Below are 56,560 nucleotides of genomic sequence, written 5' to 3' on the forward strand. Positions count from 1 at the left end.
AAGATTCGCTGTTGTTCAATGTCCAACCTTCCACGACCGGGGGGTACATGAAAGGCCGGAACCAATAATAATTATTGGCACTGACATTCATCGACACACTATTGAGTTCTCAAAGAACACACGCACAAACGGAATAACCGGTCCTGCCGGATCTTCCGAAGGGCAACTGTTCCAGCCTAACCTCACGTCCAGACGATGTCAATCGTAAGCCTGGTCACAAGATCTTCAGCTATGTCAGGCGCTTCCCCGTACTACCGCGTTTTCCCTTGGCCCGCCAGCCTCGCGGGCTAGCGTCTCGGCTCCGGGTTGGTGTCCGTGTCGCTCTGACTTCCAATAAGTTACGCGCCGGATAACGCCGCGTCAAATCGCCTGAACAACACCGGATCTCCGCAGGTCAGGGCAATGCGCTCAGCCGCTGCGCCGGCCTGAATCACACGGATGTGACTCAGGCCTCCGCAACGAGCTCAGGCTATCCGATGCACGCCCGCCATGTTCTTCTTTCCGCGCCGCAGCACCAGCCACTCGCCGTGCAAGTAGTCGCCGTCAGACGGGGTCCAGTCGATGTCGCTGACCCGCTGGTTGTTCACCGACGCGCCGCCCTCGTTGACCGCGCGACGGGCGGCGCCCTTGCTTTCGCACAGACCCGACGCGACGAGCAGGTCGACGATCGTGTTCGGCTCACCCGGCACCACCTCGGCGACCTTGCCGTCGACCGCGGTTTCGCGCAGCGCGGCACCGAGCGTGGACAGCGGGAGTTCGCCGAGCTCACCGCGTCCGAACAGCGCCTGGCTCGCCAGTTCCACCGCGCGGGTCTCGGCCTCGCCGTGCACCAGCGTGGTCATCTCCGCGGCCAGGCGCTTCTGCGCCGCACGTGCGAACGGACGTTCCGCCGTCTCCTGCTCGAGCTCGTCGAGTTCTTCGCGGCTCAGGAAAGTGAACCAGCGCAGGTAGCGCACGACATCAGCGTCGGCGGTGTTCACGAAGTACTGGTACCAGGCGTAGGGGCTGGTCAGCTCGGGATCGAGCCACAGGCTGCCACCGCCGGTGGACTTGCCGAACTTCTTGCCATCGGCCGAGGTCACCAGCGGCACGGTGAGCGCGTGCACGTGCGCGCCGTCCACGCGTCGGTTCAGTTCGACGCCGGCGATGATGTTGCCCCACTGATCGGAGCCGCCGACCTGCAGCGTGCAGCCGTGCTCGCGCCGCAACTGCACGTAGTCGTTGGCCTGCAGCAGCATGTAGCTGAACTCGGTGTAGGAGATGCCATCGCCTTCGAGCCGCCGCTTGACGGTGTCGCGGGCGAGCATGACGTTCACCGAGAAGTGTTTGCCGACGTCGCGCAAGAAGTCGACGGTCGACAGCGGCCCGGTCCAGTCCATGTTGTTGACGATCAGCGCACCGGTAGGCGAATCGTCGAGGTCGACGAACCGCTCGAGCTGGCCCCGGATGCGCTGTGCCCACTCGGCGACGGTGTCGGTCGAGTTCATGGTGCGTTCGCCCACGTCACGGGGGTCGCCGATCATGCCGGTCGCGCCACCGGCGAGCACGATCGGCCGATGCCCCGCCAGCTGGAAGCGCTTGAGCGCGAGCAGCGGAACGAGGTGGCCCGCGTGCAGGCTGGCGGCGGTCGGGTCGAAGCCGGCATAGAGCGTCAGGGGCGCGGCGGCCGCGGCAGCGCGCAGCTCGTCCAGGTCGGTGGACTGCGCGATCAGGCCGCGCCAGGTCAGTTCGTCGAAGATGTCGCCGGTCACGCTGACCCATCTTTCCGCATGCGGTCGGTCAGTCGCGTGCGCGGGTGAGCCAGGCGAGCAGATCCGCTTCGACCTCATCGCGGTTAATTTCGTTCAGGACTTCGTGGCGGGCGTCCGCGTAGACCTGGTAGGTGAGGTCGGCCAGGCCCGCGTCGCGATAGCGCCCGACGAGCAGGTCGGACAGGCGGAGCTTGTCGTTGAGCGGGTCTCTGTCGCCGACCATCACGTAGATCGGCAGGTCGGGGCGCACGGCGCGCGGATCGGACAGACGAGTTCGGGCGTTGGCCGCGAGCAGACCCATATTGACGTCGTCGATGGCGAAACCGCACCAGGGGTCGGCGTTGTAGGCGTCGACCTGGGCTTCGTCGCGGCTGATCCAGTCGGCGTCGGTGCGGGTGGGCTGGAATTCGGCGTTGAAGTAGCCGATCAGATCGCCACCGGCGGCCGCTATCTCGCCGAACAGGCCGTCGACCGCGGTCGTGCCGCTCAGGACGACCTCGTCGACGAGGTCGGAGTGGTCGAGCAGGTACTGCTGCACGGCGAACGAGCCCAGACTGTGGCCGATCAACGTGACGGGCAGGCCAGGATGACGTCCGCGCAGGATCTCGGTCAGCGCGACCTCGTCGGCGACGAGCAGGTTCCAGCCGTCGGAGCCCAGGTCACCCGGCACGGGGCCCATGCTGAGGCCGTGACCGCGGTGATCGTCGGCATAGACCGCGAACCCGAGTCCCGCGAGCCGTTCGGCGAGGTGGCCGTAACGGGCGGAATGTTCGCCCATGCCGTGCGCGATCTGCACGAGGCCGCGCGGCTCGGTCTCGGTGGGGAGCCAGCTCCGCACATGGATCGTGGTGCCGTCGGTGCTGGGGAAAGTGAACACGGGCGCTCCTGCTCGTACGGTATCGACGTGGTCCTCGATCGTCGCATCCCGGCGGAAATCGCCCTATTGGCTTCGCAGACGAGATCGGTGCGGTGATCTCGGCTCCGCGGCCGAACCCCTTCGCGATCGAACCCCTCGGCACGCCGATGATCGCCGGAACCCTCGGGCTCCGGCGATCGTCAGCGTGTCGAGTCGCGATTCATCGCACCAGCGCGGCGATGGTGGCGCGGCGTTCGTAGGCGATCCAGGCGAAGATCGCGGCCAGCACCAGGGGGAAGATCGCCATCTCGGGCTTGTCGGCGATGAAGGCCTGCGTCGCGGCGGCGAGCACGGTGACCACGGACAGGCCCGCGGCGGCCAGGCCGCACAGGCGCGGCACCATCAGGCCGATACCGCCCGCCACTTCGACGACGCCGATGAAGATGAGCAGCGCGAAGGGGATGGTCAGGTTCTCGGGGGCGTTGTCCATCAAGGTGTTCGGGATGACGAGTTTGGGTCCGCCCGAGGCGATGATGAAGAACAGGCCGAGCACGATCTGCAGGGTCCACAGGACGCGGTTGCGAATCTTGCCGGGGCGGTAGGTGTCGGAGAAGTGAGCGGAGGGGGTCGCGGTGGTCATGGTCTCGTCCTTCGGTCGGTCGCACTGGGTCGGTAGCGCGTTCAACAGATAGGACGGGCCGTCACCGGCGAATTCATCGCTGTCGGCGAGGTCATTTCGCCGAGCGGTGCTACGTCGTCGGCTCCGCTGCGCGCGGGCTGCGCCGGTAGACCGACACGGCGGGCGATGCCGGTAACCAGAAACGCCAGGCGGTCTCGGCGGCAAGGCTGACGCCGACGCGCGGGCCTGCGGCGATCTCGGACTGCGGAACGGGTGGATTCAGTTCCAGGCGCAGTGCGGAGAAGGGGTCGAAAAGCTCGGTTCCGTAGTCGGACATAGTGATGCCGAGTGCGCTGCCGACATTGCCCGGGCCTCGCGCCAGGTCGGTGTCCTTGCGGGCGGCGGGCCTGCGTTCGCGCGCCATCTCGATGCCGTCGACCACTTCTGCCGCGCGCACGAGGACCGCACCGGCCTCACCGTCATAGCCACCGGTCACGTTGACACACAAGTGAATTCCGTACGAGCGATAGACGTAGAGCCGACCGGCCGGGCCGAACATCACCGCGTTGCGGGCCGTCGGCCCCGGCCAGGAATGCGCGGCCGGATCGGGCCACGGACCGTCGGGGTCGCTGCCGTAGGCCTCGACTTCCACGATGCGCAAAGCCACCGGACCCGACCACAGGATCGCGCCGAGCAGCCTGCGCGCGGCGGTGGGCGGATCGACGGCCAGTTCCTGGGCGGACACGTTCGCCATTGTCTCCTACTCGCGATTGAGCGTGTGGGATCAGCCTCTGTACGTCAACGCTCAGCCGAGCAGGTCGGTGCCCTGGTAGAGCCCTGCCAGTTTGCCGGGATTGACCTGGAACCGCAGGTTCTGGATGTGGCCGTCGACGAGGTCGAACGTGAAGGCGGCGCCGGGGTTTCCGGCGAAGGAGGCCAGTGCGCCGAGCTCACCGTTGATGTCGGCCGCGCTGAGTTCGAAGCCCGCGGACGACGGTTTGGCGAGGACGCCGAGGATCCAGCGAGCCACGTGGTCGGGGCCGTGCAGGGGGCGGAGCGCGGCAGTGACCACCCCGCCACCGTCGGACCAGCAGGTGACGTCGGGGGCGAGCAGTTCCATCAGGGCGTTGAGGTCTCCGCCCGCGCACGCGGCCATGAACTGTGCGGTGACCTGGGCTCGGGCGGCCTTGTCGGTATCGAATCGGGGGCGACGCGCGTGGACGTGATTCTTCGCGCGGTGCGCGATCTGGCGCACGCCCGCCTCCGGACGATCGAGGGCTTCGGCGATTTCGGCGTGCGAGTAGCCGAACACTTCGCGCAGCAGAAACACCGCACGTTCGACCGGGGTGAGGGTTTCCAGCACGACGAGCATGGCGGTGGAGACGGTATCGGCCAATTCGGTGTCCTCGGCTATATCGGGCGAGGTCAGCACCGGCTCGGGAAGCCAAGGGCCGATATAACTTTCGCGGGTCGCACGAGCGGAGGTGAGTCGGTTGAGCGAGAGATTGGTGACCGTGCGGACCAGGTAGGCCTTGGGGTGGGCGACCGTGGCGTGGTCGGTGTCGTTCCACTTCAGCCAGGTGTCCTGCAGGATGTCCTCGGCGTCGGTGACCGTACCGAGCATGCGGTAGGCGGTCGCGAACAGCAGGCGGCGATGTTCGAGGAACGGATCCTGATCTGACACAGGACCTACCATGTCGCACGCTCCATCACTGTGGCGAATCGGGTGCGTTCGCGAAGTGGGACGGCACCCGATCGACGGCCACGTCGCTCACGCGGCGGCGCGAGTTGCCTTGCCGCCCTTGGACAACTGCACGCTCATGGTCATCTTCTTGCTGGCCTTGAACGTCGGAACGGGGCTGCTGCTGACCATCTCCTTGTAGACCCGCGCGGCCCAGCCTGCGAGGTGGACGCGGCGCGGAGTGTCGTCGGCTCTGGTGAACTGGATGACCGCGTCGCGGCGGCCGAGGCTGACGGGCTGGTGGAAGTAGCCGAAGCGGAACGGCCGCACCTTCTTGCCGCGCAGTTCGGCGGCGATCACGTCGGCGGTGTAGGCGGCGGTGGGCAGGCCGCTCTGGCAGGTACCGTGCACCTGACCCCAGGGCTGGCGGACGGCGGCCGCGTCGCCGATGGCATGAATCATGGGGTGTGACACCGACTTCAGTGTCGGGTCGACGACGATGAGACCACGTGCGTCGGTCTCGATGCCCGCCGCGTGAGCCAGCGGCGAGACCCGCACACCGGTGGTCCACAGGGTGAGATCGGCGCCGATCACCGTGCCGTCCGCGAGCTCGACCGAGTCCGGCAGCACCTTGGCGACGCGCACGCCGATCTCGCGGACGATGCCGAGCCGGTCCAGCGCCTTGTTCAGGTGCGCGCGGGCCCTGTCCCCCATCATCGCGCCCGGCTCGCCCGAGCTGATCAGGGTGACGCGCAGGCCGGGGTGGCTTTCCGCGATCTCGGTGGCGGCTTCGATGCCGGTGAGGCCACCACCGCAGACGGCAACGCAACCACCTTCGGCCGCGAGAGTGGCTGTCTTGCCTGCGAATTCATGGGCGAGGCGCGGGTCGTCGAGAGTGCAGGCGTGATCGGCGACGCCGGGCACCAGGGTGGTCTCGGCGGTGCTGCCGAGGGCATAGATCAGTTCGTCGTAGTCGAGTTCGCGGGTGCCGTCGACATGGACGCGCTGGGCGGTGGGGTCGATCGCGGTGACCCGGCCCAAGACGAATTCGATGCCGGTGCCGTCGAGGATTTCCGGGATGTCGTGATGTGCGAGTTCCTGACCGGCGGCGATCTGGTGCATCCGCAGCCGCTCGGTGAAGCGCGCCGACGGGTTGACCAGGGTGATCGCCACATCCAGTTTTTTGGTGCGCCGGGCAAGGCGGATCGCGGCCAGCATGCCGGTGTAGCCGGCGCCGAGGACGACGATGCGGTGCGTGGTGGTGGTCATTGCGGTGCTCCTTGTCGGCGGGATGTCCATGGGACAAAGCAGCCCGCCGCAACGTGACAACCGAGCACAGTGACTCACGTCACAGATCACCGGCGAGCGTGCTGACACGCCCACCGACCTTGCGGCGAAGTCGCCATCGCGCTAAATTCATCACGTAGTGAATTCAACACTCGATGAATTGAGGCGACCATGTCGCACACCGCCCCCCCGCCGATCGCCGTTCAGGTCGCGGATCTGACCGTCAAGCGCGGAAAGCGCACCGTCCTGCACGGCCTGAGCCTGGACATCCCGCGCGGCTCGATCACCGGCCTGCTCGGCCCGTCGGGTTGCGGGAAGACCACCCTGCTGCGCAGCATCGTGGGCACGCAACTGGTGGAGTCGGGCACCGTGACCGTGCTCGGGGAGCCGGCGGGTAGCGCCGGATTGCGCCGCCGGGTCGGCTACGTCACCCAGGCGCCGAGCATCTACGCCGACATCAGCGTCCGCGACAATGTGGCCTACTACGCCGCGCTCTACGGGCGCGAGCGCGCCGACACCGAATCCGCGCTCACCGCGGTCGGCTTGGCCGATCACGCGGATCAGCTCGGTGATCAGCTCTCGGGTGGGCAGAAGACCAGGGCATCGCTGGCATGTGCGCTCGTCGGCAAGCCCGAACTGCTCGTCCTCGACGAACCGACCGTCGGCCTCGATCCGGTGCTGCGGGTGGAGCTGTGGAAACAGTTCCGCGCATTGGCCGCGGCGGGAACGACGTTGCTGGTGTCGAGTCACGTGATGGACGAAGCCGAACACTGCGACAAGCTGCTGCTGATGCGCGAGGGCGACCTGCTCGCCCAGCTCAGTCCCGACGAACTGCGCGAGCGCACCGATGAACAGAACCTCGAGGCCGCTTTCCTGACCTTGATCACGATGGGAGAGCACGCATGACCACCCTGCGCCCCTACACCGCCACCACGGGCCGAATCCTGCGTCAGCTACGCAACGATCACCGCACCGTGGCGATGATCCTGGTGGTTCCGGCCTTGCTGATGACCCTGCTGTACTTCATCTACCAGGACGCACCGCGCGCCCCGCACTCCCCACTCACCATGTTCGACCGCGTCGGCATCACGATGCTCGGCATCCTGCCGTTCATCGTGATGTTCCTGATCACCGCGATCGCGATGCAGCGCGAACGGACGTCGGGAACCCTCGAAAGACTGCTCACCACTCCCTTGCGCAAGCTCGACCTGCTCGCCGGGTACGGCACCGCGTTCTCCCTCGCCGCCGCCGCGCAGGCCGCCGTCGCGAGTGTGGTCGCGTTCTGGCTGCTCGGGTTGACCGCCGCGGGCAGTCCCGGGTGGGTGCTGCTGATCGCGATGGTCGACGCGGTGTGCGGAGTCGGGCTCGGTCTGCTGGCGAGCGCCTTCGCGCGCACCGAGTTCCAGGCGGTGCAGTTCATGCCGGTGATCGTCGCCCCGCAGATATTCCTGTGCGGGTTGCTGGTCCCGCGCGACCGACTCCCCGACTGGCTGGAGGCGATCAGCAATGTGATGCCGTTGAGCTATGCGGTGGACGCGCTGCAGCAGGTATCGGTGCACGCCGAGCCGACGGGCGCCATGTGGCGCGATATCGCTGTCGTCGCCGGGTTCGCCGTGGTGGCGCTCGGCCTCGCCGCGGCTACCCTGCGTCGACGGACACCGTAGCGAGCAGACCTGGCCACGACGAGAGGATCAGCATGAGTGAGGGCGAATCCGGTTCCGGCACAGCGAAATCCGGTCGCACCGGGCGCAGGCCGGGCAATACCGACACCAGGACGGCGATTCTCGACGCCGCCCGGACGCGGTTTGCCGACACCGGGTTCGACAAGACCTCGATCAGGGCGATCGCCGGTGACGCCGATGTGGACCCCGCCCTCGTGCACCACTACTTCGGGACCAAGCAGCAACTCTTCGCGGCGGCGGTGGATTTTCCGGCTGACCCCGAGGTGACCTTGAGCGTCGTGGATCGGGCGCCGCTCGACGAACTGGGCGTGACCGCGGTGCGGGCGGTGCTCACCGTGTGGGACTCCCCCGCGGGACCTGGCATCGTCGCGATGGTGCGCAGCATGTTCGGCGGTGGCGAACCGAACCTCGCGCGCTCGTTCCTGCTCCAGGTGGTGCTCGAGCGGGTGCGGGTGCGCATCGCGACACCCGATGACGACGGTCGCGCGCGGATATCGCTGGCCGCCGCACAGATGATCGGCCTGCTGACTGCTCGCAAGATCATCGGCATCGAGCCACTGGCCTCGATGCCGATCGACGCCGTCGTCGACGCCGTCGGCCCCTCGATCCAGCGCTACCTCACCGGCGATATCGACACCGGCAGTTGGTGATTCAGGATGCGGCGACGAACAATTCGTGTTCGGCGTCGGTGACGTCGCGAGCCTCGTCGATCAGCAGCACCGGAATGCCGTTGTCGATCGGGTACGCGCGGCGCAGCCGGGGGTTGTAGAGCACGCTCACATCAGCTTCGGTACGCACCAGCTGCAACGGGCCCTTGTCCTGGGGGCAGGCCAGCAGGCTGAGCAGAGTTGCGTCGATGGTGGATTCGTGCGCCATGACCGACAACCTACCCCGCCGTCGCCGACGTCGGAGAATCCGAGGCACGGCGGAAAGAGATATGCCGGTGGCCGAAGTAGCTGCCGACCGCGACGAGGCCGAGTACGACGACCGCCGACGGCATCCGCGGCAGCCCGAACACCGACACCGCGAGTGAGAGCAGCGCCATATTCAGCACCAGTCCGCCCGAGTTCACGACAACGAACCCGAAGAAGTCGCGCAGCACATGGCCACGCACCCGGAACACCAGGGTTCGGTGCAGCACGAACGCGCTGACCACGCCGATGCTGTAGGCCAGCGCAACCGCGACCGCGGGCGGCACGGAATCACCGAGAATCGCCATCCAGGCCACGGTGAGCACGATGCCGAGAACGGTGTTGAAGCCGCCGATCAGCGCGAACGCGAGTTCCTGGCGACGCACGACGCGCAGCAGCAGGCCGGTCGGTGCGTCGGCGACGTGTGATGAGTCGGCTGTCACGACGGCACGTCCGCCATCTCACGCTCGGCGGTATCGTCAGTCGGTTCGGTGGTATCGATCTCGGGCTCCGTCTCGCGGCGACGTCCACGCAGGTAGAACCACTGTGCCACACCGAGTCCGGCCAGCCCGGCGAGCGCGGCCGCGATGCCGATCTTCCAGCCCGGCGGACGCCAGGTGACGTCGAGTTCGGCCTTGTCGGTGCCTGCAGGGATGTCCACCGCGACGATCGACTTGGCGATCTGGGTCACCGGGATCGGGTTGCCGTTCAGCGACGCCCGGTAGCCGGGCCACGCCAGCCGCGAGAGGACGATCCGGCCGCCGCCGGGCGAGGTGACCTGCATCCGGCTGGTCGAATAGCTCTCCGACAGTGACGTCGCGGTGACGCCTGCGGCATCGGTGATCCGACCGTTCTTGCTCGAGATCGACCCGTCGACCCGCTCCAGCACGCCGATGTAGTCCTCATGGCCCGGGTAGTCGACCCACTTCCACCCGGCGGGCGGTTCCTGGTTGACCACGTCGGGGAACATCGCCTTCTGCACGACGACCCGGTCCAGGTTCATCAGGTCGGCCAACGGCCGCCCGGTGGTGGCCTCCGGCGCGAACATCCGCCGGTAGGCGTCGGGGCAGACGCTGCTGTCCCAGCGCATGCAGAGCAGTTCGCCGAAGTAGAAGTGCCCGGTCGGGGTGTAGCCGTTCACGTAGTTCAGGCCAAGCCCCTTGGCCGAGTTGCCGAAGACGAGCGACCCGTACGCTCCATCGACACTCTTGTCTTTCGGCTGGAGCAGCCCGCGGTCACCGAGCTGGATGGTGTTGCCGGTGAAATCGGGGAACTTCGCGGCGGCCTCGGACCGCGAGGCAGGCAGGTTCCACGACATCGGCGTCGGCTGCGCGTCGCGCACCTGCAGATAGACGATCGGGAACATCGCGGTGATGGCGAGCAGGCACGCGGCGGCGGCGCCACGAGTCTTGTCCAGCCAGATCAACCCGGCGCCGAGCGCACCGATCGCGACCGCCGACAGCAGGTGCCAGTACCAGTCGTCGGGCGCTGCCGAGAACGACCGAACCCACAGCAGCAGGATCAGCACACCGGCGGCGATACCGCGATTCTTCATGTCCTTGGTGGTGCCGTAGCGACCGAGCAACACACAGACCAGCACGAGCAGACCGATCGCGAGCATCGGCAGCACCCGCACCGGCCAACGCAGCGGCCCGATTGTGCCGGGCCCGGCCGTCCACATCAGCATCATGATCGCGAAGATCCCGACCGCGCTCAGTTCACGCCAGCAGTCCTTGGCCCTTCGCCAGTCGATGAAGGCGAGGGCGGGCACCAGGAACCAGGCGATATAGGTGACCGGCATCGGCTGGATGTAGCCCCACCAGGAGGTGAACGCGGGCAACGTGCTCGGCAGGCTCGCGTTCAACGACTCCGACCACGGCACGGTCAGGAACTGATCGTTGATGATCTGCGCGGTCCCCCGCCAGGTCACCTTCGCCGAGAGCATGCTCGGCAGATAGGTCAGCAGACCGACGAGTCCGGCACACAGCGAGACCAGCGCCAACCTCAGCACGGGCCGCCACGCACGCTGGTAGATGATCTCGCCGGCGGCGACAGCGAACAGCATCAACGCCGCTTCGACGGCCGGGAAGATGTATTGCACCGAGATCGTCAGATACAGGAAGACGAAGACCGGGATCGGACCGCCGGTCCCCCGCGCGTAGCGCACCGACGACGCCCACGCGTGCACCATCCACGCGGTGCCGGTGAGCGCGGTCATCCAGCTCGCTGTGTCGAAGAACAGGAAGAAGCCGGAGAGCGGGAACGCGACGCCCGCGACCGCCGACCATGCCGGTCGACCGCCATAGGCCAGGCAGATCCGGTACACGCCGAGGGCCGCGATGATCGAGAAGATCAGCTTCACCACGGTCGCGTAGAGCGCGATGTTGTCCACCGACGGCGCGATCAGATCGATCAGCAGCTGCGGCGGGTTGAACAACCCGGCGTCGTCCATCGTGTTGTTGCCCGACATCCACTGCTCGGGCACCATCGTCGGGAACCTGCCTGCCCGCAGCTCGCGACCCAGCGTCACCCACAGCGAGGTGTACTGCGACTCGGTGTCATCGGTGAAGAAATGGCGCGCGTTGGCCAACAGCACGGCGAGGTACCCGAAGATCACCCCGATGGTGGTGACGAGCCCCCATCGCACGACATCGCGTCGCGAATCGGGGTCTCTACGCGCATCGAGTACAACACTGTCGGTCACGAGTCCCAGACCCTACATCGACCGGCCGTTCACGGTGCAGTGGGTCAGGCACGATCCCTCCGCGCAGCATTCGAGAAGGCCAAGCTGTACCGTGTTAGAGTTCACCGGCTCGGACTCTGCTGTCACGCAGGGAGTACCGGCACGCACCGTCTTCGAAAGTCGATCCAGCTGATGCCGATTCCCACCTCGCCGACGTACCGCTCCGCTCCTACGACGCCGAACGGTCATGCCGACGCGTCCGGCGGCCCACGCCCGCATCGGATTTCGGTCGTCGTGCCGATCTACCGCGGCGAGGACACCATCAGCGGCCTGGTCGGCGAACTGCACAAGCTGAGCCGACCGACCGAAACACCGGGTGGCGTCACGTTCGTCGTCGACGAGATCGTCCTGGTCCACGACCACGGCCCCGACCACTCCGATGTGGTGCTCCAGGAACTGGAACACATCTTCGACGAGGTGCGCACCGTCTGGTTGAGCCGCAACTTCGGCCAGGACGCGGCGACCATCGCGGGCATGTCGGCCGCGAGCGGTGACTGGATCATCACCATGGACGAAGACGGTCAGCACGATCCGGCGTTCATCGGCCAATTCCTCGACGCGGCGCTGACCGAGCGCGCCGACCTCGTGTACTCGAAGCCGATCAACACCCGCCCGCACGGTTTCCTGCGCAACATCACCTCGCGCGGGGCGAAGATCGTGTTGGCGACACTGTTCTCCTTCCCCGACTCCAGCCGCTTCGAGAGCTACCGACTCATCCGCGGCGATATCGGTCGCCAGCTCGCCGGTGTCGCCTCCAACGGCGTGTACCTCGACGTCGCGCTCACCTGGGTGGTCGGCACGGTGGCGCAGGTGCCGGTCGAGCTGCGGGCCGAGGGTCGCGACGAGTCCGGGTACAACTACCGTCGCCTGTTCTCGCTGTTCTGGAAGATGGTGTTGTGCAGCGGCACCCGCGGCTTGCGGCTGGTCAGCATGCTCGGCGTCACCCTCGCGCTCGGCGGGCTGGTGTTCGCCGCGGTGATCATCGCCCAACATCTCAGCGGGGACGGGGCGCCCGAAGGCTGGGCGTCGATCATCGTCGTGCTGCTGCTGTGCTCGGGTGCGACGCTGTTCTCGCTCGGGCTGATCGCCGAATATCTCGGCGTTGCCTTGCACGTCCTGGTGGGAAAGCCGTTGTACCTCACCGTCGATTCACCGACTCCGCGTCCCGGCCATCGGGAAGCGATCACCGCCGAGAGAGAGACCGACCGGGTTGAGCAGTGACCGCATCATCTTCAGCCGACCGTTTCGGGCGAGTCAGGAACTGGCCAACCTCGAGGCGGTACTGAACTCTGATCACAGTCACGGCGACGGCGCGTTCACCGCGTCGGCCACTGCGAAGATCAAGGCCATCACCGACGCTCCACACGCACTGCTGACCACCTCGTGCACCTCCGCGCTCGAAATGGCGGGCCTACTGCTCGAATTGGGCCCGGATGACGAAGTGATCGTGCCGAGCTTCGCTTTCACCTCGACCGCTACGTCGATGGCATTGCGTGGCGTGACCTGCGTTTTCGCCGATATCGATCTCTCGACCGGCAACCTCGATCCGGCCTCGGTCGCCGCCGCGCTCACCCCGCGCACCAAAGCCGTTGTCGTGATCCACTACGGCGGTGTCGCCGCGGACATGGCCGAACTGCTCGCGCTCGCCGATATGCACGGCTTCGCGATCATCGAGGACAACGCGCACGGCCTCGGCGGTCGTTGGCGTGGTCAATCCCTCGGCACCATCGGCACGCTCGGCACGCTGAGCTTCCACGACACCAAGAACGTGCATTGCGGTGAGGGTGGCGCGCTGCTGCTCACCGACGAGATCTTGATGGCACGCGCCGAGATCATTCGAGAGAAGGGCACCGATCGGGCTCGGTTCCTGCGCGGCGCGGTCGACAAGTACTCCTGGCAGGACATCGGTTCCAGCTACCTGCCGAGTGAACTCAACGCGGCCGTGCTCGACGCGCAGCTCGCGGAGTTCGACGTCATCCAGGCCGGTCGCCATCGGGTGTGGGACAGCTACGCGAGTGCGCTGCCGGACTGGGCCGCGCGCAACGATGTACGCCTGATGACGGTCCCGGACGACCGCGAGCACACCGCGCACCTGTACTATCTGCGCACCCCGACCGAGGCCCGACGCGACGACCTGATCAGCCACCTCCGCTCGCTCGGGATCTCGGCGCCGTTCCACTATGTACCGCTCGATTCGAGCCCGGCCGGCTTCAAGCTCGGCCGGACTCCGAACCCGTGCGTGCGCAGTGCCGAGTTCTCCAGCACGGTCGTGCGGCTCCCGCTGTGGCCCGATCTGAGCGACACGCAGGTCGCTCGGGTGGTCGATGCGGTCACCGCCTTCACCGTCTGACTCAGACGTCGAGGACGTAGAGCTTCTCCCGTCCGCCCGCGATCAACGCGCGGTAGGACACGCGTGACCCGTACCGGCGGAACAGGGCGTCCAGGCTCGGCTCGGTGAACCGGGCTTCCTGAGCGCCGTCGCCCGCGTTGGTGAACCGGCGACCGATGGTGGCGAGCACCCGATTGTCGCTGGTCGCGAGGTTGCGGACAGGCTCGGCGATGATCACCTTGGTGCGGGCCGCCGCGAGCATGCGATCGATGACGGGTTCCGGATCGGGCAGGAAGTGATAGAGGCTGGCCTGCATGATCAGATAATCGGCGGGCGGCAGCGGATCGTCGGCGTGCACGTTCCAGACCTCGCCGTGGCCGCCTGCTCTGGTCAGCTCGGCGATGAATCCCTCGTTGAGATCGAGTCCGTGATAGTCGACGGACTTTTCCTGCAAATGTTTGGTGAACAGGGTGGCTGGGCCGCAACAGACGTCGACGACGCTGGCCCCCACCGGTATCAGGGCGGAAATCGGCTGAAACCGCCCGTCGTAGTGACGTCCGTACAACCCCCGCATCAGGACTTCGTAGACGGTGCCGCTGCGATAGATCAGGCTGGTGCTCACAAAAAGATCCTCTGGAACATCGGTGAAACGACTAGCCCACGCGATGTTACGGAGAATTCGGCGTCCCCGCCGACCGAGTCATGGTCGGCGGGGATTGTCTCAGCTCAGCAACCGCTCCGCGTCCGCGGCGGTGAGTACCTCGTAGGCGTCGGTTTCCCGGTTGTAGAACCAGGTGTTCGGTCCCGGCTCCGGTACGCCGGCGGCCACGACCGCCGAGGCAGAGGGGCGGAAGCTGGAACTGCGCGGGATCTCGTCGACGACGTAGACCAGGTCGGGGCGCTGGCTGGGCTCCAGCCCGTGCATCGCCTCGGTCACATCGCCCGGTTCGATGCGCAAACCGTGGCGCACGCTCAGCGCGGCCGCGGCGATCGTGCCCGCCGCGGTCTTCAGACCGAACGCGACCTCCATGTCGACCGGGGTGATGTCGTTGAGCACGTCCACGATCGGCTGGGTGAACACCGGCCCGCGGGCCGTCCGGATCACCGTGTCGCGGCGATCGACCAACCAGTAGTCACCGTCGCTGTCACGCCGGAACAGGTTCTCCGTCGGCCACCAGGCGTCACCGGCCCGGAACACACCGCGCAGTCCACCGTCGGAGATGTCGCCACCGTCGACGGCCTTGCCGAGCAGTAGTCCGGGTTCGTTGTCGACGCAGCGACGGGCGAACCCGTCGTCGCCGACGAGGATCTGCTCGCTGATCGGGTCGTAGGCGACCAGTTCGACTCGCGCGGTGCCGGGAACCGGCCTGCCCTTGGACCCGATCTTGGCGCCGGTGACATTCGCCAGCACCACGTCACCGTCGATCGAGGCGTAGAACTCGAGCACCCTGGCCGGGGCGAACTGTTCGACGGTGCGCCGCCACAGACCCGCGGGCATACCGGATCCGATGAACAGCCGGATCGGATGGTTGTGGCCGGCGGGGAAGACCCTGGCGTCGAGCAGGTCGCGCAGCATGGTCCAGGTGTAGGTGACGACGGTGACGCCGTAACGATGCACTTCTTCGGCGAAGCGGTTGGGATCCAAGTCCTTCGGCCTGGCCAGCGCGATCCGGCTGCCACCGGCGATCGCCCCACCGAGGCTCACCAGCAGCCCGGACGAATGGTGCAGCGGCGCAAGGCAGTACACGGTGTCGCGACGGTCCAGATCGGCAGCGCTCGCGGTGCCGAACGCCGACAGCGCCCAGCGATGGTTGGTGATGTACTTCGCCTCCAGGCGGTCACCGGAGCCGAGGACGAGCACGAACGCGAGTTCGCGGGCCAGACCCGGGTTCGGCCGATACCAGGCAGGCACCCTGACCTGTGCCGGGTCGATCTGTTCGAGGTCGATCACCCGGTCGCTGGTCGGCACCGCGAGCCGGCGCACGCCGCCGCCGCCGAGCACGAGCACCCTGGCGGCGGTCGCGGCGGCGGTGCGCAGGTTCTCCGGGTCGGTGATCAGCGTCTGCACCCCGGTCAACTCGATGGCCCGGTCGAGCTCGGCGCCCGGTGCGAGCAGCACCGCAACCGCACCGATGCGCGAGATCGCGGCGACCGAGGCCAAGGCGCTCGGCCGCGTCTCCATCATGATGCCGACCCGCATGGCGGGCCGGACACCGACGGAGATCAGGCCACGCACCACATTGTCGACGCGCTCCTCGACCGCGGCATTGGTGTGCACCCGGTCGTCGAACAGGACCAGGTCCTTCTGCGGCGCACGGCTCGCGTGCTCGCTGAGTAGTTTGCCGAGGGAGATCCGGGTGTGTGGCTGGATCATCCCGAGCCTGGTCAGCCGAGGCAGTGCCCGCGCGGCCTCGCCCACCATTTCGAACGAACCGCGAATCGTGTTGCCCGCGATACCTTCCAGTGCCCTGCCGACGCCCGCCCCCGCCTCGGCCAGACCGGCTGCGGTGTGCACCATCCGGGTGGCGGCGGTGCGTGGCGCGTTGCTCGCGACGTGTTCCTGCATGGGCACGATCTGCTCGGACAGGGGGGCGCTGCCGTCCATCCAGGCGATCCAGTCGCGGACCATCGGCCAGGTGTGGTTGGTGGCCGTCGAACCGGCGACGAGCCCGAAATGGCCTGCCACCAGACTGGCTTCGTACACCTCGGCATGGGGCGCTGCCCGCACGATGCCGCGCACCGCGGCGGGCTGACCGATGTCGTCGACCTCGCCGACGAACGCCAGGATCGGGCACTTCAACTCGGCCAGCGACACCGGGTGATCACGAATAACGAAACCGCCGAGCATCATCCGGTTGTGAGCGACGAACTGCTTGAGCAGATCGGCCACTGCCGGACCCGAATACCCCACCCAGCCTTCGCTGTTGAGGAAGCGACGCTGACGCTCCTTGGGCAGCAACGCTTCCCGGTCGTGCAATTGCAGCAGGAAGTCGATGCGCGACTTGGCGGTCTTCACCGGGTCGAGCATCTGGAAGCCCAAGCGCACCATCGACTCGGTGATCGGCAGCCGGTGCATCACGTGGTCGGCCAGGAAGTCGGCGACTTCGGAGACCAATCCGTAGGGCAACCCGAACGGCATACCGTTGACGATGTCGACGGGACTGCCGAAGGTGACGATGGAGGCCACGCCTTTGCCGTAGCGGTAGGCGGTGGTCTGGTAGGCGAACATGCCGCCCTGGGAGTAGCCCATCAGGTGCAACTGCGCGCCGGTGGACTCACAGACGGTGTCGATGGCGGAGTTCACCGCGAGCACGTGGTCGGCCAGGTCGCGTTCCCAGCCGCCTTCTTCCGTGGCGGGTGAGCCGAAATCGATGACCCAGCAGTCGATTCCGCTGGCATGCAGGATGCCGACCGCACCGCCTGCCGCGTTCACGTCCCAGATGTCGGCGTTCACCATCAACGGCGGCACCAGCAGCGCCACCGGACGCCCTGGCGTCGTGTCGTCGGGGAAGTAGTGCCGTAGCCGATACATGCGCCGGCGCTCGACGACCTCGAAGGGCGAGGACTCGACATCGTGTGACAACCCGCCGAAGCGGATCACCTCCAGCCCGTTCTGCGCGGTAGCCAGCAACCGCTGCACCGAACCGACCACACCTTTTGGACTGATATCCACCGTTCCCACCTGGCCCTACCTACTCAAAGTGACACACCTCACACACCCCGATGTGCTCATATGAGCTTGCCACATCGGACCTCCATTATGTGTCGGCTGTGACAGGCCGCATGTTCCAGCGATTCACCTCACACCCACCCCGCTCCGCCAGAGGTGTTTTCCCGAATAGGTGGCGCGCGGCCACCGCGACCCCCTACCATCGTTCGAGTCCGGAACGTACTGACACACATCAAGTTTCGTGTAACACCGTTTCACACGCCCGAATATCGGTGCAGGACCATTCGCTCAGCACTGTTACCCACCCCCAGCCTGTCGCGCACAGTCGCGCCGCACAGGTCGATCGGTTGTGCCGATTTCCGCCCCGAGGTGAGGACATATGCCATGACCATCGAAACGCCATTGCCCACGGCCGCGCCGTCATTTTCCCTGATCGTCGCCGATAGGGTGGTCGGGTGACCGAGAAGCTCGCCGACCCGTCGACCGACCGCGAAACCCTGCTCGTCGAGTTGGTCGACGACGCAGGTACCGCGATCGGCGCGTGCTCGGTGGCCGATGCCCATCGGCCACCGGGCACCCTCCACCGCGCCTTCTCCGTGCTGCTGTTCGACCAGCGCGGACACGTCCTGCTCCAACAGCGCGCCGCGGTCAAGACCCGGTTCCCGCTGCAGTGGGCCAACACCTGCTGCGGTCATCCAGCGCCCGGTCAGGCGCTCATCGAGGCCGCCTCGATCCGGTTGCGCGAGGAGTTCGGGATGGCGGCCGAGCTCACCGAGGTGGACGCGTTCACCTACCTCGCGGGCGACGAGGCGACGGGCCGTGTCGAGCACGAATACGACCACGTGTTGATCGGTCAGGTGGGCGACCTGCCGCCGCGGCCGGACCCGGACGAGATCGCCCGCTGGGCGTGGATCTCCCCGCAGTCGCTGCGCACCGACCTGACGGACAACCCCGGCAAGTACACCCCCTGGCTGGCCGAGGTCCTCGCGATAGCCACCCGCGCCCACCGACCCTGACCTCCCCCGTCCTTGCAGTCCCTTCTCGGTTCGGTCCCCACCGAACGCAACACTGAATAGATGCGCATATCTATATTTGTCGATGTATTCAAGTTCCTTGGGGAACTCACAGGCTCACCACAGTCCGCGAACAGGCCGCCGGACGAAGCTGGACCTCGAACGGTTCACACGACGGTGAGTGAGGGTGATAGCGATGGTCGAGGTCGAGATCAACGACGACACGGTGACGGTCAATGTGCTCGGTGGGCATCGCCTGCTCGCCCTACGCCAACAGGTCGTGATCGACCGCGCCGCGATCACCGAGATCGCTACCGCCGAGGTGGACCTGCGGCCGCCGTGGGTCCGCGCCCCCGGTACCTTCATCCCCGGGGTGATCGCCGCCGGTGTCTACCGCGGCAAGGGCCGGAAAGAATTCTGGGACACCACTTTCGGTGGCAGCGCCGTCCGGATCGATCTGGACGGGCCCGATTTCACCCGCCTGGTCATCGACGTCGACGATCTCGACGCGGTACTGAACGCGTTGAGCGCCGAAAACGCCGGCGTCTGAACCACCTTCACGAACCGAACGATTCCAGCAGTCCCGTATAGGTCTTCGGCGGCGGTGTCGCGAACTCTCCCCTACCCGACTTGCGCAGCCCCATCGTCACCAGCGACTGCACGGTCAACGTCGCCGCCGCGACACCGTCGATCACCGGCACCCCGATCTCGTCACGTATGTGCGCGCACAGATCGGCCATGCCCGCACAACCGAGCACCACAGCGTCGGACCCGTCCCGCAGGACAGCCGCCCGGCACGACTCGGTGACGATCTTGCGCGCATCCAGATCGGTATCGAGGGCGAGCACCGGTATCTCACACGCGTGAATCCCCCGGCAGAACCGTTGCATCCCATAGTGTTCCGCCAGATCCGCGGCCCGCCCGACGGTACGTCCGAGCGTCGTCACGACACTGAATCCGCGACCGAGATGACTCGCGGTGTGCATCGCCGCCTCGGCGATCCCGATCACCGGCCCCACGGCGAGTTCGCGTGCCGCGTCCAATCCGGGATCACCGAAGCAGGCGATGACGTACCCGTCCACACCGTCGGCCTCGCCCCGCCGGATCGCGGCGAGCAACCCCGGCACACTCATCGCCTCGTCGTAGTGACTTTCGATCGAGGCGGGCCCGATTTCGGAGGTGACCGCGTCGAGCAGTGTGCCCCGGCCCGCGACGGCCAGCGCACACTGCTCGATCGTGTCGGTCATCGCCCGCGTGGTGTTCGGGTTGACGACCCTGATACGCATCAGACACCGACCTCCTCGGCAGCGGCCGCGCGCCTGGCGCCGGTCAGCAGGTAGTAGACGACGAAACCGACACCACAGCCGATGAACCAGCTGTACTGGGCGGCGGTGTGCATGCCGGGCAGACTGTTGGCCAGCACCGGGAACACCGCGACCGCGGCGGCGACGGCGGTCGCGATGACCGCGGCCGGGTGATAGCCCTTCGTGTAGTAGTAGGCCCCCCGCTCCGACATCGTGAACAGATCGTCGACGATCACCTTCTGCTTGCGCACCAGGTAGTAATCGCAGATCAGCACCCCGAACAGCGGTCCGATGAACGCGCCGAGCACCTCGAGGGTGTAGTGGATGACGTCGGGGTTGTTGTACAGATTCCACGGCGTGATCAGCACCGAACCGATCGCCGCGATCATGCCGCCCGCTCGCCAGCTGATCCGCTGCGGACTCACGTTCGAGAAATCGAAGGCAGGCGAGATGAAGTTGGCGACGATATTGATGCCGATAGTGGCAATGGTGAAGGTGAGCGCGCCGAGCACGATGGCGAAGGTGGAGTCGATCTTGGCGACGGTGGCGACCGGATCGGTGATGAGCTCGCCGTACACCGGCAATGTCAGCGAGGCGGTGACCACCACCAGCACCGAGAAGACCAGGAAATTCACCGGCAGTCCGAGAAAGTTCCCGCGTTTCACCGCGTCGAAACTCTTGCCGTAGCGGGAGAAGTCACCGAAATTGAGCATCGGTCCCGAGAAATACGACACGACGAGCGCGATCGCGCCGAGCATGACCGGCACCGAGGCCCAGCCGGTGTATTTCACATCGCCCAGTTTCAGGTCGATGGCGCCCCAGCCTGCCTTCGCGATGAGATAGCCGCAGAGCAGGAACATGACGACATACACAGCGGGACCGCAGAAGTCGATGAACTTGCGGATCGATTCCATACCGCGCCAGAACACACACGCCTGCACGACCCACAGCAGCAGAAAACTGCCCCAGCCCAGCGCCGACAGTCCGAGGAACCCGTAGTCGGCGGTGACGGCATACGGCGCCAACCCCGGAAAGAGTTTCACCAGAACGACATCCAAGGCCGCCGAGGCGAGGAAGGTTTGAATCCCGTACCACGCCACCGCGATCAATCCGCGAATGATCGCCGGAATGTTCGCCCCGAGCACACCGAACGCACTGCGGCACATGACCGGATACGGCACGCCGGTCACCTGACTCGGCTTGGCCACCAGATTGCAGAAGAAATACACGATGCTGATGCCGATGAGCAACGCGGCGAGTACCTGCCAACTCGCCAGTCCGAGCGCGAAAAGGCTTCCCGCCGTGACATATCCGCCGACGCTGTGCACGTCCGACATCCAGAACGCGAAAATATTGTAAGTGCCCCAACTCTGCTTGCGCAGCGGTGCCAGGTCCTCGTTGGTCAGCCGCGGGTCATAGGTGGGTGGTTCACCGGCGGGCACCGCCGAGGACGTAATGGTGTCGGTCATGATCGTTCCCGTCCGAAGGGGTACATCTGCTGAACTGACGGTAAGTATCAGCGGTTGCCCGACGGTTTCCCGGGAATTTCCCCCCTATTGCACCGAAGATATATCTTCCGGCGCAAGCAGTCCGGTATCGGTCGGCAGGGTCGCGACCACCGTTTCCAGCCTGCGATGGTGCTCCTCGGCGGCGGCGAGCAGCCGGTCGACATCGCGGGCGAGAAACGCGTCGAGCATGGCGATGTGGTCGACGTGCAGGCGCTCGCGGTCGAGCCGGTCGATGTGGACCATCGACTGCACCGGCTCGGTGACATTCCACGCGGATTCGAGCATGTGCAGCAGTCGGAACATCCGCGACGGCCTGGTCAGCGCCACATGGAAGCTGCGCGACTGTCGTTGATAGGCCGCGGGGTCGTCGTCGAGGATGGCGCGCTCGAGTAGGTCGTTCACCGCGAGCAGGTGCGCGCGTTCGGTCTCGTCGGCGTGCGTCGCGGCCGCGGCGAGCGACGCCGTCTCCAAAGTGTCACGCACGATGTACATTTCGCGCAGTTCTCGGGCGGTGAGCTGAGCCACCTGGTAGCCGCGTTGCTGGCGGTGGGTGACCAGACCCTCCCCGATCAGTGTTTTGAGCGCCTCTCGAACGGGGATGTGGCTGACGCCGAACAGCTCGGCGACTTCCCGCAGCGGGATCACGGTGCACGGCGGTACGGCGCCGTCGAGGATTACGCGGCGCAGTTCGCCGAGAATCACCTGCGGTCGGCCTGGCTCATCGACCACAAGCCTTGCGAGCAGCGCCGATCGTCGTCTCGAGGGCATACGAACATGCTATGGACGGCGTATTGCGCGCGGACTGTTCGATGTGACAGTTAGGAAACGATCACCGTACCGACCGGTCTCTGATGCGTAATGGCATGCTCGAACCATGGGAGTTTCGACAGCGCAAACGGTGGATCGCCGTTTCGTCCGCCTGGTCACCGTGTTCGATCACCTGTTCCGCAAACCGTCACACGGCGGTGGCGCGCTGTGTGTGTATCTGCACGGCGAGCCGGTGGTCGATGTGTGGGCCGGTTACGCGAGCCCGGGTGTGCCGTGGACCGCGGAGTCGGTGGCCTTGGGTTTCTCCACCGGAAAAGGCGTGGCCTCCACGGTGATCCACCAGTTGGCCGATCGCGGGCAGCTCGAATACGACAGCCCGGTCGCCGAGTACTGGCCGGAATTCGCGGCGGCGGGCAAGGCCGACATCACCGTGCGCGATGTGCTCACCCACCGGGCCGGCCTGCATCGTCTCCGTGGTCTACTACCCGGACCGATCGAGAGTTTCCTCGACGACAAAGCCGTCACCGCCGCCTTGGCCGCGGCCACGCCCGATCCGCGGCACAAGATCACCAGCGGCTATCACGGAATAAGCTACGGGCACTTGGCCGCCGAGATCGTGCAGCGGGTCACGGGCCGGGAGTTCGTCGATGTCGTGCGCACCGAACTCGCCGAACCTCTCGGCGCCGAAGAACTCTGGTTCCGGGTGCCGAACGAGCAGCGCCACCGCATCGCCGCCACCTTCCCGCGCCTACGGGCCGCGGGCATGGACTGGGACACCGGCTCCGACCTGCTGTCCCGCACCCGCTTCGCCGCTGCCGCCGAGACCACGCCGCGCGGTTTCGCCGACCTGATCGTCGATGAGCGCGTGCACGATTCGGTGATGCCCGGCGTGAACGGCGTCTTCTCCGCCCGCGCTCTCGCCCGCCTCTATGCCGCGCTGGCCAACGGCGGCGAACTCCACGGCACCCGCATCCTCTCCCCCGACTCGATCCCCCGCTTCGCCACCCGCCAGGTTTTCACCCCCGACTATGTCCTGGCATTTCGCATCCCCTGGGCCATGGGCTTCCACGGCGTCCCGATGAAACCCTCCAAGGCCGACCCGATCTCCGCCTTCGGCCACTTCGGCCTCGGCGGCTCCGGCGCCTTCGCCGACCCCGAAACGGGCCTGTCGCTCGCCTTCGTCACCAACCGTCTCGGCGGCAGACTCACTCCGCTCGGCGACGCTCGCCTCAGCCGCCTCGGCACCATCGCCCACAACATCGCGAAGTCGTAGCATCGGGCTCGATCACTGCACAATACGGACGCAACACCTGGACGCCCGACTGGTGAGGTCGAACCTGGCACTATGTGGCCGATGGAGACCGTGGGACTGGAGCGGATCGAGGCGGCGGCGCGGCTGTTGGCGCCGGTGATTCGGCGGACGCCGATCGAGGGGTCGCGGGTGTTGTCGGAGCGGGCGGGGACGCGGGTCCTGCTCAAGTGCGAGAACTTGCAACGGACCGGGTCGTTCAAGCCGCGTGGGGCGTATACCCGGATCGCGAATCTGCCTGTCACGGATCGAGCGCGGGGTGTGGTGACGGCCAGTGCCGGTAATCACGCGCAAGGGGTGGCCTGGGCGGCGAGCGAGCTCGGGATCGCCTCGACGGTGTTCATGCCGGTCGGGGCCTCGCTGCCGAAACTGGTCGCCACGCGTGCCTATGGTGCAGAGGTGCATCTGGTGGGCGACACGATCGACGAATCCTTGCTCGCCGCACAGGAATTTGCCGAGCACACCGGCGCGACGCTGATCCATCCGTTCGACCACCCCGACATCGTCGCCGGTCAGGCAACGGTCGCGCTGGAAATCCTCGAACAGGTTCCCGAGGTGGGCACGGTCGTCGTACCGACCGGTGGTGGTGGGTTGCTCGCGGGTGTAGCGGTGGCGATGCACGCGTTGGCGCCACGGGTGCGGGTGATCGGCGTGCAGGCGGCCGAGGCGGCGGCGTGGCCGGATTCGCTGGCGGCGGGTAGACCCGTTCGGGTACCGCGGATGTCGACGATGGCCGATGGCATCGCGGTCGGATTGCCGGGCGCGGTGCCGTTCGCCCATGTCGCCGAGTTGGTGTCCGAGATCGTCACCGTCGACGAGGACGCCCTGTCGAGAGCCCTGCTGCTGTGCCTCGAACGGGCCAAACTCATTGTCGAACCCGCGGGCGCGGCGGGCGTCGCAGCACTGCTCACCGCCGCGATACCTGATCTTCCCGGTCCGGTGGTCACCATCCTGTCCGGCGGCAATATCGACCCGCTGCTGCTCACCCGCGTGATCGGCCACGGTCTCAGTGCCGCGGGCCGCTACCTGGCCATGCACGTCACGATCGATGACCGTCCGGGTGCCCTGTCGGCGTTGCTCGCCGTGGTCGGGCGCGCGGGCGCGAGCGTGGTCGACGTCGTGCACTCGCGCACGGGTCCGTGGCTGGCTGTCGATGAGGTCGAGGTGTCACTCACCGTGGAAACCCGCGGCACCGCGCACCGCGACGACGTCCTGGACGCGCTGCGTGATGCGAGTTTCCGCGTCCATGCGGAGCTTTAGCAACTCGGCGCCCGGCAACCGCGAGCTCACGCTAGTTGCGGCTCTCGGGCGCCCGGTCCGGCGGCCAGCGTTCGGTGATCAGTTCGGTCATCTGGTCCACCCAGGTGTCGTCGAGGGCGGCGTCGTGGCGGATCAGGATGCGGAAGATCGCGGTGCCCGCTACGACTTCGGCGAGCATGGGAAGTTGATCATCGGCGCGGCGTTCGTGGCCGAAGCGGGATTCGAAGGCGGCGAGGTCGCCGGCCAGTCGGTCGATCATCATTTTGTGCACTTCGGGGGCGGCGACGGTGTCCGCGATCAGTCCCGGTAGCGCCGAGCGCACCTCGGGGCTGTCGAACATCGTGCGGACCGTCTCGACCAATGCCCGGATGTCGGAGCGGATATCGCCGCCCGAAACATCCGGTGGCGCAATGACTTCGGCGGACAGCACGGCCTCGTGGACGAGCTGCGCCTTGTTCGACCATCGCCGGTAGATGGCGGCCGTGGTCGTCCCGGCGCGCGCGGCGATCGCCGACAACGACAGCGCGGGGTAACCCGTTTCGAGAATCAGCTCTCTGGTGGCCGCGATGATCGCGGCATCGATCCGGCCGTCGCGCGGGCGCCCTGGAGTGGATGGCGCAGACCTCTTGCCTTCGCTGTCGCCTTCTGTTGTCATGATCACACCCTAATTCCAATACGGCATGCATCATATTTGAGGGAGAGCTGTGAATCTGAGCCCGCTCGACGAGTACCCGCTGCATCAGGTGCCGGCGCCCCTCACCTGGCCCGCCGCCTCCGATCGGAACTTCTACGATCGGTCCTACTTCAACGTACTCGACCGGGACGGGCGCTTCATGGCGCTCACCGGGATCGGCTATTACCCGCGCCTCGGGGTCAAGGACGCTTACTTCGTCGTCCGCCGGGGTGACACCCAGACCGCGGTGCGGCTGAGCGACGCCATCGACGACGACCGCCTGCACCAGCACGTCAACGGCTACCGGATCGATGTCGTCGAACCCTTGCAGGAGCTACGCCTGACCTTGGCCGAGACCGAGGGCGTCGCCGCGGATCTGACCTGGCGCGGGCTGTTCCCCGCCGCGCTGGAGCGGCCGCACGAGATGCTGACCGAGCGGCGGGTGACGTTGCAGGCGTGCCGCTTCGCCCAGGTCGGTACGTGGGCGGGCTGGATCGAGGTCGACGGCGAACGGTTGACGGTCGAGCACGACACCAGCGTGGCGAGCCGTGATCGCTCGTGGGGCATCCGTCCGATCGGCGCGCCCGAACCCGCCGGTCGCCCGGATGCCGCGTTCCGCGGCATGTGGTGGCTCTATCTGCCGCTCGCGTTCGACGACTACCAGCTGTTCCTGATCCTGCAGGAGGATCCCGATGGTCACCGCAGCCTCTACGACTGCACCCGCCGCTGGCGCGACGGTCGCGTCGAGCAGCTCGACGGTGTGCGCGCGACCATCCACTACCAGCCCGGAACGCGGATCCCGACGGGCGCGCACGTCGAGTTCATGAACCGGGCGGGTGATCGGATCGAACTCGACGTCGAATCGAAGTTGTTCGCGCCCATCGCGTTCGGCTCGGGATACGGCGGCGACTCCTCGTGGGCACACGGCACCTGGAAGGACGGACCGTTCGCCGAACGCGTCAGCTACGACATGACGGATCCTGAGGTGATGGCCAGAGCACCGTTCAGTCTCATCGACCACGTGGGCCGGGCGGTGTGCACGGAAGCCGACGGGCAGACGCGCGAGGGCGCGGGTCTGTTCGAGCACGGCGTGATCGGACCGCACCATCCGTCGGGTTTCTCCGACTGGACCGACGTGGCGAAGTAGGTAGGGCGCCATGAAGATCATGACAGCGCTCTACGGACCCACCGATGCGGTCGAACGCGCGACCGTGCTCCGGGAGGCAGGCGCATCCGGGGTATTCACCTTCGAAGGACCGTTCGACGTGTTCACGCCGCTGGTGCTCGCATCGGCGGTCAAGGGGCTCGACGTGATGTCCAATGTCGCGATCGCACTGCCCCGCAATCCGATTCAGCTGGCACACCAGGCCAACGATCTGCAACTGCTCGCCGAGGGTCGGTTCATCCTGGGTCTTGGCACGCAGGTACGCGCGCAGATCGAGAAGCGCTACGGGGCCGAGTTCGACCGCCCTGTCGCGCGAATGAAGGAGATGGTGGGGGCGTTGCGCGCGATCTTCGCCACCTGGAACGACGGCACGCGACTGGACTTTCGCGGTGAGTACTACCGACACACCCTGATGACGCCGACCTTCGTCCCAGGGCCGAACCCATACGGTCCGCCACCGATCTATCTCGGTGCGCTCGGGCCGCGGTTGACCGCAGCCACCGCGGAGGTGGCCGACGGTCTGCTGGTGATGCCGTTCGGGACGAAACGGTTCCTGCACGAGACGACGTTGCCTGCCGTGCGGGCCGGTCTGTCGGCCGCCGGACGCTCCGAGGACGACTTCGAGGTCGTGCCGGAGATCATCGTCTCGGTCGGTGACGACCACGCCTCGACCCGGATGCTGTTGGCGTTCTACGGTTCCACCCCGGCCTACCGACCGGTGCTCGACGCCCATGGCTGGGGTGATCTGCAGCCCGAACTCAACGCGATGTCCAAGCAGGGGCGGTGGCGGGAGATGGCCGCCCTGATCGACGACGACATCCTGCACACCATCGCCGCCTGCGGCACTCCGGCCGAGGTGGCCGCGCATATTCGCGATCGGGTCGACGGTGTGTCGGACCGGCTCTGCCTCTATCAGCCGGGGCCCATCGCTGTCGACGCGCTCGCCGAGATCGTGGACGCGCTGAAAGGATCTACATGTCACTGACAACGATCGAATTCGACCAGGTCGTCGACGACAGCTACGGCGGCAAGGCGGCCGGGCTGGCCGAGCTGCGCCGTCTCGGACTCGCTGTGCCGGTCGGATTCGTCATCGCCGACGCTTCCGCACAGGGCGGCATCGATGCTGTGACGGAACGCTTCTCGGAACTGGCCGCCGCCGGCGCGACTTCCGTGGCGGTCCGTTCCTCCGCGATCGGAGAGGACGGGGACGACCAGTCCTTCGCCGGCCAGTACGACACTGTGCTCAATGTCGACTCCGTCGATGGCTTCGCCGCGGCCGTGCGCGAGTGCGCCGCGTCCGTACACTCCCGGCGAGTCGCGTCCTACAGCGAAACAGCTTCCGCCACCATGCATCTGGTGGTGCAGCAGATGGTCGACGCGCGTGCCGCCGGCGTGGTGTTCACCGCGGATCCGACAACCGGGCGGCGCGACCTCATGGTGATCGACGCCATCGCGGGGCTCGGCGAAGCGCTCGTCGACGGTACGGCTTCGCCCGACCACATCGTCCTCGATGCCCACGGTGACACCGCCGTGCACGAAGTCGGCGCGACGCCTGTTTTGTCGCCGGAAGAGATCGCGGAGATTCGGTCCGATGCGCTGCGCGCCGCGCGGCACTGGGGCAGGCCGATGGACCTCGAGTGGGCGATCGACCGTTCCGGCACACTGTGGTGGTTGCAGGCCCGACCGATCACCACCCTGCCCGGTGACCTCAACGAGATGGATTCGCCGCTCGCGGGCGCTGACCACGTGTACACGCGCTGCAACATCGGCGAGATGATGCCGGGGGCGTTCTGCCCGTTGACAGCCGCGGTGTCCGGCTATGCCATCGACTACGCGATGCAGATGACGCAGGTGGTGGCGCGGGCACAGCCGAGTTACGACCGGCCGTGGTTGCAGGTCGGCTATTTCTACGGGCACATGTTCCTCAACCTGACCGAGGGCACGGCGCTGAGCTCGGGCCTGCTCGGCAACTCGCTGGAGCAGTTCTCCACGTCGATCTGCGGCCGGGTGGTCGAGGAGCTGAAGGCCGAACCGCCGAAACCGTTCGCCCGCAGACTCGTCAACACGATCCGGCTGAGCACGTACGCGTTGTCAGCCGGGCCTGCGATCCGCCGCCTGGACGGAAAGATCGCCGGATTCCAGATTCCGACCGGTGACGATCCGCGAGAGATACTGCGCCAGTTGGAGTTCGGTGTCGAAGAGTATTGCGACATCACGCTGACTCATGTGCGGTCCTCGTCGCGCGCGGCGGTCGCGGCCAACATCCTCGAGAGCGTGCTGACCAGGCAGGCGGTCGAGAACGGACTCGACGCGGACGAGGGTCGTGCCGAGGCGACCCGGCTGATGGCAGGCGCGTCCGATGTCGAGAGCGCGCTCATGGTGGAGGAGCTCGACGCGGTGGTGCGAACCATCGCCGCCGATCATGCGGCCGCCGAGCGGTTCCTGGCGGCGGACCCGGCCGACGCGGTGACCGAGCTGCGGACAGCGAGCAACCCCGGCGGCGAAGCGTTGCGACAGTTCTCAGCTCGGCACGGTCACCGCGGGTACCGTGAGCTGTGCATGCGCGATCCGTCCTGGGCCGAGGACCCCGGCGGGCTGGGAGCGATGATGCAGGTCATGCTGCGCTCCGCACTGGATCCGGCCCACCGCGCACCGCTGCCCACGCCCGAGAAAACCCCCGGATCGGCGACCATCAGGTTCCTCGCCCGGCTGGCGCAGGGCGGCGCCCGTGGGCGCGAGAAGACGAAATCGAAGATGGCGCTGATGGCGCACGCGCTGAAGCTGGGCTACCGCCACCTGGGTGCGGTGCTGGCCGAGTCGGGGCGAGTGCCCGACGCCGACCTGGTGTTCTTCTTCGACCGTGCCGAGTTGGCTCGCGTCGTCGGCGCGGACGACATCGCCGACCTCGTGCGGTGCGCGCTGCGGCGCCGAGAAGCACTGGCGTACCAGAACTCCCTCGAGTTCGACGATGTGTCGGTGGGCAGGCCGGCCCCGCTGCTCGCACCGCCGCCGCACGCGATCACCGACGATCAGATCGTGGGCAGGCCCGCAAGCCGGGGCAGCGTCGAAGGCGTTGTGCGCGTGGCGAAGTCGATCGTCGACGCGCGAGACGTGCGGCCCGGCGAGATCCTGGTCGCCCCGGTCACCGACGTGGGGTGGACGCCGTACTTCACCGTCATCGGCGCGCTGGTCACCGACATCGGCAGCTCGGTATCGCACGGCGCCGTGGTGGCGCGCGAATACGGTCTCCCGTGCGTGGTCAACACCTTGGTTGCCACGAAGGTGCTGCGCACCGGCGACCGGGTCCGGGTGGATGGGGACCGAGGTCTGGTCACCCGGCTCGGACCGCCCTGAGGCCAGGCCTGCGACCCGCCGATCAGCGCAACCAGGCGCGTGCGTCGTCGGCGGTCTTGCGGACCTCGTCGAGTTGCTCGGCCACGCGCACACCCGCGGTACCGCCGCGGGCATTGCGGGAGGCAATCGACCCGGCGACCGTGAGGACTTCGCGCACGCCGGCGGTCAGTGCCGGGTCGACGGCGGCGAATTCGGCGTCGGTCAGTTCGTCTAGGCCTACGCCGCGCGCCTCGGCGGCCCGCACACACGCACCAGCCGCTTCATGGGCGACCCGGAACGGAACACCTTGGCGCACCATCCATTCCGCGATATCGGTGGCGAGAGTGAAACCGGCAGGGGCCAATTCGGCCATCCGGTCGGTGTGGAAGGTGAGGGTGCCGACCAGGCCCGCGATGGCGGGGAGTAGCAGTTCCAGCTGAGCGACCGAGTCGAACAGCGGCTCCTTGTCCTCTTGGAGGTCCCGGTTGTACGCCAGCGGTTGGGCTTTCAGCGTGGCGAGCAGACCGGTCAGGTTACCGATCAGGCGGCCCGCCTTACCGCGGGTCAGCTCCGAGACGTCGGGGTTCTTCTTCTGCGGCATGATCGACGAACCGGTCGACCAGGCATCGGCCAGGGTGACGTAGCCGAACTCCGGCGTGCTCCAGATGATGACCTCTTCGGCCATCCGGCTCAGGTCGACACCGATCATGGCCAGCACGAACGCAGCCTCGGCGGCGAAGTCACGCGAGGAGGTGGCGTCGATCGAATTGGCCGCGGCGGCATCGAAATTCAGCTCCGCGGCGATCTGCTCGGGGTCGAGGCCCAGCGAGGAACCTGCCAGCGCGCCCGAACCGTACGGCGAGACGGCGGCGCGTTTGTCGAAGTCGCGCAGGCGTTCCAGATCGCGCAGCAGTGGGTGCGCGTGGGCGAGCAGGTGATGCGCGAGGAGTACCGGCTGCGCGGCCTGCAGGTGGGTCTTGCCCGGCATCACGGCATCGGGGTGCACGGCGGCCTGCGCGACGAGCGCGTCGACCACGTCGAGCACACCGACGGCAACCCGGCGCACACCGTCGCGCAGCCACATCCGGAACAGGGTCGCCACCTGGTCGTTGCGCGAACGACCGGCCCGCAACCGACCACCGAGCTCGGTCCCGACCCGCTCGATCAGCCCGCGCTCGAGCGCACCGTGCACATCCTCGTCGGAGTCGGCGGGCCCGTAGGCGCCGGAGGCGACATCGGCGGCGAGCGCGTCCAGACCGGCCAGCATGGCGGGCAGGTCGTCGTCGGCGAGCAGCCCGGCCTTGTGCAGCACGCGGGCATGGGCCTTGGAGGCCCGGATGTCATAGGGAGCCAGCACCCAGTCGAAGTGGGTCGACTTACTCAACGCCGCCATCGCCTCTGCCGGCCCGGAAGCGAATCGCCCACCCCAGAGCGCACCTTCGTTGGTTCCACTGTGGGTCATAGTCGATGTCTCCTCCGGTCGAAATGGCGGGCATGGATGATGACGACACCGGCCGATCCGTGGGGACCGGCCGGTATCGAGACTACGAGGGTGATTCTCCGCGTTTTACTTCTGGTTCAGGTCGCGGCGGGCGGCGACCTTCGAGGACAGACCGTGAATCTGGACGAAACCCTTGGCCAGCGACTGGTCGAAGGTGTCGCCCTCGTCGTAGGTGGCGAGGTTGAAGTCGTAGAGGGACTGCTCGGAGCGACGGCCGTTGACCACCGCGGACCCACCGTGCAGCACCATCCGGATCTCGCCGGTGACGGTCTTCTGGGTGTCCTGCACGAAGGCGTCGAGCGCGCGCTTGAGCGGGGAGAACCACAGGCCGTCGTAGGCCAGCTCGCCCCAGCGCTGCTCGACCTGCCGCTTGTAGCGGGCCAGTTCACGCTCGACGGTGACGGCCTCGAGTGCCTGGTGCGCGGTGATCAGCGCGATGGCACCCGGTGCCTCGTAGATCTCGCGGCTCTTGATGCCGACCAGGCGGTCCTCGACCATGTCGAGACGGCCGACACCCTGACGACCGGCACGGGTGTTCATCTCCTCGATCGCCTGCAGCACGGAGACGGGCTTGCCGTCGATGGCGACCGGCACACCCTTCTCGAAGGTGATGATGACCTCGTCGGGCGCCTCGAAGTTCACCGTCGGGTCGGCGGTGTAGTCGTAGACGTCCTTGGTCGGCGCGTTCCACAGGTCCTCGAGGAACCCGGTCTCGACCGCGCGGCCCCACACGTTCTGGTCGATGGAGAACGGCGACTTCTTGGTGACGTTGATCGGGAGCTTGTTCTCCTCCGCGAACGCGATGGCCTTCTCGCGGGTCCAGGCGTAGTCGCGGACCGGGGCGATCACCTCGAGGTCGGGCGCGAGCGCGCCGATGCCGACCTCGAAACGGACCTGGTCGTTGCCCTTGCCGGTGCAGCCGTGCGAGACGGTGGTGGCGTTGTGGAACTTCGCGGCCTCGACGAGGTGCTTGACGATCAGCGGGCGGCTGATCGCCGAGACGAGCGGGTACTGGCCCATGTACATGGCGTTGGCCTGGATGGTGGGCAGGCAGTACTCGTCGGCGAACTCGTCGCGCGCGTCGACCACGATGGCCTCGACGGCGCCGCAGTTCAGCGCTCGCTGACGGATCGCTTCCATGTCCTCGCCGCCCTGGCCCAGGTCGATGGCCACGGCCACCACCTCGGAACCGGTCTCCTTCGCGATCCAGCTGATGGCGACGGAGGTGTCAAGCCCACCGGAGTAGGCGAGTACGACGCGATCGGACATGTCTGTTGTGCTCCTCGAAGTCTGGTACGTAAGGCCTGCCGTGAGCAGTATGGATGCTCCGGTCGCCGGTTCGGCTCACGCCGTTGCTACAAATGATTATGCACGATGATGCAATCTCATTCATAACCGGGGGTGCGGGCACGGCCGGGTGATGCCGAAATAGCCGATTACCTGCGATAACACTGCCGCACCCCTTGGCGAGTACTCTCGGCTATGAGACGCTGGTCACATCAGAGAAGCCAAAGGTCGGGACCGAAGGAGCCATCATGCAGTCGCTACGTGATTTCGCCGAGGCCAACTACGACCTGATCGGGACAGTGGTCATCGGACTCGGAAACCTGAGCCTGACGGTCGCCAAGGCCGTGATCGAACTCGGTACCCCCCTGCTCCAGGGATTCTTCGCCTGACTCATCCAGATCGAAGGAGCACACCATGGACGACGCCCTGCAGCTACTCTCCGACAACTACGAGGCCATCGCCGGTCTCGGGCTGTATGTCTTGCGAACCGGGTTCGAGATCACCGCCCCACTGACGTTGCTGATCCTGAATTTCCTCAACTCCTGACACCTCGCGTATGGCACGCTGGGAGAGCACTATTCGGCTCGCCACACGTGAGGACGAACAAGATGCTCTACTACATCGCGCAGGAATTCTCGACCCTCGGCAACGGTGTTCTCGATGTCGGCAGGGCCGTCGTCGAACTGGTCCAGGACATCATCGACATCGCCACACCGAACAACGGCGGCGGCGCGGGCGGCGGGCAGTACCCGTTCAACTGAGCCCGACTTCGGCGCGGATTGTCGCCGATGACCGAGGGCCGCCACTAGTGTGCGAATCATGACCGACGATGTGCGGCTCGAGGCAGGCTCCGCGGCGCTCACGATCGCCCCGGACGATGGCGGCGCGATCCACAGCCTCACCGTCGACGGCACCGAACTGCTCCGGCAGGACCCGGGGACCGGCAGTTTCGTCATGGCGCCGTGGGCAGGTCGGCTCGGCAAGGGTGAACTGACCGTCGGCGACCGGACGTATCAGCTGCCGATCAACAATCCCCCGCACAGCATCCACGGCACCGCCCGCGACGGCGCGTGGGAGGTGGTCGCGGCGTCGCCGACCGAGGCGACGATCAGCCATCGCCTCGGTGATCCGTGGCCGTTCGCGGGCACCGTCACCCAGACGTTCACCCTCACCGACACCGGCCTCACCCTGGCCATGCGCATCGCCACCGACCACGACGCCTTCCCCGCCCAGGGCGGTTGGCACCCGTGGTTCCTGCGCGAAGTCCCGCCCGCGACAGGGCCGGTTCGGCTCGACTTCGACCCGGCGTGGCAATACGAACGCGGCGACGACTACCTGCCCACCGGACGCAGGATCGCGCCGACGCCACCACCGTGGGACGACTGCTTCGGCATGCCCGACGGCGTCCTCGCCCGCCTCACCTGGCCCGACTTCCTGGAGTTCACCATCACCAGCCCGGTCCACGACGTCGTCGTCTGGACGTTGCCGCAGGAATCCCTCTCGGTAGAGGCCCAGTCCGGCCCACCCAACGGCCTGAACACCGAACCCCGGATGGTCACACCGGACTCACCACTCGATGTGCGCGTCGACTGGACCTGGCAGCGGTTGTAGCGGACGAGCCAAGGGCGAACACTCTCACCGCGACGGGCAACCGCTGCGAACCCACCGACCGGTTGTCAACCGCGTAGTCGTCGGATCCCCGCTGCGAAATCATCGAGGGCCGTCAGGATTGCGTCGGCCTGCCAGATTCGGTTCCTGGCGCGTTGCGATACCTCCCGCAGCACCTCGGACTCGACGAGTCGATCGATCGCCCGTTGCGCCGCTACTCCGCTGATGCCGAAGGATTCGGCCACGTAGGTGCTGTTGACGACCGGCTGGGCGATGAGACTGTCGATCAACCGCCAAACAACGGAGTCGGCGCGGGCGATGGTCCGCTCGCGGTATTCGGCGCGCACACTTCGGAGCGCGTCGACGAGTCGGCGTCCGGTGCCCACGGCATAGAAGGTCGCGTCGACGAACTGGCGAACGATCGGCTCCGGATCCCCGGTGCGGTATCGACTCAGCGCGTCGAAGTAACTCCCTGTGTTCACCAACAACCCCGCAGAGATCGGGACGGTGATGTGCCCGGTCAACTGCCGGACGCTCAACATCGCATGCACCAACGCGCGGCCGGTGCGCCCATTGCCGTCGGTGAACGGGTGGATCGTCTCGAACTGCGCGTGCGCCAGCGCGAGGTGGACCAGCGCGGGCACATCGTCGCGATGCGTGAAGCGAATGAGATCGGCCATGGCCGCCGGCACCCGATCATGATGGGGGGGAACGAAGTCCGCAGCGTGTGGACCGATGTTACTACCCCCGATCCAGACCTGCTCATGGCGCCATCGGCCCGCATGGGTGGGATCGGATTCACCGAGGAGCGCCTTGTGCATGGCCAGGATCGAGTCGACGTCGACCTCTCTGCCGAGGCGGACGGCCGCTTCCATCGCCCGCACATTCGCGGTGACGATGCGCGCGTTCCGGTTGGTGTGCTCACCGAGTTCGGCAAGAGCGAGTTGCCTTGCTCCCACCGTGAGGTTCTCGATCTGCGATGACGCCGAACTCTCGGTACGCAGCAGGACCGAGCTCATGGGGCCGAGTTCACAGTCGGCACCGAGTTCGGCCGACAAGTGCGCGTCGAATCGCGCGAGTTCCTGCGCCGCCTCTTCAGCTTCGGTGAGTAATGCGACCGGCAGATCCACCGGCTGCTCGCCGATCTCGACGAGCACTGCGGCGGAGTAGGACCCGGCGTGCCGACGAAGCTGGGTACGCGAGGCATAAGGATCGCGCACCACCCACGGATGCGCTTCGTACTCGACGGCAGGCCAGCTGACCGCGGGAGGGTTAGCCATGAGGCCATCATACCTAACGATATTTACTTAAGGTTAGGCATAAAGACCCGTTACCTAACCTTAATTAAGCAAGCTTCAGTAAAGGGAAGGTAGCCGAACGGTAGTGCTCTCAGGCCAGGTCTTCTATTTTCGCCGCGAGATCGGCGCCGGTGAGGGGTTCGCGGGCGATGACGGCGATGGTGTCGTCGCCGGCGATGGTGCCGACGATGAAGGGGAGGGCGGCGCGGTCGAGGGCGCTGGCCAGGAAGTGGGCGGCGCCGGGTGGGGTGCGCAGGACGGCGAGGTTGCCGCTGGCGTCGGTGGAGACGAGTAGGTCGCCGAGGAGTTTGGACAGTCGGCCGGTGCCGCCGGTGACGCCGCGGACGGGGCTGCCGTCCTCGGGGACGATGTAGACGCCCGCGCCGCCGTCGGCCGCACGCAGTTTCACCGCGCCGAGTTCGTCGAGGTCACGAGACAGCGTGGCCTGGGTCGTTTCGATGCCCTCGGCCGAGAGCAGGGCGGCGAGTTCGGTCTGACTACGGACCGAGTGGGCGGTCAGCAGTTCGATGATGCGCGACTGGCGGCCGGCGCGGGTGCGGGCGATGGCTGGCGAGCCCTTCTCGGGTCCACTCATCGCCGGCCCCCCACGCCGGCCCCGGTTCGCGGTCTCACGCGGCGGCTTTCGCGAGCAGCCACACCAGCAGCGCCTTCTGGGCGTGCAGCCGGTTCTCGGCTTCGTCCCAGACCACACTGTGTCCGCCGTCGAGTATCTCGTCGGTGATCTCTTCCCCGCGGTGCGCCGGAAGGCAGTGCAGCACAATCACTTCCGGATCGGCGTAGGCGAGCAGTTCGGCGTTGAGCTGGAACGGACGGAACGGGCCGACACGGTCGAGACCGTCGTTCTCCTGGCCCATCGAGGTCCAGGTGTCGGTGACGAGCACATCCGCGCCGGTCGCGCCGACTACCGGGTCACCCGTCACTGACACTGTCGCACCGGTTTCCGCGGCACGCTTGGCGGCGGCGTCGAGGATCCAGGGCAGCGGTTCGAAACCGGCGGGCGCGGCCACGGTCACGTTCATTCCGGCGGTCACCCCACCGAGCAGCAGCGAGTGCGCCATGTTGTTGGCGCCGTCACCGAAGTAGGTGAGGTTCAGTCCGGCGAGCGAGCCTTTGCGCTCGCTGATCGTCTGCAGATCGGCGAGAACCTGACAGGGGTGGAACTCGTTGGACAGCGCGTTCACCACGGGAACCGTTGCGGTGACAACCATCTCGTCGAGACGCGACTGTTCGAACGTCCGCCAGACGATGGCGTCGACGTAGCGCGAGAGCACACTGCCGGTATCGCCGAGGGTTTCCTCACGACCCAGCTGGGTGTCGCGACCGTCGACGACCACCGCGTGCCCGCCGAGCTGGGCGATACCGAGTTCGAACGAGAAGCGGGTGCGGGTGGAGTTCTTCTCGAAGATCACGCCGACCCCGCGCGGGCCGTCCAGCGGCCGGTGCAGGAACGGGTCCTTCTTCAATGCGGCGGCGATGGCGAGGATTTCGGCCTGTTCGGCCTGGGTCACATCGTCGTCACGCAAGAAATGACGCAGGGTCACTTGGTCGCTCCCTCAGCATCGGCGGCGGCCTTGTCGAGAATCTCGGGCAGGTCGGCGACGAAATTGTCGGCCTGGCTTTCGGTGAGCACCAGGGGTGGTGCCAACCGGATCACATTGGGCTTGGCGGGGTTCAGCAGGTAGCCCGCCTCGCGCGCGCGTTCGTCCACGTACGCGGAGATGTCGTTTTTCAGCACGATGCCGATGAGCAGACCCGCGCCACGCACGTGGTCGATCTCTGGATGCTCGAGCAGGGCGATACCGTCGGCGAGCTTCTTGCCGACCCACTCCACGTGGGTCAGCAGGTTGTCGGCGTCGATCGTATGTAGGACAGCCAGAGCCGCTGCGGCACAGACGGGATTGCCGCCGAAGGTGGTGCCGTGCAGGCCGGGCGTGAGCAGTTCGGCCGCGCGGCCCTGCGCCAGCACGGCACCGATCGGCAAGCCACCGCCCAGGCCCTTGGCCAGGGTGATCGCGTCGGGCACGATACCGGCTGCCTGGTGCGCGAAAAACGTTCCGGTGCGGCCAATTCCGGTCTGCACCTCGTCGAGGATCAGCAATGCCCCGGCCCGCGAGGTGATTTCGCGCGCCCGGGCCAGGTAGTCGGGCGGCGGGACGACCACGCCGCTCTCCCCCATCATCGGTTCGAGGAACACGGCGGCGGTGTCGGAATCGACGACCGCTTCGAGTGCGGCGGCGTCACCGTAGGGCACGTGCACGACACCGGCGGGCATCGGCTCGAACGGCGTGCGCTTGGCGGCCTGGCCGGTCAGGGCGAGCGCGCCCATCGTCCGGCCGTGGAAAGCCTCTTCGGCGGCAACGATTTTCGACCGTCCGGTCAGGCGCGCGATCTTGAACGCCGCTTCGTTGGCCTCGGTGCCGGAGTTGCAGAAGAACGCCTTGCCCTCACCGTCGCCGAAATGGGCGAGCAGCTTCTCGGCCAGCTCGATCACGGGCTCGCTGGCATACAGGTTCGACACGTGACCGAGCGTGCCCAACTGCTGGGTGACCGCCGCCAGGATCGCCGGGTGGGCGTGGCCGAGGCTGTTGACCGCGATGCCACCGAGGAAGTCGAGGTAGCGCTTGCCGTCGGCGTCGTAGAGCACCGCGCCCGCACCGCGCACCAGCGCGACCTTCGGGGTGCCGTAGTTGTCCATCATCGCGGCGGACCACCGCTGCTGCAACATCTCTGTTTCGCTCATGATTGCGTTCCATCCGGCGACCCGGCGGGGGTCACCATGGTTCCGATTCCTTCTCCGGTGAACAACTCCAGTAGTACCGAATGCGGGACGCGCCCGTCGATCACGTGGGCACTGGGGACCCCGCCGAGCACGGCTCGCAGGCACGCTTCCATCTTCGGCACCATGCCCGCGTCCAGGCGCGGCAGCAACTTCGCCAACGCGTCGGCATCGATGCGGCTGGTCAGCGAGGAGCGGTCCGGCCAGTCGGTGTAGAGGCCCTCGACGTCGGTGAGCACGACGAGTTTCTCCGCGCCGATGCCCTCGGCCAGCGCGGCGGCGGCAGTGTCGGCATTGATGTTGTGCACCACGCCGTCGACGTCGGGGGCGATGGTGGAGACCACCGGGATGCGGCCCGCGTCGATCAGGTCGAGCACCGCGCCGGGGTTGACCTCGGTGACATCGCCGACCAGGCCGATGTCGGTGGCGACGCCCTCGACGGCGACGGTGCGCCGGGTGGCGGTGAACAGGTGCGCGTCCTCGCCGGAGATGCCGACCGCGTACGGGCCGTGCGCGTTGATCAGCCCGACGAGCTCACGCCCGACCTGACCGAACAGCACCATTCGCACCACGTCCATCACCTCGGGGGTGGTGACACGGAAACCACCGCGGAATTCGCCTTCCATCCCGAGCCTTGTCAGCATGGCCGTAATCTGCGGGCCACCACCGTGCACGACCACCGGGTGCACGCCGACGGTGCGCAGGAACGCCATGTCAGCGGCGAAGGCGGCCTTGAGTTCGTCGTCGACCATGGCGTTGCCGCCGTACTTCACGACCACGATCTTGTCGCGGAACTTCTGCAGCCACGGCAGGGCGTCGGCGAGGACATGCGCTTTGTCCAGGGCCGTGAGCGATCCCACGATGCTCATGAGCTGTACGCCGAGTTCTCTTCGACGTAGGCGTGCGAGAGGTCGGTGGTGCGCACCATCGCGGTGCCATCGCCGACGTTGAGTTCGATCAGCACGTCGACGTCTTCGCCGGACAGGTCGACCTCGCGGGCGCCGGGCGCGCCGACACTGTCCACGCAGACCGGATTGCCGTTGAACGACACCGCGATCCGGTTCGGGTCCAGGGTCACCGGCGCGATGCCGACCGCGGCGAGTACGCGACCCCAGTTCGGGTCGGAGCCGAACAGCGCGGTCTTGACGAGACTGTCGCGGGCGACGGCGCGGGCGACCGTGAGCGCCTCGTCCTCGGAGGCCGCACCGGTGACGGTGACCTGCACCCGCTTGGTGACGCCCTCGGCGTCGGCCATCAACTGCGCGGCCAGGTCGTCACACACCGTGAACACCGCGGCGTCGAGATCCGCCTGCGACGGCGCGACTCCGCTGGCACCGTTGGCCATGATCAGCACGGTGTCGTTGGTCGAGCACGAACCGTCGACATCGAGCCGGTCGAAGGTGTATTTCGTGGCCTTGCGCAACGCGGAATCGAGCTGGGCGGGCGTGGCGACGGCGTCGGTGGTGAGCACGACGAGCATGGTGGCCAGCGACGGCGCGAGCATGCCCGCCCCCTTGGCCATGCCGCCGACGTTCCACTTGTCCTCGCTGTGAAAGGCTGACTCCTTCGGGACGGTGTCGGTGGTCATGATGGCGTGGGCGGCGTCGGAACCACCCGACATGCCGCCGCCCATCTCGTGCACGATCTCGGTGATGCCGGGGATGAGCTTGTCCATCGGCAGGCGGTCACCGATGAGCCCCGTCGAGCAGACCGCGATCTCGCCCGCGCCGGTCTCGGTGCCCCAATTGCTCAGTGCCGCGGCGAGTTCCTCGGCGGTCTTGTGGGTGTCCTGGAAACCGGCGTGGCCGGTGCAGGCGTTCGCACCGCCGGAGTTCAGGATCACCGCGCGCAGGTGGCCGGTCTTCAGCACCTGCTGCGACCACAGCACCGGCGCGGCCTTGACCTGGTTGCTGGTGAACACACCGGCCGCCGAGTACTCGGGGCCCTCGTTGAGCACCAGCGCGAGGTCCGGCTTGCCGCTGGCCTTGATGCCGGCCGCGATACCCGCCGCGCGGAAGCCCAGCGGCGCGGTGACGCCCTGGGTGTGGATCAGTTTGCCGTGGTCCGGGGTCTGCGGATCAGGGGTCGTCACGGTGCCACTCCTACGGTGGAAAGTCCTGCGGTCTCGTCGAATCCGACGGCCAGATTCATCGATTGCACCGCGGCGCCCGCGGTGCCCTTGGTCAAGTTGTCGATCGCGCCGATCACCACGAGCAGACCGGCCTCGGCATCGACGGTGACCTGCAGGGTGATCGCGTTGGAGCCGATCACCGAACCGGTCTGCGGCAGCACGCCTTCGGGCAGCAGGTGCACGAAAGGCTCCTCGGCATAAGCCTTTTCGTAGACGGCGCGTGCCTGCGCGGCGTCGACCTTCGTCGGGGCGGTGCAGGTGGCGAGGATGCCGCGCGGCATCGGGGCGAGTACCGGCGTGAACGACACCGAGACATCGACGCCGCCCGCGGCTTTCAGGTTCTGCGCGATCTCGGGGGTGTGCCGGTGCGCGCCCGCGATGCTGTAGGCCCGGACACTGCCCATCACTTCGGAACCGAGCAGGCCGACATCGAGCTTGCGGCCTGCGCCCGAAGTACCGCTCACCGCAACGACATTCACCGTGGGCTCGATGATCCCGGCGGCGATCGCCGGGGCCAGCGCCACGCTCGACACGGTCGGATAGCAGCCGGGCACGGCGATCCGCCGGGCACCGGTCAGCTTCGCCCGCGCACCGGGCAATTCGGGTAGGCCGTAGGGCCAGCTGCCCGCGTGGGCACTGCCGTAGTACTTCTCCCAGGCGGCCGCGTCGGTGAGCCGGTAGTCGGCGCCGCAATCGATGATGACCGTCTCGTCGGGCAGGGCGGCCGCGATCGCGCCGGACTGCCCGTGCGGGAGGCCGAGGAACACGATGTCGTGACCGGCCAGGATTTCGGGGGTGGTCTCGTCGAGGATCCGGTCGGCCAGGGGCAGCAGATGCGGCTGCAGTGCGCCAAGGGCGGTGCCCGCGTTGGAACCGGCGGTCAGCGCCCCGATCTCGAGGCGCCCCGCTCGGTATTCGGGATGCCCGAGCAGTAGACGCAACACTTCGCCACCGGCGTATCCACTCGCACCGGCAACCGCCACCCGCAGCACGGGTCCTCCCGACGAATCAACCATGTGATGATTATGCACGACTATGCAAGCTCATTCATGGGCGGGTGTGACCGACTTCGCCTCCGACGCCCCGATCAGGCGCGCTACCAGCGGAAACACCAGGACGGTCGTCGCGCCCGCCGCCACCAGGATCGAGGCGACATCGGCGGTCAACAGGCCGGTCTGAGTGGCAACCTGCGTCACCGCGACGATGATCGGCAGGCCGGTCGCGGCATAGAGGGCCAATTCGACGCGCGCGCGTCCGGTCGCCAGGTTGTCCCCGCGTGGCACGAAACGCTCGCTCGACCAGACGGGCAGGCCGCGCGCGATCGCGATGGTGACGACGAACCACAACCACAGTGCCGGATTGCGCCCGACCGCCGCCACGTCGATCCCCATCCCCGACACCACGAAGAAGACCGGGATCAGCAACCCGTACCCGATCGCCTCCAGCGAGGAGTCCACATCCGGGTGCCCCGCCGCGATGAGCCGCCGCAGAATCATGCCCGCGGCGAACGCGCCGAGCACCACGTCCAGATCGAAGACCTCGGCGAGCACCATCAGCACCAGGAGCAGCAGCACCACCCCGCGCACCGGCAGTTGCGACGTGCCACCGCCCAGCCTGGCCAGCCCGGCGCCCAGATCGGGCATGCGATCGAGCATCCGCACCGGCACGAATCCGACCACCACGGCCGCCACCACGAACATCACCACGATCACCACCGCACTACCCGCATCGCGACTGGTGAGCAGCACCGACATCGCCACGATCGGCCCCAGCTCGCCCACCGCGCCGTGCGTCATCACCGCCCGGCCCAGCGGCGAGTCGACGATCCCCGCCTGCTTCAGAATCGGCAGCAGGGTGCCGAGCGCGGTGGAAGTCAATGCGATGGCGACCGCGACGCGCGTGCTGTTCGATGTCTGCGTCGCCACCACGACGATCGCGAAAGCGAACAGCAGACATACGATCCACACGGCCCACGCCGTCCGCCCCGACCGGCCGCGCAGCAATCGCGGATCGAGCTCGTACCCCGCCAACAGGAACAGCATCCCCAGCCCCAGCTCGCTGACCAGGTCGACCCCGCCCGCGCTGCTCGCCCACCCGAGCACGTGCGGCCCGACCACGGCGCCGGCCACCAGCAGGATCACCACATCCGGCAGATACCCGCGCACCAGCCTCGACAGCAGCGGCGCGACCACCGCGATGAGTGCGATCCAGAACAGCGAGACGATCGGCGATGGCTCGCCGATATCAGCGGAAGCGGCCAGATCCATGCAGGTCATCGTGGCACAGCGGCCCACCCGATCCCCGAAACCGCGCACGGGCGAGCTGTCATCGCGGTGTCGGCACGCGGTCGTCGACGGCGCCCGGTTCCGGCAGGAGGTGGGCAAGGAGAAGTTTGATCAGCAGGACGGGCCCGAACCAGAGCAGGAACGTGGGGACCGTGAGCACGGCGGTAGTGATCGCGGTCCCGAAGACGGTGGCGGCGAAGGCAACCGGAGTGCGGAGGCGCTTCGGCGTCGAAGTCACCACCACGGCAGCCGCGAGGACGAGCCCATAGATGGCGGCTGCCGTCGACCAACCGAAGCCGGGCACCACCAGGGCGAGCAGAAACGGCTGACCATGGATCGCCACGAACGCGAGGTGGTGGCGGGCATCGAGGCTCGGCCGATGGAACCAGCGCTTGGCCGAGGCGGTCGCGTTCACCACCGCGCCACCGAACAGGTCGAAGCCGACCACCACGACCACGATGATCACCAGCGCGGACGAGCTGCGGGCGAGCAGACCAGCCGTCGCCGCGCCGACGACCGCCGCCGAATAGCAGAGGGCGGCTTCACTTCTCGTCGCGTTCGGCGCGATCAGCCGGTCGGTGATCGTCATCGCCGGATGCCTTCCACGCACACAGCCACGAGGGGTTCGGCCAGGTCACCGAGCCGGATCTGCTCGTCGGCGAGCCACTGCACCAGGCAGCCTTCGATCGCACCCACGATCACCGCCGCATGCGCCTCCCCGATTCCCGCCCGCAACTGCCCGTCGGTGCCCGCCTCGCGCAGCAGCGCGGCGATCGCGGCGCGGTATTGCGCGTACACGGCGGCCATATCTATCGGGGTGCGGGCCGCCCACACATCCAGCAGCACGCGAGCATGGTCGGGGTGAGCGGCCAGCATCGTGACTGTCGCCCGGATCAGCGCGGCCAGCCGATCCAGCGCCGACCCTGTTCCGGGCACCGCGAGCTGTTCCTGCGCGCGCGTACGGTACTGGTCGAACGCCGCGGTCAGCAGCTCCTCCCTACTGCTGACCGCAAGGTAGACACTGCCTTTCGCGACACCGGCCTCGGCCGCGACATCCTCGATCCGGGACGCGGCGAAACCCTTCCGCGCGAACACTCGAACGGCGGCGTCCAGGATTTCGGCGCGCCGGGCATGCGCATCCACTCTCTTCGGCATGCTCCGATTATGACTGACCAGTCATTCATAATCAATGGAGCGTTGCGCTCGGCCGCTCAGCGTTTGTGGACGATCGTTTCACCCGCACCGGGTTTCCAGACGGTGATGTGGAGTTGGTCGTCGCTGACTTCGACCGTGGAGGCGCCGGTGAGGTCGGCGACGTAGAAGTGGTCGAATTTCTCGCCGCGGATGTCGAAACCGCTGTCGTCGAAAAGCTTTTGGGCGAAGCGGGCGTGGACGGTTTCGTCTTTCAGGTCGGTGACTGTGCCGAAGAGTTTCGCGTCGCCGTCGGAGACCATGGTGTCGACGGTGGCGGTGTGCAGGCAGAAGCGCGGGTCGCGGGCGAGGTCGTCGAATTTTCGGGTGTTCGGCATGCCTGCCAGGACGAGCAGGCCGTCGAAGATCATCGGTTCGATCGGGCTGATGCGGGGCGATCCGTCGGCGCGCAGGGTGGCGAGCATGCACAGATTGCCGGTGGCCTGGTGCCTGCGCTGGAACAGGGCCGCGATGCTCGGTGCTTCTTCGGTGAACTGGCTCCACGTGGTCATACCTCGTACGTTACGACCGAACCTTGACATCCTGTGTCAGGTTTTGCGGCTAGTCTCGCGAATATGCGAGCGAGCAGGTTGGTGCGGTTACTGCTCCTGCTGCAAGCGAGCGGCGGGGCGACCGCGAGCGCGTTGGCGCGGGAGCTGGAGGTGTCGGTGCGCACGGTGTACCGCGACGTCGAGGCGCTGTCGGAGGCGGGCGTTCCGGTGTACAGCGAGCCGGGGCGTGGCGGTGGGGTGCGGTTGGTCGACGGCTACCGAACTCGACTCACCGGCCTCACCTCCGACGAAGCCGACGCCGTCCTGCTCGCCGGCCTCCCCGGGGCCGCCGCCGATCTGGGCCTCGGCACCGTCCTGGCCACCGCCCAGCTGAAGATGCTCGCCGCGCTCCCGCCCGAATTACGCGGCCGCGCAACCCGAATCGCCGAACGCGTCCACATCGACATGCCCGGCTGGTTCCAGCGTCCCGACGAAACCCCGACCCTCGCCACAGTTGCCGACGCCCTCTGGCACGACCACCGCCTCACGATCACCTACCGCCGCCGCGACCGAACGGTAGAACGCACCCTCGACCCCCTGGGCCTGGTCATGAAGGCAGGCACCTGGTATCTGATCGCCCGCGACAACTCCGCCATCCGCTCCTACCGGGCAAGCCGCATCGCCACCGCCGTAGCGACCGGCGAATCCTTCACCCGCCCCACCACTTTCGACCTCGCCGACCATTGGCGATCCGCAGCCGAGGAATTCGCGCGATCAATGCTGCGAGTCAGCGCCCACTGCCGGATCTCCACCGCCCACCTGAGCTTGCTGCGTCTGATGAACGACCCGGCCGCGGTGCGCGATGCGCTCGCCTCCGTTGGAACTCCCGACAACGACGGCTGGGCCGACATCACCATCCCCGCCGAGTCCTACGAGGTCTTGGCCCACGCCCTGCTCCCCCTTGGCGAACACGTCGAAGTCCTCTCCCCACCCGAACTTCGCGCGACCATGACCGCCACAGCCGCCGCCATGCTCGCGCGCTACCACCGATCGACGGTCGTGTAAGTATCAGCGCGAAACCCCCACGCTGCGCCTCATCGTTGAGCGGGCCGACTGAACTCGACGCAGTCCGGGCATTCGTCGACGATCGGGTGGGTGCAGCGCAGAACGTGGGCGAGGAAGTCGATGGTTCGGGTGAGATCGTCGACGCGGGCTTGTAGTTCGGCTTGTTTGTCCGCGAACAGTGCGACCCGGCGGGTTCGAGATCGACTGCTGAACAGGGCTTTGATCTCTGCCAGGGACAGCCCGGATCGTTGACAGAGCTGGATGAGACGGGCCTGCACGATCAGTTCGCCGTCGTAGATCCGTTGACCGCCCGGCGCACGGGGTGGAACGAGTACACCCGCATCCTCCCAGTGACGCAGGACGTGGGTGGCGACGCCCAGTTCGGCGGCGGCGTCACCGATGCGGCGTGAATCGACGGTACGCGGCACATTCGCCCCTTTACTTCAGGTCGACCTGAAGTTTTAGCGTAGTTCGTATGGGACACAACGACAATCGGACACTCTTGATCGACCCGGTCGCGGCACCGAACCTGTGGCAATGTTGCCGGTCCGTAGGCTCAGCGTTGACGGGCGCCTTGCGGCCACGACGCCCCGACCACCGGTTCCTGGCTTCGTTACCCGACAACGGCCTACCCCGCGGCACGACGACGGTCGAGCTGACAGTGCTGGCGCAGAACGCCAGGAGTGTGCCGACAGCGGTCATCGTCGAGGGCGTGTTCACCCCGCGCCGGATCGAGTCCGCGATGACGGCCTTCGCCGTCCGGCATCCGAAGGCGACCTTCCTCGTCGACCCCGGCATCTGCGTCGACGTCAACGAACAGGCGGTGGCCGAACTCCCCCCAGTTCTGCGGCGCGCAGTGACACCCCCGAGCAACATCATCGATATCCGGGAATCCCTCCACAGCAGTGGAATCGATGCGGAGGCCATCGACTTCGCCCTCCCGACGCACCTGCACTGGGACCATGTCGCCGGCCTTCTCGATCTGCCCGGGCTGCCGCTGCGGCTCCACCGGCCCGAGCACGACTGGGCGATGACGGGGCCGGTGGCACCGGTCGGCGGGGTGCGGCGAGCCGTTCGTGAACGACCGCTCGACTACTACGACCTCGACGGTCCGCCCGTTCTCGCCTTCGCCCGCAGCCACGACCTGTTCGGCGACGGCGCGGTGGTCCTCGTCGACCTGTCCGGTCACACCCCGGGCAGCGTCGGCGTGCTCTTGCGAACCGACCGCGGCCCGGTCTTGCTCGCGGGCGACGCGATCTGGCACAACCTGCAGGTCGAGGAGCTGCGACAGAAGTCGGGATACCCGGGCATGCTGGCCGACAACGACCGCACCGCGACCTGGCGAACCGTGCACCGCCTGCACGCGATCCGCGGCGGCGTCCGCATCATTCCCAGTCACGACCATCAGGCGGCGTGCGCGTGGCGCGAATCGAGAGCGGTCTGACCCCTCTCAACAGGTCCAGTCGAGGATCTCTGCCATGGAACGGAGCTGGGCGGAGGTAGGGGTGAGGCGCAATGCCGTGTTGCGGAGGGCGACCAGTGGTCGTGCGGACAACTGGGCGACAGTGCCGATCCGGGCGGAACGCCGGGTGATCATCTGGGTGCGAGTGCGGCGTTCTCGGTCGTAGCGGGCGAGTCCGTCCGGCTCGCCTGCCAGTCCGGCCAGGACCACCGCGTCTTCGAGGGCTTGGCAGCCGCCCTGGCCGAGGTTCGGTGTCATCGCGTGCGCGGCGTCGCCGAGGAGAGCGATGCGACCCGAGGTGAAGGAAGGCAGGGCCGGTAGGTCATAGATATCGTTGTGCAACAACGCGTTCGGGTCCGCGGCGGCGAGGAGTCCCGGGATCGGGTCGTGCCAGCTCTCGAAGCGGGCGCGGACTTCGGCGAGGCTGCCGGTGGTGTTTTCGGGAGCGTTGTAGACGGCGAAGCAGTAGACACGACCGTCAGCGAGCGGTGCCATACCGAACCGTGCACCGCGACCCCATGTTTCGCCGAATTCGGTGAGTGGCTCGTGGATGTCGACCACCGCACGCCAGGCGGTGTAACCGGCGTAGCGTGGTGCGACTTCGCCGCAGACCGCACGTCGGACGACACTGCGAATCCCGTCGGCTCCGACAACCAGGTCGGCGGACGAAGTGCCCGCAGCGTGCACCACCGCCCCGTCGACTGTCGCCTCGCGCACCGAGATACCGGTGCGCACAACGCCTTCGGGCAACGCCGCGCGCAGGATGTCCAGCAACCGGGCGCGGTGAATCATGACCGGAGCACCGAACCGTTCGCGCAGCGTCGCCACGTCTGTGCGCGAGAGCCATCGCCCCCGCTCGTCCCGAATCCCAGCAGACACCTCCGCCATCCCGTGCGCACGCACCGCATCGCCGAGGCCGAGCGCATCCAGCGCACGTAACGCGTTGGACCACAGCGAGATCCCCGATCCCACCTCCTCGACCTCCGGCGCCCGTTCCAGCACCTGAACAGACCACCCCCGCCCGACAAGCGCGAGCGCCGCGGCCGTTCCCCCGATCCCACCACCGACCACAATCGCCGTAGACATGACACACTCCCTCGTTTCGGGTACCGACATCGACCGTACTACAGCTGTAGTGCCACACACTACGAATGTAGTGCGATTCACTACGGGCGTAGTATCTGTTCGTGGCTACCAAACGCGAGCAGGTACTCGATGCCGCTATCGAGGTCTTGGGCGCCGGCGGGTCGCGCGCGCTCACCCACCGTGCGGTGGACCAGGCCGCCGACCTGCCGCCCGGTTCGGCATCCAATTACTTCCGCACCCGCGAGGCGCTGCTGTGTGGGGTGGCGGAACGCCTCGAACAGCGTGATCACGCCGACTGGGAGACACTGAACCGCGCACTCGGTCCCGCCACCGTCGAGCACCTTATCGACGGTCTGGCCCTGTTCCTCACCCACGCGACAACCACCGACCGAATCCGCACGCAGGCACGTCTTGCCCTGTTCGGCGAGTCGCAGATGATGCCGGCCCTCCACGAATCAGTGCAGCGCGGGCACCAGCGGCTGCGCGCCTGGGCAATCGAGATGGCCGCGTCCGTCGGTTTGGCCGCCACCGACGCCGGCATCCTCGTCGACTATCTCGACGGCGCCGTCGTCCACCGACTGACCGGTGCGGAGGCAGGCAAAGACCCGCGCGCGGTGCTCGCTCGACTGACGCGCGCATTACTCGACTGAACGACGCCGCGGGTGATCCCGCCCGGCATTTCCCGACTTTCGTCCAGGCCGGTCGTGGCCGTTCGTCGGATCCGAGCGGGTCGGGCCGTTCATACGGTGGCAGAATGCATCGCGTACTGATCACGGCCGTCATCATCGTCGGCCTCGTCGCACCGTCGAGCGCGGTCGCCGCGCCCGGTTCGGCGGTACTTTCTCCTGCGGCTATCGACGACTTTCTGGCGAAGGCGATGGACTCGACGGGGCTGCCGGGAATCTCATTGGTGGTCACCCGTGGTGACAGTGTCGTGCACGCCACCGGTGCGGGTCAGGATTCACAAGGCAATCCGATCACCGCGGACTCGCCGATGCGGATCGCGTCATTGAGCAAGTCGATCACCGCGACGGCGGTGATGATGCTCGTCGAGGACGGTCACCTTTCGCTTGACAGGCCGGTGGTCGAGCAGTTGCCGGAGTTTCGAATGGACGATGCTCGGGCAGATCGGATTACTGTGCGGCACTTGCTGAATCAGACATCCGGACTGTCGGATCGGACGGTCGATATCGGTGCCACCGACCATGCGCGGTCGCTGACCGACTACGTCGCCACGATGCGGACCGGCGCGTTGGTGGCCGAGCCCGGAACCCGGTGGGCCTACTGCAATGTCAACTATGACATCGCCGCTCGGCTGGTGGAAGCGGCAAGCGGCCGTGACTTCGACGACTTCCTGCGCGAGCGGGTGTTCGGCCCGCTCGGAATGACGGCCAGCGGCACCGACGCAAACCTGCCCGCACCACCGGACGGCTTCACTTCGCTGTTCAGGCAATGGGTTCCGCGGCCCGAACTCGCGGGGTTCCTGGGCGGCGGAGCCGGTTCGGTCATCACGACAGCAGCGGACATGGGCCGGTGGCTGATCAGCAATACCGGCAACGGCCCGCAGCTCGTCACCGCGCAGAGCCTGACGACTATGCGCACCCCGGTCCTGCACCGATACGGAATGGGCTGGGGCACAGAGGAAGAGGGCGATATGTTCGTTCACTCCGGAAATCTGTTCACCTACAACGCCGCTCAGGCGATCGATCCGAACACCGGGTACGGCTTCGCGGTGATGACCAACAGCTCCGGGCTCGCCGACGACACCTACCCGATCATGCTCGGGCTGGCCGCAATGAGTCGTGGCCAGACACCGGAGATTCCCGGCCGCACCCGGCAATGGACGGAGATCGCGCTCGCGGTGACCACAGTGGCCGCACTCGGGCTCGGCGTGCTCGGGGCGATCCGGGCGCGCCGGTGGGCGCGTGCCAGACTCGGGAAATCGGTCTGGTGGACGGGCGCGCGGCTGCTGCCCGCTGTGGTTCCCGTGCTCCTGTTCGCCGCTTTCCCCCTGGTCATGTCGGTCATCATGGGCGGGCGAACGGTCACCTGGGCGCAGCTCACCTATTACGCGCCACTCCCGATCGCGGTCGGTGCGGTCGCGGCGGCCGGGCTGGTCACCACGGTGGCACGGCTGCGATCGGTAAGCTCGCGCGGATGAGGAACGGGGTCGCGCTGGTGCTGCTCGCGGGAGCAGCGCAGATCAACGGGATGTTCCTCGATGATCTGCCGCTGTGGCGGCAGGCGCTGTACCCCGCGCTCGGCGTGCTCGCGTATCTGCACGGACGACGGCTGCCGTTCCCGCGCGAATGGACGGTGCTCGCCGCGCTGGCGGTTCCGGGGACGGTGCTCACGCTGGTCGATTTCTCGGTCGGCAGCGGTGTGCTCGGGTCGTTCGTTCTCGTGTGTGCGCTGCCGTGGTCGGCGGGTCGGTTCCGGCGTCAGCAGGCCGAACTGCTGGCGGCGAGCGCCGAGCGGGTGACCCATCTCGAACAGGAGCAGCGGCTGATCACCGAGCGCGCCGAGCTGCGGGAACGCACGCGGATCGCCGCGGACATCCACGACAGTCTCGGCCACGACCTGGCGTTGATCGCGCTGCGAGCTGGTGCGCTGGAACTGGCAGGCGAGCTGTCCGAGCGGAACCGGCAGGCGGCCGCCGAGCTGCGGGCCGCCGCGGCAACGGCCACCGATCGGCTCCGAAACACGATCGGGGTGCTGCGCCAGGCAGGCCCGATCGACCCGCACATCGAGCATGTGACCGCTGTCGTCGACAGTGCGCGCAGCGCCGGAATGGTCGTCACCACACACGGTTTCGGTGGACCGCCGATGCCCCCGCTCGTCGAGCGGACCGTGTCCTACATCGTGCGCGAGTCGTTGACGAATGCCGCGCGCCACGCCCCCGGCGCCGAAGTCGCGATCCGCGTGGAGCGCACGCCGACGCTGGTCGTCGTGACGATCGACAACCCACGGACCGGCGCGCCGAGTCCTGCGACCGGCGTCGGTCTCACGGGCCTTCGTGACCGAGTTCACCTGCTGGACGGCACCTTTCACGCGAACGCCGAGGGCGACCGTTTCATCGTCCGCGCACAGATCCCACTCCACCCGAACAGGGGAAGCCGATGACGATCCGGGTGCTGCTGGCCGACGACGAACCGTTGATCCGCGCCGGAGTCAAGGCCATCCTGGCGACCGACCCGGAGATCGAGGTGGTCGCCGAGGCGAGCGACGGGCACGAAGCGGTCGAACTGGCCCGACACCACCGTCCCGACATCGCTGTTCTCGACATCCGGATGCCACGGCTGGACGGACTCGGCGCCGCCGCCGAACTACGCTCCACCCTGCCCGCGACGGCGGTGGTCCTGCTGACCACCTTCGACGAGGACGACTTCGTCGACGCCGCCATGGCGCACGGCGTCGACGGTTTCCTGCTCAAGGCCGCCGACCCGCGCGAACTGCTCCTCGGCATCCGGGCGGTCGCGGGCGGCGCGGCCTACCTGTCCCCGCGGATCGCGCAGAAGGTGATCGCCCGGTCGGGCAACGCACCCACCGTCGCCGCCGCACGTCGTCGCGTCGAGACGCTGACCGACCGAGAACGAGACGTGCTCGCCCTGCTCGGTCGTGGGCTGTCGAACGCCGACATCGGCCGCGCGCTGTTCCTCGCCGAGGCGACGGTAAAATTCCATGTGAGCGCGATCCTGCGGCGGCTCGCGGTGGACAACCGGGTGCAGGCCGCGATCGTGGCATACGAAGCCGGGCTGACCCGTGGGGACAGCCCGGCTCGGTAGAGCAGTCGTCAGACGATCGAGAACAGCAACGCCGCGACCGCGAAACTCACCACCGACAGGATGGTCTCGAGCACCGTCCAGGTTTGCAGCGTCTGTTTCACCGTCATGTTGAAGTACTTCGCGATGATCCAGAAACCGCCGTCGTTGACGTGGCTGAGGATGATCGAGCCCGCCGCGATCGCCATGGCGATCAACGCGATCGACATCTGCGAGTAGCCCTGCTCGGCAACCAGCGGAGCGACGATGCCACCGGTGGTGACGATGGCGACCGTCGCCGAACCCTGCGCGATACGCAGCCCGCAGCTGATCAGGTACGCGAGCACGATGATCGGCAGACCCGCCGCCGACATCGTCTCGGCCAGCGCCGTGCCGATGCCGGTGGCCGAGATGACCTTGCCGAAGAACGCGCCCGCACCGACCACCAGCAGCACCATGCCGACCGGCTTGAGCGATTCGGCGGTGATGGTGCTCAGCTCCTGCACGGTCGAACCGCGCCGGATCCCGAGCAGATAGAAGGCGACGAGCACGGTGATGAGCAGCGCGACCGCGGGGGTACCGAAGAAGGTGAGCACCTGCAGCAGTGCCGAATCCTTGTCCAGCAGTTGATAACCGAAGGTGGCACCGAGGATCAGCACCAGCGGGATCGCGATGATCGCACCGATCAGTGCCACCGAGGGTGGCGCCTTCGTCACGACGGCGGTAGCACCCGAACCCTCGGCGCCCTCGGCCTCTTCCGGTTCCAGCGGCACGAACTCCTCGGGTACCGACACCATCACGCGCTTGCCGATATAGCTGCCCCAGACGATGCCCGCGGCGATGAAACCCGGGATGCCGCAGACGAATCCCATCACGATCAGCCAGCCGAGGCTCACCCCGAGCAGCCCGCCGAGTGCGACGGGACCTGGGTGCGGTGGCAGGAACGCGTGCGTCATCGACAGGCCGGCCAGCATCGGCATCGCGTAGAGCACCAGCGAACGCCCACCGCGCTTGGCGGCGACATAGATCAGCGGCGCGAGCACGAAGATGCCGATATCGAAGAACACCGGGATGCCGAAGATGAGCCCGAGCAGGCCCATCGCGACGGGAGCGCCCTTCTCGCCGAACACCTTCAGCAGTTTGTCGGTGAGAACGTCGGCGCCACCGGATCTTTCGAGGATCGCGCCGAGCACGGTGCCGAGACCGATGATCACCGCGATGTGGCCGAGGATGCCGCCGAAGCCTGTTTCCAGCAGTGACTCACCGGCTTTCAGCGGTGTGCCGACGATCTGGGAGATCGGCAGCCCGGCGGCCAACGCCAGCAGCAGTCCGGTCAACAGCAGCGCGACGAACGGCTCCAGTTTGACCTTGATGATGGCGATGAGTAGTACAGCGATCGCGAGACCGCACAGCACCAGCAACCCGGGGGTGGTGGTGCGCAACCAGTCGACGGTGGCGCCCATGGAAAACCTCTCAATCAAGCGAATGAACGAAATGTGCGGCTTTGGCGCCGATGTGGGACCAGCGCGCGGTCTCGACGTCGGCCGGGGCGACCACTTCGGTGCCCGCGGTGACGGCGATGGCGCCCGCGTGGAGGAAATCGCGGGCGTTGTGGGAATTCACGCCGCCGGAGGGGATCAGGAACATGTGTGGGAACGGCCCGAGCAGATCCTTGAAGTACTGCGGGCCGAGCGCGCGAGCCGGGAAGATCTTCACCGCCGCCGCCCCCATCTCCGCCGCGGCGAGGACCTCCGACGGCGTGAACGCGCCCATGATGACCGGGATCGTGTGTGCCGCGGCTACTTCGGCGACTTCGGGGCGCAGCGCGGGGGTCACCAGGAAGCGGGCACCGACCTCGATGGCGGCTTCGGCCTGCTCGCGGGTGGTGACGGTGCCGACGCCGATCACCGCGTCGGTGACCGCGGTGGCCTTCCTGATCGCCTCTAGCACTCCGACGGTGGTGAAGGTCAGTTCGACCGCTCGCAGACCGGCGCCCGCGAGTGCCGCGGCGAGCGCGGCCGGGTCGGGGATGGCGGGGGCGCGGACCACGGTGAGCGCTCGATCGGCGCGGATCACGTCCATGGCCTCCGACGACGAGCTGAGCAACGGGTTCATCGGGTTTCCTCCTGTGTGGTGTCCAGGCGCAGGGCGCGACCGGCGCGCACTCCGGTGGCGGTGCCGTTCTCCAACGCGAATTCGCCGTTGACCAGCACGTGCTCGATACCGCGGGCCTGCTGTTGGGGGTGCTCGAACGTTGCCGTGTCGTGGATCGTCGCCGGATCGAAGACGACCAGGTCGGCGGCGTAACCGGGCCGGATCAGGCCACGTTCGGCCAGGCGGAGTCGGGCGGCCGGACGGCCGGTGAGGTGGTGCACGCAGTCCTCGAGGCCGAGAACGCCCAACTCGCGAACGTAGCGTGCGAGGTAGCGCGGGAAGGTGCCCCAGGCGCGCGGGTGTGGCCGGGCGCCGACGAGCAGACCGTCGCTGCCGCCCATGTGGCCGGGGTCGACCATGATGGCGCGCACGTTCTCCTCGTGGCCGACGTGCTGCAGGATCGTCGTGGCGAGCTGGTCGCGGCGCAGCAGGTCGAAGAATACTTCCGCCGCGGCGATACCGCGTTCGGTCGCGAGCTCGGCGACGGTGCGGCCCACCACCTCCGACAATGCGTCGTCGCCGACGCCGCTGATCTGGATGGTCTCCCATTCGACGGTGACGCCGTGACAGCCGTCCGAGCCGTTGACGTCGACATCTTCGGTGATCCTGGCGCGCTCGGCCGGATCCTCCAGTCGGGCGAGTGCGGCGTCGGGACCGCCCGACATCGCCCAGCTGGGCAGCAGCGCGGACAGTGTGGTCGAACCGGGCAGGTACGGGTAGGTATCGAGGGTGATGTCGCAGCCGTCGGTTCGCGCCTTGGCGATCATCGCGAGGAATTCCGGTGCGCGACCACGGTTCACACCGAAGTTCATGGTGGCGTGGGTCAGGTGCAGCGCGCAGCCGGTGGCCTTCGCCAGGCCGATCATCTCCGCGTAGGCCTCGAGTGCGCCGGCGCCGTAGGAGCGGGTGTGCGGTGCGTAGAAGCCGCCATAGGAGGCGACCACGGCGCACAGCGCGGCGAGTTCGCTGGTGTCGGCATACATTCCGGGCGTGTAGGTGAGGCCGCTTGACATGCCGACGGCACCCTGTTCGAAGCCCTCGGCCAGCAGCGCGCACATCCGGTCGATCTCGGCGGCGGTGGCCGCCCGCTGATCGTTGCCGACGACGAGCATGCGCAGCGTGCCCTGCGGAACGAGGTAGGCGGCGTTGGGCGTGATGCCCTCGTCGAGGCGGTCCAGATATTGCGCGATGGTGCGCCAGGTGAAGTCGAAGTCCGTCGGGTTGCCGTTCCAGCCCGCGATCTGCTTGCGCACCACCGCGAGTGCCGCGTCGTCGATGGGTGCGTAGGACAGCCCGTCCTGGCCGATCACCTCGGTGGTGACGCCCTGGCTGATCTTCGGAAAGTGGTCGGGATGGGTGAGCAGGTAGAGGTCGGAATGCGCGTGCATGTCGATGAAGCCAGGCGCGAGGACTGAACCCGGTTGCGTCGGAACAACTCTGGCGTCGGATGCGATGGTGCCGGGTGGCGCCACCTCGGTGATCCGGCCGTCGCGGACCACGACGTCGCCGCGAGCCCGCGGGGCGCCGGTGCCGTCGATGATGTCGATGTCACGAAAGAGCAAGTGCGTCATGGTCATCCGTCAGAAGTAGGTGCGGATCAGGTCGACCACGCGCGGGTCGGTCGCGTCGGCGCTGTCGATCACCGGAATGCGGCGCCACTTGTCGAACGCGGTGCAGGGGTGCGAGAGACCGAGGCGCACCACGGACCCGACCGGCAGATCGGCCGGATCGGCACCGGGCATCCGCAGGAAGGTGTGCTGATCGTTCAGCGCGGTGACCACCGCGTTCGGCGGGAGCGTGCCGCCGAGGACGAGTTGGGGCACCGGCAGACCTTCGTCGAAGGGGAAGTCGCGTTTGCCACCGTCGAGCAGGGCGAGTTCCGGTTCGGGCCGGGAGACCACCCGTGCCCAGCCGTGCATGGCCGAACGCAGGCCCGGTTGCGCGGCCGGCGCGGCGAGCGGAGAGATGCCCGCGTAGAAGCCGTCGTCGTGGACGACGTACGCGCCGCTGCGCAGGACCACGGTGGTCGGGACTCCGCGCGCGCCCTCGGAATCGGCCAGTCCGGCGAATTCGTCGACCACGAGTTCGGGGTAGGCGCTGCCGCCCGCGGTGACGACCGCCGGGCTCGAATAGGCGCCCGCCGCAGCGAGTTCGGTGTGCAACGCGGCCAGTCCGCCCAGATAGCCGCGTACCGCCGCGACGCCCTCGGCGCTGCGATCGTGGGCCAGCGCGCCCTCGTAGCCCGCGACACCGGCCAGGCTCAGCCGCTCGCTCGCACCGATGGCGGCGGCGACAGCATGCGCCTCGGTGCGGGTACGGGCACCGGTCCGGCCGTGCGGTCCACCCAGTTCGACCAGCACCCGCACGCGCGGACCCGCGGCGGTCTCCCGCAGGATCTTGTCCATCAGTTCGACGGTGGCGACGCCGTCGGCCCAGCAGTAGAACTCGAAGTCGGCGTCACGCACCGATTCCGCCGCGGCCCAGGCCAAGCCGACCGGGTCGACCAGGGTGTTGGCGAGCATGATCCGGCCGACACCGCACGAACGCGCCAGCTGTGCCTGCCACGCGGTGGCCAGGGTGA

56 protein-coding genes (1 of these 56 cut by a window edge) are annotated in these 56,560 nt (G+C 67.3%); 22 read left to right on the forward strand and 34 right to left on the reverse strand.

The window, feature by feature from the left end:
* Positions 1-464 precede the first annotated feature (464 nt).
* The 6 genes from tyrS to ACLJPD_RS29975 form a co-directional block, all read right to left on the reverse strand.
* Positions 465-1,751: a tyrosine--tRNA ligase gene (tyrS, locus tag ACLJPD_RS29950; RefSeq protein WP_410876570.1), complete on the reverse strand. Its 1,287-nt coding sequence runs from the start codon at positions 1,749-1,751 to the stop codon at positions 465-467.
* Between the two features lie 28 nt (positions 1,752-1,779).
* On the reverse strand, positions 1,780-2,628 hold the full coding sequence (locus tag ACLJPD_RS29955) for an alpha/beta fold hydrolase (RefSeq protein ID WP_410876571.1): 849 nt from the start codon (positions 2,626-2,628) through the stop codon (positions 1,780-1,782).
* A gap of 199 nt (positions 2,629-2,827) precedes the next feature.
* Complete coding sequence (locus ACLJPD_RS29960) at positions 2,828-3,247, reverse strand: DoxX family protein (protein ID WP_410876572.1); 420 nt, start codon at positions 3,245-3,247, stop codon at positions 2,828-2,830.
* Positions 3,248-3,356: 109 nt separating this feature from the next.
* Positions 3,357-3,971, reverse strand: coding sequence for a DNA-3-methyladenine glycosylase (locus ACLJPD_RS29965; protein WP_410876573.1), 615 nt, complete (start codon positions 3,969-3,971; stop codon positions 3,357-3,359).
* Between the two features lie 60 nt (positions 3,972-4,031).
* Positions 4,032-4,922 (reverse strand): RNA polymerase sigma-70 factor, encoded by an 891-nt coding sequence (locus tag ACLJPD_RS29970; protein WP_410876575.1) that lies wholly within the window; start codon positions 4,920-4,922, stop codon positions 4,032-4,034.
* Positions 4,923-4,997: 75 nt separating this feature from the next.
* Positions 4,998-6,176, reverse strand: a complete 1,179-nt coding sequence (locus ACLJPD_RS29975; protein WP_410876577.1) for an NAD(P)/FAD-dependent oxidoreductase — start codon at positions 6,174-6,176, stop codon at positions 4,998-5,000.
* Positions 6,177-6,365: 189 nt separating this feature from the next.
* Between ACLJPD_RS29975 and ACLJPD_RS29980 the strand changes: the two genes are divergently transcribed.
* The 3 genes from ACLJPD_RS29980 to ACLJPD_RS29990 are packed head-to-tail and all read left to right on the forward strand — an operon-like array spanning position 6,366 to position 8,526.
* A complete protein-coding gene (locus ACLJPD_RS29980) occupies positions 6,366-7,100 on the forward strand; it encodes an ABC transporter ATP-binding protein (RefSeq protein WP_410876578.1) in 735 nt (244 codons plus the stop codon).
* Entirely contained in the window at positions 7,097-7,858 is a 762-nt protein-coding gene (locus tag ACLJPD_RS29985) for an ABC transporter permease (RefSeq protein WP_410876580.1), read from the forward strand. The genes ACLJPD_RS29980 and ACLJPD_RS29985 overlap by 4 nt, the downstream gene beginning before the upstream one ends.
* 32 nt (positions 7,859-7,890) lie before the next feature.
* Positions 7,891-8,526, forward strand: coding sequence for a TetR family transcriptional regulator (locus ACLJPD_RS29990; protein WP_410876582.1), 636 nt, complete (start codon positions 7,891-7,893; stop codon positions 8,524-8,526).
* Position 8,527: 1 nt separating this feature from the next.
* On the opposite strand, the gene ACLJPD_RS29995 is transcribed toward ACLJPD_RS29990, so the two are convergent.
* From ACLJPD_RS29995 to ACLJPD_RS30005, 3 genes are read right to left on the reverse strand one after another with little or no spacing between them, the layout of a single operon-like run.
* Positions 8,528-8,752, reverse strand: coding sequence for a Trm112 family protein (locus ACLJPD_RS29995; protein WP_410876584.1), 225 nt, complete (start codon positions 8,750-8,752; stop codon positions 8,528-8,530).
* Positions 8,753-8,762: 10 nt separating this feature from the next.
* Positions 8,763-9,230: a GtrA family protein gene (locus ACLJPD_RS30000; protein WP_410876586.1), complete on the reverse strand. Its 468-nt coding sequence runs from the start codon at positions 9,228-9,230 to the stop codon at positions 8,763-8,765.
* Entirely contained in the window at positions 9,227-11,404 is a 2,178-nt protein-coding gene (locus ACLJPD_RS30005) for a hypothetical protein (RefSeq protein ID WP_410876884.1), read from the reverse strand. The genes ACLJPD_RS30000 and ACLJPD_RS30005 overlap by 4 nt, the downstream gene beginning before the upstream one ends.
* A 258-nt stretch (positions 11,405-11,662) precedes the next feature.
* Between ACLJPD_RS30005 and ACLJPD_RS30010 the strand changes: the two genes are divergently transcribed.
* On the forward strand, positions 11,663-12,751 hold the full coding sequence (locus ACLJPD_RS30010) for a glycosyltransferase (RefSeq protein WP_410876588.1): 1,089 nt from the start codon (positions 11,663-11,665) through the stop codon (positions 12,749-12,751).
* Positions 12,741-13,880 carry a dTDP-4-amino-4,6-dideoxygalactose transaminase gene (gene rffA, locus ACLJPD_RS30015; RefSeq protein WP_410876589.1) on the forward strand — a complete coding sequence of 380 codons (1,140 nt, stop codon included), beginning with the start codon at positions 12,741-12,743 and terminating at the stop codon, positions 13,878-13,880. Before ACLJPD_RS30010 ends, rffA begins: the two co-directional genes overlap by 11 nt.
* Before the next feature lies 1 nt (position 13,881).
* On the opposite strand, the gene ACLJPD_RS30020 is transcribed toward rffA, so the two are convergent.
* Positions 13,882-14,481 carry a class I SAM-dependent methyltransferase gene (locus ACLJPD_RS30020; RefSeq protein ID WP_410876591.1) on the reverse strand — a complete coding sequence of 200 codons (600 nt, stop codon included), beginning with the start codon at positions 14,479-14,481 and terminating at the stop codon, positions 13,882-13,884.
* Positions 14,482-14,580: 99 nt separating this feature from the next.
* Complete coding sequence (locus ACLJPD_RS30025; protein ID WP_410876592.1) at positions 14,581-17,532, reverse strand: AMP-binding protein; 2,952 nt, start codon at positions 17,530-17,532, stop codon at positions 14,581-14,583.
* A gap of 452 nt (positions 17,533-17,984) precedes the next feature.
* Here ACLJPD_RS30025 and idi point away from each other — a divergent pair, with 452 nt between their 5' ends.
* Positions 17,985-18,545: an isopentenyl-diphosphate Delta-isomerase gene (idi, locus tag ACLJPD_RS30030; RefSeq protein WP_410876594.1), complete on the forward strand. Its 561-nt coding sequence runs from the start codon at positions 17,985-17,987 to the stop codon at positions 18,543-18,545.
* A gap of 193 nt (positions 18,546-18,738) precedes the next feature.
* The gene (locus tag ACLJPD_RS30035) at positions 18,739-19,092 is read left to right on the forward strand and encodes a hypothetical protein (RefSeq protein WP_410876595.1); all 354 of its coding nucleotides are present in this window, start codon (positions 18,739-18,741) and stop codon (positions 19,090-19,092) included.
* A gap of 7 nt (positions 19,093-19,099) precedes the next feature.
* Here the strand turns inward: ACLJPD_RS30035 and ACLJPD_RS30040 are convergent, their stop codons facing one another.
* The 3 genes from ACLJPD_RS30040 to ACLJPD_RS30050 all read right to left on the reverse strand — a co-directional run bounded on the left by ACLJPD_RS30040 (position 19,100) and on the right by ACLJPD_RS30050 (position 22,122).
* Positions 19,100-19,828: an aspartate/glutamate racemase family protein gene (locus ACLJPD_RS30040; RefSeq protein ID WP_410876596.1), complete on the reverse strand. Its 729-nt coding sequence runs from the start codon at positions 19,826-19,828 to the stop codon at positions 19,100-19,102.
* Positions 19,828-21,315: an NCS1 family nucleobase:cation symporter-1 gene (locus tag ACLJPD_RS30045; protein ID WP_410876597.1), complete on the reverse strand. Its 1,488-nt coding sequence runs from the start codon at positions 21,313-21,315 to the stop codon at positions 19,828-19,830. Before ACLJPD_RS30045 ends, ACLJPD_RS30040 begins: the two co-directional genes overlap by 1 nt.
* An 84-nt stretch (positions 21,316-21,399) precedes the next feature.
* Complete coding sequence (locus ACLJPD_RS30050) at positions 21,400-22,122, reverse strand: GntR family transcriptional regulator (RefSeq protein WP_410876598.1); 723 nt, start codon at positions 22,120-22,122, stop codon at positions 21,400-21,402.
* A gap of 106 nt (positions 22,123-22,228) precedes the next feature.
* Here ACLJPD_RS30050 and ACLJPD_RS30055 point away from each other — a divergent pair, with 106 nt between their 5' ends.
* Both ACLJPD_RS30055 and ilvA read left to right on the forward strand, forming a co-directional pair.
* Positions 22,229-23,395 carry a serine hydrolase domain-containing protein gene (locus ACLJPD_RS30055; RefSeq protein ID WP_410876599.1) on the forward strand — a complete coding sequence of 389 codons (1,167 nt, stop codon included), beginning with the start codon at positions 22,229-22,231 and terminating at the stop codon, positions 23,393-23,395.
* A gap of 72 nt (positions 23,396-23,467) precedes the next feature.
* Complete coding sequence (gene ilvA, locus ACLJPD_RS30060) at positions 23,468-24,691, forward strand: threonine ammonia-lyase (protein WP_410876601.1); 1,224 nt, start codon at positions 23,468-23,470, stop codon at positions 24,689-24,691.
* A 31-nt stretch (positions 24,692-24,722) separates the two neighbouring features.
* Here ilvA and ACLJPD_RS30065 read toward each other — a convergent pair whose 3' ends face one another.
* On the reverse strand, positions 24,723-25,346 hold the full coding sequence (locus ACLJPD_RS30065) for a TetR-like C-terminal domain-containing protein (protein WP_410876602.1): 624 nt from the start codon (positions 25,344-25,346) through the stop codon (positions 24,723-24,725).
* A gap of 49 nt (positions 25,347-25,395) precedes the next feature.
* Here ACLJPD_RS30065 and ACLJPD_RS30070 point away from each other — a divergent pair, with 49 nt between their 5' ends.
* From ACLJPD_RS30070 to ACLJPD_RS30080, 3 genes are read left to right on the forward strand one after another with little or no spacing between them, the layout of a single operon-like run.
* On the forward strand, positions 25,396-26,511 hold the full coding sequence (locus ACLJPD_RS30070) for a hypothetical protein (protein ID WP_410876603.1): 1,116 nt from the start codon (positions 25,396-25,398) through the stop codon (positions 26,509-26,511).
* Between the two features lie 10 nt (positions 26,512-26,521).
* The gene (locus ACLJPD_RS30075; RefSeq protein ID WP_410876605.1) at positions 26,522-27,514 is read left to right on the forward strand and encodes a TIGR03617 family F420-dependent LLM class oxidoreductase; all 993 of its coding nucleotides are present in this window, start codon (positions 26,522-26,524) and stop codon (positions 27,512-27,514) included.
* Complete coding sequence (locus ACLJPD_RS30080; protein ID WP_410876606.1) at positions 27,505-29,883, forward strand: PEP/pyruvate-binding domain-containing protein; 2,379 nt, start codon at positions 27,505-27,507, stop codon at positions 29,881-29,883. The genes ACLJPD_RS30075 and ACLJPD_RS30080 overlap by 10 nt, the downstream gene beginning before the upstream one ends.
* A gap of 22 nt (positions 29,884-29,905) precedes the next feature.
* On the opposite strand, the gene argH is transcribed toward ACLJPD_RS30080, so the two are convergent.
* Entirely contained in the window at positions 29,906-31,324 is a 1,419-nt protein-coding gene (gene argH / locus ACLJPD_RS30085) for an argininosuccinate lyase (RefSeq protein ID WP_410876607.1), read from the reverse strand.
* A gap of 105 nt (positions 31,325-31,429) precedes the next feature.
* Positions 31,430-32,632 (reverse strand): argininosuccinate synthase, encoded by a 1,203-nt coding sequence (locus ACLJPD_RS30090; RefSeq protein ID WP_410876608.1) that lies wholly within the window; start codon positions 32,630-32,632, stop codon positions 31,430-31,432.
* Between the two features lie 266 nt (positions 32,633-32,898).
* Here ACLJPD_RS30090 and ACLJPD_RS30095 point away from each other — a divergent pair, with 266 nt between their 5' ends.
* The 4 genes from ACLJPD_RS30095 (at position 32,899) to ACLJPD_RS30110 (ending at position 34,261) form a co-directional block, all read left to right on the forward strand.
* Positions 32,899-33,039: a hypothetical protein gene (locus ACLJPD_RS30095; RefSeq protein ID WP_410876609.1), complete on the forward strand. Its 141-nt coding sequence runs from the start codon at positions 32,899-32,901 to the stop codon at positions 33,037-33,039.
* A gap of 25 nt (positions 33,040-33,064) precedes the next feature.
* The gene (locus ACLJPD_RS30100; protein WP_410876611.1) at positions 33,065-33,196 is read left to right on the forward strand and encodes a hypothetical protein; all 132 of its coding nucleotides are present in this window, start codon (positions 33,065-33,067) and stop codon (positions 33,194-33,196) included.
* 62 nt (positions 33,197-33,258) lie between these two features.
* Positions 33,259-33,411, forward strand: a complete 153-nt coding sequence (locus ACLJPD_RS30105; protein WP_410876612.1) for a hypothetical protein — start codon at positions 33,259-33,261, stop codon at positions 33,409-33,411.
* 58 nt (positions 33,412-33,469) lie between these two features.
* Positions 33,470-34,261, forward strand: coding sequence for an aldose 1-epimerase (locus ACLJPD_RS30110; RefSeq protein WP_410876614.1), 792 nt, complete (start codon positions 33,470-33,472; stop codon positions 34,259-34,261).
* A gap of 65 nt (positions 34,262-34,326) precedes the next feature.
* On the opposite strand, the gene ACLJPD_RS30115 is transcribed toward ACLJPD_RS30110, so the two are convergent.
* The 11 genes from ACLJPD_RS30115 to ACLJPD_RS30165 form a co-directional block, all read right to left on the reverse strand.
* On the reverse strand, positions 34,327-35,538 hold the full coding sequence (locus ACLJPD_RS30115; RefSeq protein WP_410876615.1) for a Fic family protein: 1,212 nt from the start codon (positions 35,536-35,538) through the stop codon (positions 34,327-34,329).
* 109 nt (positions 35,539-35,647) lie between these two features.
* Positions 35,648-36,151 (reverse strand): arginine repressor, encoded by a 504-nt coding sequence (locus ACLJPD_RS30120; protein ID WP_410876617.1) that lies wholly within the window; start codon positions 36,149-36,151, stop codon positions 35,648-35,650.
* 34 nt (positions 36,152-36,185) lie between these two features.
* The gene (gene argF / locus ACLJPD_RS30125) at positions 36,186-37,118 is read right to left on the reverse strand and encodes an ornithine carbamoyltransferase (RefSeq protein ID WP_410876619.1); all 933 of its coding nucleotides are present in this window, start codon (positions 37,116-37,118) and stop codon (positions 36,186-36,188) included.
* A complete protein-coding gene (locus ACLJPD_RS30130) occupies positions 37,115-38,317 on the reverse strand; it encodes an acetylornithine transaminase (protein WP_410876621.1) in 1,203 nt (400 codons plus the stop codon). The genes argF and ACLJPD_RS30130 overlap by 4 nt, the downstream gene beginning before the upstream one ends.
* Positions 38,314-39,222, reverse strand: coding sequence for an acetylglutamate kinase (gene argB, locus ACLJPD_RS30135; RefSeq protein ID WP_410876622.1), 909 nt, complete (start codon positions 39,220-39,222; stop codon positions 38,314-38,316). Before argB ends, ACLJPD_RS30130 begins: the two co-directional genes overlap by 4 nt.
* A complete protein-coding gene (gene argJ / locus ACLJPD_RS30140) occupies positions 39,219-40,445 on the reverse strand; it encodes a bifunctional glutamate N-acetyltransferase/amino-acid acetyltransferase ArgJ (RefSeq protein ID WP_410876624.1) in 1,227 nt (408 codons plus the stop codon). The genes argB and argJ overlap by 4 nt, the downstream gene beginning before the upstream one ends.
* The gene (argC, locus tag ACLJPD_RS30145; protein WP_410876625.1) at positions 40,442-41,500 is read right to left on the reverse strand and encodes an N-acetyl-gamma-glutamyl-phosphate reductase; all 1,059 of its coding nucleotides are present in this window, start codon (positions 41,498-41,500) and stop codon (positions 40,442-40,444) included. The genes argJ and argC overlap by 4 nt, the downstream gene beginning before the upstream one ends.
* A 27-nt stretch (positions 41,501-41,527) precedes the next feature.
* Positions 41,528-42,751: a cation:proton antiporter gene (locus ACLJPD_RS30150; protein WP_410876627.1), complete on the reverse strand. Its 1,224-nt coding sequence runs from the start codon at positions 42,749-42,751 to the stop codon at positions 41,528-41,530.
* A 58-nt stretch (positions 42,752-42,809) separates the two neighbouring features.
* Complete coding sequence (locus ACLJPD_RS30155; protein ID WP_410876628.1) at positions 42,810-43,358, reverse strand: hypothetical protein; 549 nt, start codon at positions 43,356-43,358, stop codon at positions 42,810-42,812.
* Positions 43,355-43,924, reverse strand: a complete 570-nt coding sequence (locus tag ACLJPD_RS30160) for a TetR/AcrR family transcriptional regulator (protein WP_410876629.1) — start codon at positions 43,922-43,924, stop codon at positions 43,355-43,357. Before ACLJPD_RS30160 ends, ACLJPD_RS30155 begins: the two co-directional genes overlap by 4 nt.
* A 56-nt stretch (positions 43,925-43,980) precedes the next feature.
* Complete coding sequence (locus ACLJPD_RS30165) at positions 43,981-44,472, reverse strand: pyridoxamine 5'-phosphate oxidase family protein (RefSeq protein ID WP_410876630.1); 492 nt, start codon at positions 44,470-44,472, stop codon at positions 43,981-43,983.
* 63 nt (positions 44,473-44,535) lie between these two features.
* Between ACLJPD_RS30165 and ACLJPD_RS30170 the strand changes: the two genes are divergently transcribed.
* Positions 44,536-45,516, forward strand: coding sequence for a helix-turn-helix transcriptional regulator (locus ACLJPD_RS30170; protein WP_410876631.1), 981 nt, complete (start codon positions 44,536-44,538; stop codon positions 45,514-45,516).
* Between the two features lie 29 nt (positions 45,517-45,545).
* Here the strand turns inward: ACLJPD_RS30170 and ACLJPD_RS30175 are convergent, their stop codons facing one another.
* On the reverse strand, positions 45,546-45,944 hold the full coding sequence (locus ACLJPD_RS30175) for a MerR family transcriptional regulator (protein WP_410876633.1): 399 nt from the start codon (positions 45,942-45,944) through the stop codon (positions 45,546-45,548).
* Positions 45,945-45,991: 47 nt separating this feature from the next.
* Between ACLJPD_RS30175 and ACLJPD_RS30180 the strand changes: the two genes are divergently transcribed.
* A complete protein-coding gene (locus ACLJPD_RS30180; protein ID WP_410876635.1) occupies positions 45,992-46,960 on the forward strand; it encodes an MBL fold metallo-hydrolase in 969 nt (322 codons plus the stop codon).
* A 6-nt stretch (positions 46,961-46,966) separates the two neighbouring features.
* Here the strand turns inward: ACLJPD_RS30180 and ACLJPD_RS30185 are convergent, their stop codons facing one another.
* Positions 46,967-48,064 (reverse strand): FAD-dependent monooxygenase, encoded by a 1,098-nt coding sequence (locus ACLJPD_RS30185; protein ID WP_410876637.1) that lies wholly within the window; start codon positions 48,062-48,064, stop codon positions 46,967-46,969.
* A 101-nt stretch (positions 48,065-48,165) separates the two neighbouring features.
* On the opposite strand from ACLJPD_RS30185, the gene ACLJPD_RS30190 reads away from it, so the two are divergent.
* The 4 genes from ACLJPD_RS30190 to ACLJPD_RS30205 all read left to right on the forward strand — a co-directional run bounded on the left by ACLJPD_RS30190 (position 48,166) and on the right by ACLJPD_RS30205 (position 51,849).
* Positions 48,166-48,714 carry a TetR/AcrR family transcriptional regulator gene (locus tag ACLJPD_RS30190; protein WP_410876639.1) on the forward strand — a complete coding sequence of 183 codons (549 nt, stop codon included), beginning with the start codon at positions 48,166-48,168 and terminating at the stop codon, positions 48,712-48,714.
* A gap of 104 nt (positions 48,715-48,818) precedes the next feature.
* Positions 48,819-50,225, forward strand: a complete 1,407-nt coding sequence (locus tag ACLJPD_RS30195) for a serine hydrolase domain-containing protein (protein WP_410876640.1) — start codon at positions 48,819-48,821, stop codon at positions 50,223-50,225.
* Positions 50,222-51,187: a sensor histidine kinase gene (locus ACLJPD_RS30200; protein WP_410876641.1), complete on the forward strand. Its 966-nt coding sequence runs from the start codon at positions 50,222-50,224 to the stop codon at positions 51,185-51,187. Before ACLJPD_RS30195 ends, ACLJPD_RS30200 begins: the two co-directional genes overlap by 4 nt.
* Positions 51,184-51,849: a response regulator gene (locus ACLJPD_RS30205; protein ID WP_410876643.1), complete on the forward strand. Its 666-nt coding sequence runs from the start codon at positions 51,184-51,186 to the stop codon at positions 51,847-51,849. The genes ACLJPD_RS30200 and ACLJPD_RS30205 overlap by 4 nt, the downstream gene beginning before the upstream one ends.
* 8 nt (positions 51,850-51,857) lie before the next feature.
* On the opposite strand, the gene ACLJPD_RS30210 is transcribed toward ACLJPD_RS30205, so the two are convergent.
* The 4 genes in view from ACLJPD_RS30210 to ACLJPD_RS30225 are tightly spaced (at most 10 nt apart) and all read right to left on the reverse strand, a layout consistent with a single transcriptional unit that may run on beyond the window.
* On the reverse strand, positions 51,858-53,288 hold the full coding sequence (locus ACLJPD_RS30210; protein WP_410876645.1) for a GntP family permease: 1,431 nt from the start codon (positions 53,286-53,288) through the stop codon (positions 51,858-51,860).
* Positions 53,289-53,298: 10 nt separating this feature from the next.
* Positions 53,299-53,940, reverse strand: coding sequence for a bifunctional 4-hydroxy-2-oxoglutarate aldolase/2-dehydro-3-deoxy-phosphogluconate aldolase (locus ACLJPD_RS30215; RefSeq protein ID WP_410876646.1), 642 nt, complete (start codon positions 53,938-53,940; stop codon positions 53,299-53,301).
* On the reverse strand, positions 53,937-55,550 hold the full coding sequence (locus tag ACLJPD_RS30220) for an N-acyl-D-amino-acid deacylase family protein (RefSeq protein ID WP_410876648.1): 1,614 nt from the start codon (positions 55,548-55,550) through the stop codon (positions 53,937-53,939). The genes ACLJPD_RS30215 and ACLJPD_RS30220 overlap by 4 nt, the downstream gene beginning before the upstream one ends.
* A 9-nt stretch (positions 55,551-55,559) precedes the next feature.
* On the reverse strand, positions 55,560-56,560 hold the 3' portion of the coding sequence (locus tag ACLJPD_RS30225; protein ID WP_410876650.1) for an amino acid deaminase. It continues 343 nt past the right edge of the window; 1,001 of the gene's 1,344 nt are visible here — the last part of the coding sequence; its start codon lies off the right edge, out of view; it ends in the stop codon at positions 55,560-55,562.

Source organism: Nocardia sp. A7 (genome assembly GCF_046549215.1).
Classification (GTDB): domain Bacteria; phylum Actinomycetota; class Actinomycetes; order Mycobacteriales; family Mycobacteriaceae; genus Nocardia.

Coding starts and splice junctions, on each gene's coding strand:
- ACLJPD_RS29995 (WP_410876584.1), bottom strand. CDS start 8,752: ATGGCGCACGAATCCACCATCGACGCAACTCTGCTCAGCCTGCTGGCC.
- ACLJPD_RS29960 (WP_410876572.1), bottom strand. CDS start 3,247: ATGACCACCGCGACCCCCTCCGCTCACTTCTCCGACACCTACCGCCCC.
- ACLJPD_RS30160 (WP_410876629.1), bottom strand. CDS start 43,924: ATGCCGAAGAGAGTGGATGCGCATGCCCGGCGCGCCGAAATCCTGGAC.
- ACLJPD_RS30195 (WP_410876640.1), top strand. CDS start 48,819: ATGCATCGCGTACTGATCACGGCCGTCATCATCGTCGGCCTCGTCGCA.
- argH (WP_410876607.1), bottom strand. CDS start 31,324: ATGACCCACAGTGGAACCAACGAAGGTGCGCTCTGGGGTGGGCGATTC.
- ACLJPD_RS30115 (WP_410876615.1), bottom strand. CDS start 35,538: ATGGCTAACCCTCCCGCGGTCAGCTGGCCTGCCGTCGAGTACGAAGCG.
- ACLJPD_RS30075 (WP_410876605.1), top strand. CDS start 26,522: ATGAAGATCATGACAGCGCTCTACGGACCCACCGATGCGGTCGAACGC.
- ACLJPD_RS30110 (WP_410876614.1), top strand. CDS start 33,470: ATGACCGACGATGTGCGGCTCGAGGCAGGCTCCGCGGCGCTCACGATC.
- ACLJPD_RS30100 (WP_410876611.1), top strand. CDS start 33,065: ATGGACGACGCCCTGCAGCTACTCTCCGACAACTACGAGGCCATCGCC.
- argC (WP_410876625.1), bottom strand. CDS start 41,500: ATGGTTGATTCGTCGGGAGGACCCGTGCTGCGGGTGGCGGTTGCCGGT.
- ACLJPD_RS30045 (WP_410876597.1), bottom strand. CDS start 21,315: ATGACCGACACCATTACGTCCTCGGCGGTGCCCGCCGGTGAACCACCC.
- ACLJPD_RS29970 (WP_410876575.1), bottom strand. CDS start 4,922: ATGGTAGGTCCTGTGTCAGATCAGGATCCGTTCCTCGAACATCGCCGC.
- ACLJPD_RS30155 (WP_410876628.1), bottom strand. CDS start 43,358: ATGACGATCACCGACCGGCTGATCGCGCCGAACGCGACGAGAAGTGAA.
- ACLJPD_RS30210 (WP_410876645.1), bottom strand. CDS start 53,288: ATGGGCGCCACCGTCGACTGGTTGCGCACCACCACCCCCGGGTTGCTG.
- ACLJPD_RS30150 (WP_410876627.1), bottom strand. CDS start 42,751: ATGGATCTGGCCGCTTCCGCTGATATCGGCGAGCCATCGCCGATCGTC.
- ACLJPD_RS30120 (WP_410876617.1), bottom strand. CDS start 36,151: ATGAGTGGACCCGAGAAGGGCTCGCCAGCCATCGCCCGCACCCGCGCC.
- ACLJPD_RS29980 (WP_410876578.1), top strand. CDS start 6,366: ATGTCGCACACCGCCCCCCCGCCGATCGCCGTTCAGGTCGCGGATCTG.
- ACLJPD_RS30095 (WP_410876609.1), top strand. CDS start 32,899: ATGCAGTCGCTACGTGATTTCGCCGAGGCCAACTACGACCTGATCGGG.
- ilvA (WP_410876601.1), top strand. CDS start 23,468: ATGTGGCCGATGGAGACCGTGGGACTGGAGCGGATCGAGGCGGCGGCG.
- ACLJPD_RS30105 (WP_410876612.1), top strand. CDS start 33,259: ATGCTCTACTACATCGCGCAGGAATTCTCGACCCTCGGCAACGGTGTT.
- ACLJPD_RS30055 (WP_410876599.1), top strand. CDS start 22,229: ATGGGAGTTTCGACAGCGCAAACGGTGGATCGCCGTTTCGTCCGCCTG.
- ACLJPD_RS30170 (WP_410876631.1), top strand. CDS start 44,536: ATGCGAGCGAGCAGGTTGGTGCGGTTACTGCTCCTGCTGCAAGCGAGC.
- ACLJPD_RS30180 (WP_410876635.1), top strand. CDS start 45,992: ATGGGACACAACGACAATCGGACACTCTTGATCGACCCGGTCGCGGCA.
- ACLJPD_RS30185 (WP_410876637.1), bottom strand. CDS start 48,064: ATGTCTACGGCGATTGTGGTCGGTGGTGGGATCGGGGGAACGGCCGCG.
- ACLJPD_RS30130 (WP_410876621.1), bottom strand. CDS start 38,317: ATGAGCGAAACAGAGATGTTGCAGCAGCGGTGGTCCGCCGCGATGATG.
- ACLJPD_RS30165 (WP_410876630.1), bottom strand. CDS start 44,472: ATGACCACGTGGAGCCAGTTCACCGAAGAAGCACCGAGCATCGCGGCC.
- ACLJPD_RS29975 (WP_410876577.1), bottom strand. CDS start 6,176: ATGACCACCACCACGCACCGCATCGTCGTCCTCGGCGCCGGCTACACC.
- ACLJPD_RS30200 (WP_410876641.1), top strand. CDS start 50,222: ATGAGGAACGGGGTCGCGCTGGTGCTGCTCGCGGGAGCAGCGCAGATC.
- ACLJPD_RS30080 (WP_410876606.1), top strand. CDS start 27,505: ATGTCACTGACAACGATCGAATTCGACCAGGTCGTCGACGACAGCTAC.
- ACLJPD_RS30220 (WP_410876648.1), bottom strand. CDS start 55,550: ATGACGCACTTGCTCTTTCGTGACATCGACATCATCGACGGCACCGGC.
- ACLJPD_RS30065 (WP_410876602.1), bottom strand. CDS start 25,346: ATGACAACAGAAGGCGACAGCGAAGGCAAGAGGTCTGCGCCATCCACT.
- ACLJPD_RS30040 (WP_410876596.1), bottom strand. CDS start 19,828: ATGCGTATCAGGGTCGTCAACCCGAACACCACGCGGGCGATGACCGAC.
- ACLJPD_RS30010 (WP_410876588.1), top strand. CDS start 11,663: ATGCCGATTCCCACCTCGCCGACGTACCGCTCCGCTCCTACGACGCCG.
- ACLJPD_RS30050 (WP_410876598.1), bottom strand. CDS start 22,122: ATGCCCTCGAGACGACGATCGGCGCTGCTCGCAAGGCTTGTGGTCGAT.
- argB (WP_410876622.1), bottom strand. CDS start 39,222: ATGAGCATCGTGGGATCGCTCACGGCCCTGGACAAAGCGCATGTCCTC.
- ACLJPD_RS29985 (WP_410876580.1), top strand. CDS start 7,097: ATGACCACCCTGCGCCCCTACACCGCCACCACGGGCCGAATCCTGCGT.
- ACLJPD_RS30090 (WP_410876608.1), bottom strand. CDS start 32,632: ATGTCCGATCGCGTCGTACTCGCCTACTCCGGTGGGCTTGACACCTCC.
- ACLJPD_RS30205 (WP_410876643.1), top strand. CDS start 51,184: ATGACGATCCGGGTGCTGCTGGCCGACGACGAACCGTTGATCCGCGCC.
- ACLJPD_RS30035 (WP_410876595.1), top strand. CDS start 18,739: ATGGTCGAGGTCGAGATCAACGACGACACGGTGACGGTCAATGTGCTC.
- ACLJPD_RS30215 (WP_410876646.1), bottom strand. CDS start 53,940: ATGAACCCGTTGCTCAGCTCGTCGTCGGAGGCCATGGACGTGATCCGC.
- ACLJPD_RS29990 (WP_410876582.1), top strand. CDS start 7,891: ATGAGTGAGGGCGAATCCGGTTCCGGCACAGCGAAATCCGGTCGCACC.